The 55,419-nt window shown below is 66.0% G+C and carries 54 protein-coding genes and 1 riboswitch (2 of these 55 only partly in view); of the genes, 24 read left to right on the forward strand and 30 right to left on the reverse strand.

What is annotated here, in order from left to right; translation table 11 throughout:
- On the forward strand, nt 1–125 hold the 3' end of the coding sequence (locus E8F12_RS13755) for a cupin domain-containing protein (RefSeq protein WP_280325809.1). The gene continues 220 nt to the left of window position 1, outside the view; 125 of the gene's 345 nt are visible here — the last part of the coding sequence; the start codon falls outside the window, past its left edge; its stop codon occupies nt 123–125.
- A 182-nt stretch (nt 126–307) separates the two neighbouring features.
- On the opposite strand, the gene E8F12_RS13760 is transcribed toward E8F12_RS13755, so the two are convergent.
- From E8F12_RS13760 to E8F12_RS13790, 7 genes are all read right to left on the reverse strand, one after another.
- Nucleotides 308–1,081 carry a crotonase/enoyl-CoA hydratase family protein gene (locus E8F12_RS13760; RefSeq protein WP_280325810.1) on the reverse strand — a complete coding sequence of 258 codons (774 nt, stop codon included), beginning with the start codon at nt 1,079–1,081 and terminating at the stop codon, nt 308–310.
- A gap of 250 nt (nt 1,082–1,331) precedes the next feature.
- Entirely contained in the window at nt 1,332–2,243 is a 912-nt protein-coding gene (locus E8F12_RS13765; RefSeq protein ID WP_280325811.1) for an SDR family oxidoreductase, read from the reverse strand.
- A gap of 104 nt (nt 2,244–2,347) precedes the next feature.
- A complete protein-coding gene (locus E8F12_RS13770; RefSeq protein WP_280325813.1) occupies nt 2,348–2,599 on the reverse strand; it encodes a hypothetical protein in 252 nt (83 codons plus the stop codon).
- Nucleotides 2,600–2,719: 120 nt separating this feature from the next.
- A complete protein-coding gene (locus E8F12_RS13775; protein WP_280325923.1) occupies nt 2,720–3,544 on the reverse strand; it encodes an alpha/beta hydrolase in 825 nt (274 codons plus the stop codon).
- 50 nt (nt 3,545–3,594) lie between these two features.
- Entirely contained in the window at nt 3,595–4,377 is a 783-nt protein-coding gene (locus E8F12_RS13780) for a class II aldolase/adducin family protein (RefSeq protein WP_280325814.1), read from the reverse strand.
- 94 nt (nt 4,378–4,471) lie between these two features.
- The gene (locus E8F12_RS13785) at nt 4,472–5,158 is read right to left on the reverse strand and encodes an LrgB family protein (protein WP_280325815.1); all 687 of its coding nucleotides are present in this window, start codon (nt 5,156–5,158) and stop codon (nt 4,472–4,474) included.
- Nucleotides 5,148–5,534 carry a CidA/LrgA family protein gene (locus E8F12_RS13790; RefSeq protein ID WP_280325816.1) on the reverse strand — a complete coding sequence of 129 codons (387 nt, stop codon included), beginning with the start codon at nt 5,532–5,534 and terminating at the stop codon, nt 5,148–5,150. The genes E8F12_RS13785 and E8F12_RS13790 overlap by 11 nt, the downstream gene beginning before the upstream one ends.
- Nucleotides 5,535–5,630: 96 nt before the next feature.
- On the opposite strand from E8F12_RS13790, the gene E8F12_RS13795 reads away from it, so the two are divergent.
- Nucleotides 5,631–6,530 (forward strand): LysR family transcriptional regulator, encoded by a 900-nt coding sequence (locus E8F12_RS13795; protein WP_280325817.1) that lies wholly within the window; start codon nt 5,631–5,633, stop codon nt 6,528–6,530.
- Nucleotides 6,531–6,696: 166 nt separating this feature from the next.
- Here the strand turns inward: E8F12_RS13795 and E8F12_RS13800 are convergent, their stop codons facing one another.
- Together E8F12_RS13800 and E8F12_RS13805 are read right to left on the reverse strand one after the other, a co-directional pair.
- The gene (locus tag E8F12_RS13800; protein ID WP_280325818.1) at nt 6,697–7,155 is read right to left on the reverse strand and encodes a cupin domain-containing protein; all 459 of its coding nucleotides are present in this window, start codon (nt 7,153–7,155) and stop codon (nt 6,697–6,699) included.
- Entirely contained in the window at nt 7,155–7,604 is a 450-nt protein-coding gene (locus E8F12_RS13805) for a flavodoxin (RefSeq protein ID WP_280325819.1), read from the reverse strand. Before E8F12_RS13805 ends, E8F12_RS13800 begins: the two co-directional genes overlap by 1 nt.
- A 102-nt stretch (nt 7,605–7,706) precedes the next feature.
- Between E8F12_RS13805 and E8F12_RS13810 the strand changes: the two genes are divergently transcribed.
- Complete coding sequence (locus tag E8F12_RS13810; RefSeq protein ID WP_280325820.1) at nt 7,707–8,153, forward strand: PAS domain-containing protein; 447 nt, start codon at nt 7,707–7,709, stop codon at nt 8,151–8,153.
- A gap of 37 nt (nt 8,154–8,190) precedes the next feature.
- Here the strand turns inward: E8F12_RS13810 and E8F12_RS13815 are convergent, their stop codons facing one another.
- A complete protein-coding gene (locus E8F12_RS13815; protein WP_280325821.1) occupies nt 8,191–9,138 on the reverse strand; it encodes a MerR family transcriptional regulator in 948 nt (315 codons plus the stop codon).
- A gap of 224 nt (nt 9,139–9,362) precedes the next feature.
- Between E8F12_RS13815 and E8F12_RS13820 the strand changes: the two genes are divergently transcribed.
- From E8F12_RS13820 to E8F12_RS13850, 7 genes are all read left to right on the forward strand, one after another.
- Nucleotides 9,363–9,932, forward strand: coding sequence for an antibiotic biosynthesis monooxygenase (locus E8F12_RS13820; RefSeq protein WP_280325822.1), 570 nt, complete (start codon nt 9,363–9,365; stop codon nt 9,930–9,932).
- Nucleotides 9,933–10,054: 122 nt separating this feature from the next.
- Nucleotides 10,055–10,765: a dihydromonapterin reductase gene (gene folM / locus E8F12_RS13825; RefSeq protein ID WP_280325823.1), complete on the forward strand. Its 711-nt coding sequence runs from the start codon at nt 10,055–10,057 to the stop codon at nt 10,763–10,765.
- 22 nt (nt 10,766–10,787) lie between these two features.
- Nucleotides 10,788–11,348, forward strand: coding sequence for a GTP cyclohydrolase I FolE (gene folE / locus E8F12_RS13830; RefSeq protein ID WP_280325824.1), 561 nt, complete (start codon nt 10,788–10,790; stop codon nt 11,346–11,348).
- A 3-nt stretch (nt 11,349–11,351) separates the two neighbouring features.
- Nucleotides 11,352–11,723: a dihydroneopterin triphosphate 2'-epimerase gene (gene folX / locus E8F12_RS13835; protein ID WP_280325825.1), complete on the forward strand. Its 372-nt coding sequence runs from the start codon at nt 11,352–11,354 to the stop codon at nt 11,721–11,723.
- A 96-nt stretch (nt 11,724–11,819) separates the two neighbouring features.
- Nucleotides 11,820–12,113 carry a DUF1244 domain-containing protein gene (locus E8F12_RS13840; protein WP_280290309.1) on the forward strand — a complete coding sequence of 98 codons (294 nt, stop codon included), beginning with the start codon at nt 11,820–11,822 and terminating at the stop codon, nt 12,111–12,113.
- A complete protein-coding gene (locus E8F12_RS13845; RefSeq protein ID WP_280325826.1) occupies nt 12,110–12,451 on the forward strand; it encodes a HopJ type III effector protein in 342 nt (113 codons plus the stop codon). Before E8F12_RS13840 ends, E8F12_RS13845 begins: the two co-directional genes overlap by 4 nt.
- Before the next feature lie 284 nt (nt 12,452–12,735).
- Entirely contained in the window at nt 12,736–13,323 is a 588-nt protein-coding gene (locus E8F12_RS13850) for a putative glycolipid-binding domain-containing protein (RefSeq protein WP_280325827.1), read from the forward strand.
- A 106-nt stretch (nt 13,324–13,429) separates the two neighbouring features.
- On the opposite strand, the gene trxB is transcribed toward E8F12_RS13850, so the two are convergent.
- A complete protein-coding gene (gene trxB, locus E8F12_RS13855) occupies nt 13,430–14,377 on the reverse strand; it encodes a thioredoxin-disulfide reductase (protein ID WP_280325828.1) in 948 nt (315 codons plus the stop codon).
- 287 nt (nt 14,378–14,664) lie between these two features.
- On the opposite strand from trxB, the gene cysZ reads away from it, so the two are divergent.
- Entirely contained in the window at nt 14,665–15,417 is a 753-nt protein-coding gene (gene cysZ, locus E8F12_RS13860; RefSeq protein ID WP_280290305.1) for a sulfate transporter CysZ, read from the forward strand.
- A gap of 78 nt (nt 15,418–15,495) precedes the next feature.
- Complete coding sequence (locus tag E8F12_RS13865) at nt 15,496–16,683, forward strand: glycosyltransferase family 1 protein (RefSeq protein ID WP_280325829.1); 1,188 nt, start codon at nt 15,496–15,498, stop codon at nt 16,681–16,683.
- On the opposite strand, the gene E8F12_RS13870 is transcribed toward E8F12_RS13865, so the two are convergent.
- The 5 genes from E8F12_RS13870 to E8F12_RS13890 all read right to left on the reverse strand — a co-directional run bounded on the left by E8F12_RS13870 (nt 16,680) and on the right by E8F12_RS13890 (nt 20,923).
- Nucleotides 16,680–17,639: a DegV family protein gene (locus tag E8F12_RS13870; RefSeq protein ID WP_280325830.1), complete on the reverse strand. Its 960-nt coding sequence runs from the start codon at nt 17,637–17,639 to the stop codon at nt 16,680–16,682. The genes E8F12_RS13865 and E8F12_RS13870 overlap by 4 nt on opposite strands.
- A 285-nt stretch (nt 17,640–17,924) precedes the next feature.
- Nucleotides 17,925–19,034: an NADH:flavin oxidoreductase gene (locus E8F12_RS13875; RefSeq protein WP_280325831.1), complete on the reverse strand. Its 1,110-nt coding sequence runs from the start codon at nt 19,032–19,034 to the stop codon at nt 17,925–17,927.
- A gap of 57 nt (nt 19,035–19,091) precedes the next feature.
- Nucleotides 19,092–19,682, reverse strand: a complete 591-nt coding sequence (locus E8F12_RS13880; protein ID WP_280325924.1) for a TetR/AcrR family transcriptional regulator — start codon at nt 19,680–19,682, stop codon at nt 19,092–19,094.
- A 146-nt stretch (nt 19,683–19,828) separates the two neighbouring features.
- Nucleotides 19,829–20,311, reverse strand: a complete 483-nt coding sequence (locus tag E8F12_RS13885; protein ID WP_280325832.1) for a glutathione peroxidase — start codon at nt 20,309–20,311, stop codon at nt 19,829–19,831.
- 126 nt (nt 20,312–20,437) lie between these two features.
- Nucleotides 20,438–20,923 carry a peptidylprolyl isomerase gene (locus E8F12_RS13890; protein WP_280325833.1) on the reverse strand — a complete coding sequence of 162 codons (486 nt, stop codon included), beginning with the start codon at nt 20,921–20,923 and terminating at the stop codon, nt 20,438–20,440.
- Here E8F12_RS13890 and E8F12_RS13895 point away from each other — a divergent pair.
- The 4 genes from E8F12_RS13895 to E8F12_RS13910 all read left to right on the forward strand — a co-directional run bounded on the left by E8F12_RS13895 (nt 20,892) and on the right by E8F12_RS13910 (nt 25,642).
- The gene (locus tag E8F12_RS13895; protein WP_280325834.1) at nt 20,892–21,218 is read left to right on the forward strand and encodes a DUF3565 domain-containing protein; all 327 of its coding nucleotides are present in this window, start codon (nt 20,892–20,894) and stop codon (nt 21,216–21,218) included. The two genes, E8F12_RS13890 and E8F12_RS13895, sit on opposite strands and share 32 nt — an antisense overlap.
- The gene (locus E8F12_RS13900) at nt 21,218–22,384 is read left to right on the forward strand and encodes an acetate/propionate family kinase (RefSeq protein WP_280325836.1); all 1,167 of its coding nucleotides are present in this window, start codon (nt 21,218–21,220) and stop codon (nt 22,382–22,384) included. Before E8F12_RS13895 ends, E8F12_RS13900 begins: the two co-directional genes overlap by 1 nt.
- 22 nt (nt 22,385–22,406) lie before the next feature.
- A complete protein-coding gene (pta, locus tag E8F12_RS13905; protein ID WP_280325837.1) occupies nt 22,407–24,440 on the forward strand; it encodes a phosphate acetyltransferase in 2,034 nt (677 codons plus the stop codon).
- A 296-nt stretch (nt 24,441–24,736) separates the two neighbouring features.
- Nucleotides 24,737–25,642: an acyltransferase gene (locus E8F12_RS13910; RefSeq protein ID WP_280325839.1), complete on the forward strand. Its 906-nt coding sequence runs from the start codon at nt 24,737–24,739 to the stop codon at nt 25,640–25,642.
- A gap of 51 nt (nt 25,643–25,693) precedes the next feature.
- On the opposite strand, the gene E8F12_RS13915 is transcribed toward E8F12_RS13910, so the two are convergent.
- The 6 genes from E8F12_RS13915 to E8F12_RS13940 all read right to left on the reverse strand — a co-directional run bounded on the left by E8F12_RS13915 (nt 25,694) and on the right by E8F12_RS13940 (nt 34,852).
- Nucleotides 25,694–26,008, reverse strand: coding sequence for an EthD family reductase (locus E8F12_RS13915; RefSeq protein WP_280290294.1), 315 nt, complete (start codon nt 26,006–26,008; stop codon nt 25,694–25,696).
- A 272-nt stretch (nt 26,009–26,280) separates the two neighbouring features.
- Nucleotides 26,281–28,443: an EAL domain-containing protein gene (locus tag E8F12_RS13920; RefSeq protein ID WP_280325840.1), complete on the reverse strand. Its 2,163-nt coding sequence runs from the start codon at nt 28,441–28,443 to the stop codon at nt 26,281–26,283.
- Complete coding sequence (locus tag E8F12_RS13925) at nt 28,424–32,164, reverse strand: CHASE domain-containing protein (RefSeq protein WP_280325841.1); 3,741 nt, start codon at nt 32,162–32,164, stop codon at nt 28,424–28,426. The genes E8F12_RS13920 and E8F12_RS13925 overlap by 20 nt, the downstream gene beginning before the upstream one ends.
- Before the next feature lie 199 nt (nt 32,165–32,363).
- A complete protein-coding gene (locus tag E8F12_RS13930) occupies nt 32,364–33,062 on the reverse strand; it encodes an OmpA family protein (RefSeq protein WP_280325842.1) in 699 nt (232 codons plus the stop codon).
- Nucleotides 33,063–33,142: 80 nt separating this feature from the next.
- Nucleotides 33,143–33,784 carry an MBL fold metallo-hydrolase gene (locus tag E8F12_RS13935; protein ID WP_280325843.1) on the reverse strand — a complete coding sequence of 214 codons (642 nt, stop codon included), beginning with the start codon at nt 33,782–33,784 and terminating at the stop codon, nt 33,143–33,145.
- A 48-nt stretch (nt 33,785–33,832) separates the two neighbouring features.
- Nucleotides 33,833–34,852, reverse strand: a complete 1,020-nt coding sequence (locus E8F12_RS13940) for an AraC family transcriptional regulator (protein ID WP_280325845.1) — start codon at nt 34,850–34,852, stop codon at nt 33,833–33,835.
- Between the two features lie 123 nt (nt 34,853–34,975).
- On the opposite strand from E8F12_RS13940, the gene E8F12_RS13945 reads away from it, so the two are divergent.
- Nucleotides 34,976–35,812, forward strand: a complete 837-nt coding sequence (locus E8F12_RS13945) for a metal-dependent hydrolase (protein WP_280325846.1) — start codon at nt 34,976–34,978, stop codon at nt 35,810–35,812.
- A 133-nt stretch (nt 35,813–35,945) separates the two neighbouring features.
- Here E8F12_RS13945 and E8F12_RS13950 read toward each other — a convergent pair whose 3' ends face one another.
- Together E8F12_RS13950 and E8F12_RS13955 are read right to left on the reverse strand one after the other, a co-directional pair.
- Nucleotides 35,946–36,887, reverse strand: a complete 942-nt coding sequence (locus E8F12_RS13950) for an alpha/beta hydrolase (protein WP_280325847.1) — start codon at nt 36,885–36,887, stop codon at nt 35,946–35,948.
- 69 nt (nt 36,888–36,956) lie between these two features.
- A complete protein-coding gene (locus E8F12_RS13955) occupies nt 36,957–37,625 on the reverse strand; it encodes a TetR/AcrR family transcriptional regulator (protein ID WP_280325848.1) in 669 nt (222 codons plus the stop codon).
- An 88-nt stretch (nt 37,626–37,713) separates the two neighbouring features.
- On the opposite strand from E8F12_RS13955, the gene E8F12_RS13960 reads away from it, so the two are divergent.
- Nucleotides 37,714–38,568, forward strand: a complete 855-nt coding sequence (locus E8F12_RS13960; protein ID WP_280325849.1) for a hypothetical protein — start codon at nt 37,714–37,716, stop codon at nt 38,566–38,568.
- Here the strand turns inward: E8F12_RS13960 and E8F12_RS13965 are convergent.
- From E8F12_RS13965 to E8F12_RS13980, 4 genes are all read right to left on the reverse strand, one after another.
- Entirely contained in the window at nt 38,557–41,280 is a 2,724-nt protein-coding gene (locus E8F12_RS13965; RefSeq protein ID WP_280325850.1) for a LuxR C-terminal-related transcriptional regulator, read from the reverse strand. The genes E8F12_RS13960 and E8F12_RS13965 overlap by 12 nt on opposite strands.
- A 146-nt stretch (nt 41,281–41,426) precedes the next feature.
- Nucleotides 41,427–42,794, reverse strand: coding sequence for a DUF1329 domain-containing protein (locus E8F12_RS13970; protein WP_280325851.1), 1,368 nt, complete (start codon nt 42,792–42,794; stop codon nt 41,427–41,429).
- A gap of 31 nt (nt 42,795–42,825) precedes the next feature.
- Nucleotides 42,826–44,778, reverse strand: a complete 1,953-nt coding sequence (locus E8F12_RS13975; RefSeq protein ID WP_280325852.1) for a DUF1302 domain-containing protein — start codon at nt 44,776–44,778, stop codon at nt 42,826–42,828.
- Nucleotides 44,779–45,019: 241 nt separating this feature from the next.
- Nucleotides 45,020–46,702 carry a fatty acid--CoA ligase gene (locus tag E8F12_RS13980; protein ID WP_280325853.1) on the reverse strand — a complete coding sequence of 561 codons (1,683 nt, stop codon included), beginning with the start codon at nt 46,700–46,702 and terminating at the stop codon, nt 45,020–45,022.
- 180 nt (nt 46,703–46,882) lie between these two features.
- Between E8F12_RS13980 and E8F12_RS13985 the strand changes: the two genes are divergently transcribed.
- Complete coding sequence (locus E8F12_RS13985) at nt 46,883–48,058, forward strand: acetyl-CoA C-acyltransferase (protein WP_280325854.1); 1,176 nt, start codon at nt 46,883–46,885, stop codon at nt 48,056–48,058.
- Nucleotides 48,059–48,259: 201 nt separating this feature from the next.
- Here E8F12_RS13985 and E8F12_RS13990 read toward each other — a convergent pair whose 3' ends face one another.
- Nucleotides 48,260–49,444 carry an MFS transporter gene (locus E8F12_RS13990; protein ID WP_280325856.1) on the reverse strand — a complete coding sequence of 395 codons (1,185 nt, stop codon included), beginning with the start codon at nt 49,442–49,444 and terminating at the stop codon, nt 48,260–48,262.
- Between the two features lie 83 nt (nt 49,445–49,527).
- Here E8F12_RS13990 and E8F12_RS13995 point away from each other — a divergent pair, with 83 nt between their 5' ends.
- On the forward strand, nt 49,528–50,310 hold the full coding sequence (locus tag E8F12_RS13995; protein ID WP_280325857.1) for a helix-turn-helix transcriptional regulator: 783 nt from the start codon (nt 49,528–49,530) through the stop codon (nt 50,308–50,310).
- A gap of 166 nt (nt 50,311–50,476) precedes the next feature.
- Here the strand turns inward: E8F12_RS13995 and E8F12_RS14000 are convergent, their stop codons facing one another.
- A complete protein-coding gene (locus E8F12_RS14000; RefSeq protein ID WP_280325858.1) occupies nt 50,477–51,106 on the reverse strand; it encodes a LysE family transporter in 630 nt (209 codons plus the stop codon).
- A gap of 80 nt (nt 51,107–51,186) precedes the next feature.
- Between E8F12_RS14000 and E8F12_RS14005 the strand changes: the two genes are divergently transcribed.
- The 4 genes from E8F12_RS14005 to E8F12_RS14020 all read left to right on the forward strand — a co-directional run.
- A complete protein-coding gene (locus tag E8F12_RS14005) occupies nt 51,187–52,152 on the forward strand; it encodes a 2-hydroxyacid dehydrogenase (protein ID WP_280325860.1) in 966 nt (321 codons plus the stop codon).
- Nucleotides 52,153–52,201: 49 nt separating this feature from the next.
- Nucleotides 52,202–53,200, forward strand: a complete 999-nt coding sequence (locus tag E8F12_RS14010) for a class I SAM-dependent methyltransferase (RefSeq protein ID WP_280325862.1) — start codon at nt 52,202–52,204, stop codon at nt 53,198–53,200.
- A gap of 89 nt (nt 53,201–53,289) precedes the next feature.
- Entirely contained in the window at nt 53,290–54,765 is a 1,476-nt protein-coding gene (locus E8F12_RS14015) for an amino acid permease (protein ID WP_280325863.1), read from the forward strand.
- 44 nt (nt 54,766–54,809) lie between these two features.
- Nucleotides 54,810–54,929: riboswitch (yybP-ykoY riboswitch) on the forward strand.
- A gap of 94 nt (nt 54,930–55,023) precedes the next feature.
- A protein-coding gene (locus E8F12_RS14020) for a TMEM165/GDT1 family protein (RefSeq protein ID WP_280325925.1) crosses the window boundary here: on the forward strand, nt 55,024–55,419 show its 5' portion. 186 nt of this gene lie beyond the right edge of the window; the window shows 396 of its 582 coding nt (coding positions 1–396); the start codon lies at nt 55,024–55,026; its stop codon lies off the right edge, out of view.

Below are 55,419 nucleotides of genomic sequence, written 5' to 3' on the forward strand. Positions count from 1 at the left end.
CCCCGGATGGCGGCGAGCCGATCGAGATCAGCGCTGGCGACGCCCTGCTGCTGCCGGCCAACAGCCTGGGCGTGTGGGATGTGAAGGAAACCCTGCGCAAGACCTACGTGATCATTAGTCGCTGAATGCCCTGCAGGGGCGAATTCATTCGCCACGCAGAACGAAGTTCTGCCGTAGGTTGGTGCGGGCCGCGCAGGTTCGAGGAACGAGACCCAACGTTTCGAATCCGAACGTTGGGTTTCGCTTCGCTCTACCACAACCTACGTCCACTCCGTCCGCGTTTGATCGCACTCCGCAACCTACGGAATCAATCGTCGAAACGCCCATGCCGCCCTTGCCCCGCCTTGAAGGAGCGTGCGCCGGCCAGCGTCTCGCCGCTGCGGATCACCTTCATCCCACCGTTGAATTCGTTGGCGATGGCCGCCTCGAAGGGCAGCTCCCACTGGGCGTAGGCGCTGGCGCGGTCGGCCAGCATGCAGCGCTGCGGGAAAGCGGCGATGGCATGGGCCATCTCCTCGGCCGCGGCGCGGGCTTCGCCCTTGGCCACCACCCGGTTGGCCAGGCCCATGGCCAGGGCCTCCTGGGCCTTGACCGGGCGACCGGTGAGGATCAGGTCCAGCGCCCGGCCCTGGCCGACAATACGCGGCAAGCGTACGGTGCCGCCGTCGATCAGCGGCACGCCAAAGCGCCGGCAGAACACGCCGAACACCGCGTCTTCGGCCATCACCCGGATATCCGCCAGCAGCGCCAGCTCCAGGCCGCCAGCCACCGCATGGCCTTCGACGGCGGCGATCATCGGCTTAAGCAACTGCATCCGGCTCGGCCCCATGGGGCCATCGCCCTCGGCATCCAGCCGATTGCGCCGCACGCCATCCTCAGCCACCGCGCCCAGGTCGGCGCCGGCGCAGAAGGTGCCGCCGGCCCCGGTGAGCACCGCCACCCGCGCCTCCTCGTCCATTTCGAAGGCCCGCAGGGCCCCTGCCAGGGCATCGGCTGTGGGCCGGTCGACGGCATTGCGCACCTCTGGACGGTCGATGATCAGGGTGGTGACCGGGCCGTTCTTCTCGACTCTGATGTTCATGGGGGCTCCTGGGGTGGCAGAAAGTGGGGCGGCTTTTTTGTGGGGGCGATTTCAATCGCTATGCAGGCCACAGGCCTGCCCCTGGGGTTGATGGGGCTGCTGCGCAGCCCTTAGCGAATGAATTCGCCCCCACAAGGTATTGATCCACAACAGCAATGAAAAAGGCCGGCAACACTGCCGGCCTTCAACATAGTGCTTCCCCCGGAAAATGTTCAGCCCGCTGGCCGAATTCCCCGCGGGGCTGGCGCGATCAGAGGGCGTACTTCTGCAGGTTGGCCATCATTTCCTTGAGTGCCTCGACGTTGTCCGCCGGATGGGCGGCATTCTCGAAATCACAGACGCGCTGCCACTGAGCGGCCACGTCTTCGGCATCGAAGCCGGCCTTGGGGTCGAAACCGGCGCCCAGGCTGCGCTCCCAGCGCACCTTGCCGATCCAGCCGCCGCCCACTTCGAAGAGGCCGGAGGTGTCCTGGCACTGTTCGCTGCCGAGGAACACCACCAGCGGGCTGACCAGTTCAGGCTTGAGCTGTTCGAACACCTGGGGCGGGATCAGGCCTTCGGTCATGCGGGTGCCGCCGGTGGGGGCGATGGCATTGACCAGGATGTTGTTCTTGCGGCCTTCGATGGCCAGGTTGCGGGTCAGGCCGTAGAGGCCGAGCTTGGCCATGCCGTAGTTGGACTGGCCGAAGTTACCGTAGATGCCCGAGGTGGACGAGGTGAAGATGACGCGGCCGTAGTTCTGCTCGCGCAGGTGCGGCCAGGCGGCGCGAGTGACCTTGTAGGCACCTTCGACGTGGACCTTGTAGACCAGGTCCCAGTCGGCGTCTTCCATCTTGTGGAAGGTCTTGTCGCGCAGGATGCCGGCGTTGTTCACCACCACGTCGACGCGGCCGAAGCTGTCGAGCGCGGCCTGGACGATCTTCTCGCCATCGGTCACCGAGTCGTGGCTGGCGACTGCCGTGCCGCCGGCTTCGCGGATTTCCGCCACCACCCGGTCGGCCGCCGAGGCGTTGGCACCTTCGCCATGGGTGCTGCCGCCGAGATCGTTGACCACCACATTGGCGCCATGGCGGGCGAACAGCAGGGCGTGGGCGCGGCCAAGGCCGCCACCGGCGCCCGTGACTATCACGACTTTGTCTTCGAAGCGGATTGCATCGCTCATGGCTGGGCTCCTTGGCAGGCCTGGGTATTCGCCGAGTCTCCGGCAGCCCACCCCCGTCCCACAAGAATGCGAGCCGCCATGAATGGTGCCCGATAACGCCGACGCTACTTCAAGGGAAGGAACAGACAGCCGCGCGGGCGCAGTTTGAACAGCCACCAGTGATAGCTGTGACAGAGCAGGGCGAGCAACGCCGCGGCCAGCAGGCAGCCGACGGCGGCCAGCCAGCTCCATGCGCCCGGCTCGCGGACCCAGGCGTAGCCCGCGAGGCTGAGGCCGATGATAAGCAGCAGGGCGGCCACAGATGGGCCCAAGGTGCGGATGACGGGGTAGAGAAACACCAGGATGCGGAACAGCATGGTCAGGCCTCGGAGTCGCCGGGCTGACATCGCCCGGCCAATGGATCAGGCCGGAGATGCTAGTGCCGCACCTCCCGTTGCAGGAGGCGCAGAGGTCCGATTCGCCTGTCGAAATTTCAGCTATCCGTGCCGGTCACGAAAGGCCAGGTAGTGCGCCAACACCTGTTCCGGGGCTTCGGTCTGCGGGTAGTGGCCGATCCCCTCGAGCAGCACGCAGTCCGCGTCCGGGATCAGCTCGCGGTAGCGCGCCACCATATGCGCACCGGAGATGGGGTCCACCGCGCCGTCGATCACCCGCAGCGGCACGCCACCGCGCTGCATGGCTGCCACCCAACGGTCGCGCTGCTGACGGCGCTCGGGCATGTAGTGGATCAGACGGTGCATCACGGCAGGGCCGTTCTGCTCGGCGATCAGGCGCCAGAAGTCGTCCAGCTCCATTTCACTGGGCTGGGTGTGCGGGCCAAAGACCTGGGCGAAACTGGTCGCCAGCTTGCGCCGCGAGAACAGCCGCCCCACCAGGCCGCCGATGGGGCTGAGCAGCAGCTTCTGCACCAGCACCGGCCGATGGGTTTCCGGGAACAGGCCGCCATTGAGGAAGACGCAGCTGGCCAGTTGGATGCGGCCTTCGTGGTGTCGCGCCAGCAGTTCCTGGGCGACGCTGTCGCCGTAATCGTGGGCCAGCACGTGCACCGGCCCTTCGATGCCCAGGTGGGCGAGCAGGGCCTGTTTCAGGTCCGCCTGTTCCAGCAGCCGGTAGTCATGGCCCCGTGGCTTGTCGGAGTAGCCGAAGCCGAGCAGGTCGCAGGCAATGACGCGGAAGCGCCGGGCCAGGGGCTCCCAGAGGTAGTGCCAGTCCCAGGAGGCGGTCGGAAAGCCGTGGATCAGCAGCAACGGCTCGCCCTCCCCTGCCGCCCAGTAACGGATGCGCTGGCCGCGAAACAGCATGTCCCGGCCCTGGGCGCGCCAATCGCCCAGGGGAATGCCGGCCAGGGCCTTCACTGGGCGTACCCGGGGTTCTGCTGGTCGAGCTTGCGCAGCAGGGCCGGCCAAGGCAGAGCGCCGCCCATGCCCTGGGAGCTCTTCATCACACCGGCGATCATCGCCTTGGCGCCGTCGAGGATCTGCTGCGGGATCTGGATCAGTTCGCCGCCGCCGGCCTGAGCCATCACCTGGATTTCGCAGGCGCGCTGCAAAGTGAACATGCCGAGGAAGGCATCGGCGACGCTGCCAAAGGCGGTGAGCAGGCCATGGTTGGGCAGGATCATGAAATTCGCCTGGCCGAGGTCGGCCTGCAAACGGCCCTTCTCCTCGTGGTTCAGCGCCACGCCTTCGTAGCTGTGATAGGCGAGGCTGGAGAGGACGAACAGCGATTGCTGGGAGATCGGCAGCAAGCCCTGCTTCTGAGCGGAGACCGCCACCCCGGCGGCGGTGTGGATATGCAGCACGCAGCCGACGTCCGGACGCACCTCGTGCACGGCGCTGTGGATGGTGTAGCCGGCCGGGTTGATGTCGTAGGGGCTGTCCATCAGCTTGTTGCCGGCCAGGTCGATCTTCACCAGGCTGGAGGCGGTGATCTCGTGGAACATCAGGCCGAAGGGGTTGATCAGGAAGTCCTCGGTGCCGGGGACCTTGGCGGAGATGTGGGTGAAGATCAGGTCGTCCCAGCCGTGCAGGGCGATCAGCCGGTAGCAGGCGGCGAGGTCGACACGGGTCTGCCATTCGGCGGCGGAGACCTTGTCCTTGAGGTCGAGCGATGGGAGGGCGTGAGCGGCGGTCATGGCGAATCCTCGTTCTTGTTGTCGGTGCGAGGAGTCTAGCCAGGGGCCGCCTCGGCGATAGTCGCCTTGGCAGCCAGCTTGATGGCTTTGCGGGTCAGATCAGCGCGGCCACCAGCGGCGCGGCGAAGAGGTTGAGCAGGCCCATCAGCACCATGACCAGGCCGGCCACCGTGCCTTCCTCGCGACCCACCTCCTGGGCGCGGCTGACGCCCGCACCATGGGCGCCGACGCCGAACAGCGCGCCACGGGCCAGGGCACTGCGCAGGGGCAGCCAACGGATCAGCAGGCTGCCGGCCAGGGCGCCGAACACCCCGGTGAGCATGACGAATACCGCCGCCAGCTCGGGCACGCCACCCAGGTCCTGGGCCACCGGCATGGCGAAGGGGGTGGTGATGGAGCGCGGCACCAGCGACAGGCTCACCTGGGACTCCAGCGCCAGGGCATTGGCCAGGCCCCAGGAGCTGGCGATGGCCACTCCGCTTCCGGCCAGCATGCCCAGCAGCAGCGCAGGCCAGTGCCTGACGAGCAACGCGCGCTGCTGCCAGATGGGCACGGCGAAGGCCACGGTGGCCGGGCCGAGCAGCAGCATCAGCCAATGGGTGGCGCCGGCGTACTCGGCATAAGCGGTGTGCAAGGGCACGGCCACGGCGAGCAGCAGCGCAGGGACGAAGATCAGCGGCGACAGCAAGTAGCGCCCGCTGCGCCGGTACATCCAGCGGCTGGCCAGGTAGCCGGCCAGGGTCAGCGCCAGCCAGAACCAGGACATGGGTTCAATGTTCATGGCGCATGCTCCAGCGGCACACCCACTCCACGGTCAGGGCCGTGGCGAGCATCACCAGCAGGGTGCTGGCGCCGATCACCAGCAGGATGCGCCAGCCGTCCTGGCGCAGCAGCGCGCCATAGTCCAGCAGGCTCATCAGGGCGGGGATGAAGAACAGCAGCATCTCGGCCATCAGCAGGCCGGCGCCCAGCTGCAGCGCTGCCGGTTTCACCCAGCCGCTGGCGAAAGCGGCCAGCAACAGGCCGAGACCGATCACGCCGCCGGGAATCGGCCAGCCGAGCAGCACCGCCAGCTTGCAGCCGAGGGCGTAGAGGCCCAGCAGGACGGCGAGTTCGGCGGCAAGACGGCTGAGGTGGAGCAGGCGGGAACGGTTCATGGCGGTGACCCTCGGTACTGGTGGCCAGCTTAGGTCCGCGCCTATCATCCCAAAAGCGAATTGTTCGACTTGCAGCCATTCGAGATTGGAATACCCATGGAATTTCGCCAGCTACGCAGCTTCGTCGAAGTGGTCCGCCAGGGCGGCTTCACACAGGCCGGCAAGACCCTGCACGCCACCCAGTCCACCGTCAGCAAGCAGGTGGCCCAGCTGGAGCAGCGCCTCGGCGTGCAGTTGCTGGAGCGCAGCGGCCCACACCTGCGCCTGACCGACGCCGGCGCCGTAGTGCTGCGCCATGCCGAAGACATGCTGCGCCAGCGCCAGGACCTGCACAGCGAACTGGACGACCTCAGCCACTTGCGCCGTGGCGAGCTGCGACTGGGGTTGCCGCTGCTGGGCGGCGAGGTGCTGTTCGCCGAGCTCTTCGCCGAATACCGGCGGCGCTACCCGAACATCGTGGTGCGGCTGTTCGAAGGCGGCAGCAAGCTGATGGAGGAAGCGCTGCTACAGGGCGAGCTGGAACTCGGTGGCAGCCTGACCCCAAACGCCCCGTCGCTGGACTACCAGCCCTTCTGCAACGAGCCGCTGGATATCCTGGTGCCCGAGGACCATCCCCTTGCCGCCGAGCCCAGCCTGGCCCTGGCGCAACTGGCCGACTCGCCTTTCCTGCTCTACCAGCAGAGTTTCACCCTCAACGACCGCTTGCTGCTGGCCTGCCGCCAGGCCGGCTTCACCCCGCGCGAGGTGGGCCGCAGCGGCCAGGCGGACTTCCTCGCCGCCCTGGTGGCCGCCGGCCAGGGTGTGGCGCTGCTGCCCCGGATAGTCGCCCGCCCGCTGCAACGCCCGGGCCTTCGCCTGGTGCCCCTGCGTGAACCGGACCTGCGCTGGGACATCGCTTTCGTCTGGCGCCGCGGCGCCTATCTGTCGCGAGCGGCCCAGGCCTGGCTGGAGTTGTTGCGGGAGTATTCGCCGTTGAACCAGGGCAAGAACTCCTGAGGTAGGTTGGCGCTGAGCGCAGCGAAGCCCAACGATGGGCGCACGAAATGTTGGGCTTCGCGGAACTCAGCCCAACCTACAGACTGCGCAAGTGTTCACCGCTGAAGACATGCCCCCTCTGAGCGAATGAATTCGCTCCCACAAGAAAGAATCCTACGCGAAAAGATCAGAGCAGCACGGGATCCAGCAACGGCCAGTCCTTCTGCGCCTGCGGGTCGTCGGCCAGCAGGCGGAAGCCGGCGAACTCGAAGCCGGGCGCCACGCTGCAGCCCACCAGGCTGTAGGCGCCCAGGGCACGGGCGGCCTGCCAGGCGTGGGCGGGCACAGCGCGCAGGGGCAGGCTGCCCTCGGCCACCGGGCCCAGGACTTCGCGGCGAACCTCGCGGGGGGATTCGGCGATCAGCAGTTCCAGCGGGTCGCCCTCATAGAAGTGCCAGAGCTCGTCGGCATCCACCCGGTGCCAACGGCTTAGCCCACCTCCCGGCAACAGGAAGAGGATGGCCGAGGACGCCGCACGGCCACCCGGCAGAGCCATGCTCGACTCGAACACCCGGCGGTAGAAGCCACCCTCCGGATGCGGCGCCAGTTGCAGTTCGCGGATCAGGTACTCGGCGCGAGGGTGCATCAGGCTTTCAGCGCCGCGATGAAGCTGGCCAGCCAGGGCTCGGCATCGAGTTCCGGGGTGACGGTTTCGCTGGCGTCCAGGCGCAGCATCTCCACTACCTCGCGCAGGCCGAGTTCGGCATAGAGTTCGCGAATCAGCTCGCCGCCGCCGCAGTACACGTCATAGCTGGAATCCCCCAGGGCCAGCACGGCGCCAGGGCGGCCGCGCCAATCGGGCAGGCGGTCGCGCAGCTCGGAATAGAGCGGCAGCAGGTTGTCGGGCAATTCGCCCATGCCGGTGGTAGCGGTGACGGTCAGCAGCGCTTCGGGGTCGAAGGCGATGAGCTCATCCAGGCTCACCCGTTGCAGGTAATGGGCGTCCAGGCCGGCGGCCTTGAGCAGCTTTTCCGCGTGACGGGCGACTTCTTCGGCGGTGCCGTAGACCGAGCCGGACAGGATGGCGACTTTCATGGTGACTCCGATTCTGGAACGAAATGCCGCGCATTATGCCGCAACTGGCAAGGCCGGCATGATGCCTTAGACTGCAACGGTCGGACCGCAAGAGCCCCCGCCATGATCAATGCCAAGCTGCTGCAACTGGTGATAGACGCCTCCAACGACGGCATCGTGGTCGCCGAACAGGAGGGCGAGGACAATATCCTCATCTATGCCAATGCCGCCTTCGAACGCCTCACCGGTTATCCCCGCGACGAGATCCTCTACCAGGATTGCCGCTTCCTCCAGGGCGAGGACCGCAACCAGCTGGGCCTCGCCGCGATCCGCCAGGCGCTCCGCAATCGCCAGCCGTGTCGGCAGATCCTGCGCAACTACCGCAAGGACGGCAGCGCCTTCTGGAACGAGCTGTCGATTACCCCGGCGTTCAACGAGTCCGACCAGCTCACCTACTTCATCGGCATTCAGAAGGACGTGACCGAACAGGTGGAGGCCCGCCAGCGGGTGCGCGAACTGGAGGCTGAACTGGCCAGCCTCAAGGCCGAGCTGGCCGAACTCAAGAGCTGAGGGACCTGGCCTACAAGATGCACCGCCCTGCGATGGCTCAGGTATCCAGGTGACCGGCGAGGAACTGCCGCAGGCGCCGCTGCATCAACCGCCCTTCGCTGCCCAGGCAGGCCACCGGGGTACCGTCGAGGTCCTCGCCCATGAGGTCGGCCGTTTCTCCGGCCAGGGCCAGGGGGCAATCCAGGCCCAGGGCCAGGCGGCTGAGCTGGCGGCCGAGGTCGTCAGCCGGCGGGTGATTGGAGAAGAGCACCAGCGCCTGGGGCTGCAGCTTGCCGCAGACCAGCGTCAGTTCTTCCAGGGGCTGGCCGAGGCCAAGCACGCTGACCGCCACTTCACTGCTGCCCAGCAACAGGCCGGCCACCAGCAACTCGAGTTCACGGCCCTGGCCGGGCAAGGGCGCCAGGATCACCCGTTCCTGCTGGCCGCAACGAGCCAGTTGCAGGCGCTGCAGGACGCGGGCGCGGAGGAAGCTGTCGAAGAATACCCATTCGCTGCCGCGACCGAATTCGTCCTGGCGCAGCAGCAGCTCCTGCCACACCGGCATCAGCACATCGGCGAACACCACATGCACGGGGTAACTGGAGAACACCTGGCCGTAGACCCGCTCCAGCCCGGATTCGTCCAGGGCGCTCACGGCGTTGCGCACCTGGGTGCGCCACTCGCTCCATTCCCCGGCCACCACCTCCTGGTAGACCGGCGTCAACGGCGTCTTGGCCGCATTGCTGCGTGCCAGGAGCTTGCCCACCTTGCTCACCGATACACCGCGCTCGATCCAGGCCAGGATGCTGCGCACCGACTCGACATCGGCGAGGGAATAGAGCCGGTGGCCGCTGTCGGTGCGGGTAGGCTGGATCAGACCGTAACGCCGCTCCCAGGCCCGCAGGGTGACCGGATTGACGCCGGTCAGGCGCGAGACTTCGCGGATGGGGAAGAGCTCTTCCCTTTTCAGGGCGCCGGAAGCGGGGGATGCACCGGGTTCGGTCATGGTGGGAAATCGTCAGGGGAAATATTCACGCAGTTTAAACCTAGTTCCGGGGAATCCAATTGGCCGGCAGGCGCGGCGCGACCCGGCGGTCATCCTTACCGCTGGCGCTTTGCGGAAAAAACGGAATAATCCTTGCCTCTTTTTTCACCGCAGCCCATCACCCCGGCGCTGCGTGATGCGCACCGCCCTACCCGGGTGGTCGCCCGGTTGCGAGGAGATACACGATGTCTGCCGATCCCGTCACCCTGATGGTGGCCCGCCGCGTGGCGCGCGAGCGCTACCACGACTTCATGGCCTGGCTGCGTGAAGGCGAGCAACTGGCCGCCGACTTCCCCGGCTATCTCGGCTCCGGCGTGCTGGCGCCACCGCCGGATGACGACGAATTCCAGATGATCTTCCGCTTCGCCGACGAGCCGACCATGGCCGCCTGGGAGCACTCCGCCTCGCGTCGTGCCTGGCTCGACCGTGGCCGCGGGCTGTTCGAGCAGCCCCACGAGCATCGCGCCCTGGGGCTGGACGCCTGGTTCGGCAAGGCGGAATCGCGGCCGCCGCGCTGGAAGCAGAGCGTGGCCATCTGGCTGGCCTTCTTCCCGGTGTCGCTGGCCTTCAACCTGCTGTTCGGTGGCTGGCTGGGCGACCTGCCGCTCGCGCTGCGGATCTTCCTCAGCACCCTGGCGCTGACGCCGCTGATGACCTACTGGTTCATCCCGCTCTCCACTCGCCTGCTCGCTCCCTGGCTGCAAGGCGGCCGCCCTGCCCTCGACCGCGGCGAAGCGGCGGCACAACCGCACTGAGGGCACCCTGTTCGAGGCGCGTCCCGCGGATTTGTACATGTCCCACCCCTGGTATAACGTGGTGCAGATTCGGCCTGCACCACCTTTTTCGCCGGCCCCACTCCTCAGACTTCGAGGTGTACATGAGCCGACCCGCCGCCCCCATCCTGATCACCGGCGCCAGCCAACGCGTCGGCCTGCACTGCGCCGAACGCCTGCTGGACGATGGCCAGCCGGTGATCATCAGCTACCGCAACGAACGCGACAGCGTGCAGCACCTGCGCGAACGAGGCGCCCTGGCGCTGCAGGCGGACTTCTCGAGCGAAGCCGGTATCCTCGCCTTCATCGATGAACTCAAGGGCTGCACCGACAGCCTGCGGGCGATCGTCCACAACGCCTCGGACTGGCTGACCGAAACCCCTGGGCACGAAGCCGAGACCTTCAAGCGCATGTTCAGCGTGCACATGCTGGCGCCCTACCTGATCAACCTGCACTGCGAGGACCTGCTGCGCCGCAGCAGCCCGGCGGATATCGTCCACCTCAGCGACGACGTGGCGCGCAGGGGCAGCGAGAAGCGCATCGCCTACTGCGCCAGCAAGGCCGGGCTGGACAACCTGACCCTGTCGTTCGCTGCGCGCTTCGCCCCGCACATCAAGGTCAACTGCATCGCCCCGGCGCTGGTGATGTTCAACGAGGGCGACGATGAGACCTATCGCAAGAAGACCCTGGCCAAGTCAGCGCTGGGCATCGAGCCCGGCCCGCAGGTGGTCTACCAGGGACTGCGCTACCTGCTGGACAACCCCTACGTCACCGGAACGACGCTCATCCTGAACGGCGGCCGCCACCTCAAGTGAAGCGATCGCAAGGACTTCGACCATGAACGACGAGCTGAGCCGGAATTATCGGGCGATTCTCCTGGGCCTGGGCGAGGATCCGGACCGCGAGGGCCTGCGCGAGACCCCCAAGCGCGCCGCCAAGGCCATGCGCTACCTCTGTCATGGCTACGCGCAGAGCCTGGAGGAGATCGTCAATGGCGCCCTGTTCGACTCGGACAACGACGAAATGGTGATGGTCAAGGACATCGAGCTCTATTCCCTCTGCGAACACCATCTGTTGCCCTTCATCGGCAAGGCCCATGTAGCGTACATTCCCACCGGCAAGGTGCTGGGGCTGTCGAAGATCGCGCGCATCGTCGACATGTTTGCGCGGCGGCTGCAGATCCAGGAGAACCTCACCCGCGAGATCGCCGACGCGGTGCAGCGGGTGACCGACGCCGCCGGCGTGGCGGTGGTGATCGAAGCCCAGCACATGTGCATGATGATGCGCGGCGTGGAGAAGCAGAACTCGGTGATGAGCACCTCGGTGATGCTCGGGGCCTTCAGGGAATCCCAGAACACCCGCCACGAATTCCTGAAACTGATCAAGCGGAGCAATTAGACAATGCCGCGACTGGAACCCGGAATGGCGCGTATCCGCGTCAAGGACCTGCGCCTGCGCACCTTCATCGGCATCAAGGAGGAGGAGATCCTCAACAAGCAGGATGTGCTGATCAACCTCACCATCCTCTACCCGGCCGAGGAAGCGGTGCAGGGCAACGACATCGAACAGGCGCTGAACTACCGCACCATCACCAAGGCGATCATCCAGCACGTCGAAGAGAACCGCTTCGCCCTGTTGGAGCGCCTGACCCAGGAAATCCTCGACCTGGTCATGGCCAACCCCAGCGTGCGCTACGCCGAGGTGGAAGTGGACAAACCCCACGCGCTGCGCTTCGCCGAGTCGGTGTCCATCACCCTCGCCAGCCATCGCTGAAAGCCTGTACAGGATATCGCGAGCCATTTGCCGGAGCCGAGAAGGGCTCTTATCATCCCGGCCACTTCCTCCCGCAAGCCCCAGGAGAATCCTGCCATGACCGAGCAAGAACGCCTCGAACTCGAAGCCGCCGCTTTCCGCAGTCTGGTGCAACACCTGCGTAGCCGCCCCGATGTGCAGAACATCGACCTGATGAACCTTGCCGGCTTCTGCCGCAACTGCCTGTCCAAATGGTACAAGGCCGCCGCCGACGACCTCGGCCTGGACGTCACCCCCGACCAGGCACGCGAAGAGATCTACGGCATGCCCTACGCCGACTGGAAGGCCAAGTACCAGAAAGAAGCCAGCGCCAGCCAACAAGCGGCCTTCAACAAAGCGAACAAAGAATGAGCGACCTGAACGACTTCCGCGCCCGCCTGCACAGCGACCAGCACGTCTTTGCCGAAACCCTCGATTTCATCGCTCGGGGTTACGACTACCAGCAGAGCGCCTTTACCAACGGCAACGTCGAGAACGCCGCCGGGCAGAACGAAGGCTCCTGCAAGACCCTCGGCCTGGCACTGCTGGAAGGCTTCAGCCTCGAGGAGACCCTGCTGGCCTTCGGCGAGCACTACCGTGCCGTGCTGGCCACCCCGGACGGCAATGACCACGGCAATATTCGCGCCCTGATGAGCACCGGCCTCGCCGGCGTGCGCTTCGAGCACCAGCCGCTGCAACGCAAGGCCTGACCCCGCCCCACCGCCCCGTCGGGGCGGTTTCCTTGCGCTTTGGCTTCCGTTTTCTGTCAGCAATATCTGACAGCCTTTTCCCACGCAAACACGTATTCTTCGCAACTGTCAGCTATTTAGGCGGTACGAAGCAGCCCATTGCCTGTACGGGCGAATTCATTCGCCAAGCAGGCCGAAGGCCTGCCCTGCAGAGTCCGTGGGGGCCGCGTTGCGACCCTTGGCGAATGAATTCACCCCTACAAGAGCGCTACACCCAGCCACTGCCCCTCTCCCGGAGCGCACGGATGCAGCAAACCCTCGTGTGGAAACCGCTGACCACGCCCGGAGTCGAGAGCCTGCGGCTCTCCATGGACGAACAGGGCATTCACGCCAGCAGCCACCTGATCCAGAATCGCAACGGCCAGAGCATCGCCGCCACCTATGTGCTGGACAGCGATCCGCGCTGGCGCTTCCGCCACCTCTGGCTGAAGGTCGAGAACCACGGCCAGCGGAGCCTGCGCCTGGACCGCGACGTCCGCGGGCGCTGGTTCCTCGATGGTCAACACCGCCGTGACCTGGACGACTGCCAGCTGGTGATGCTCTCGGCCACCCCCTTCACCCATACCCCGGCACTGCAACGCTGTGCCCTGGAGATAGGCCAGAGCGAGCAGCTGCGGGTCGCCTACGTCGACCTGCCGAGCCTGCGGGTCGACGCCCGCCTGCTGCGCTACCAGTGCCTGCGCCAGCACCGCCAGCACACCCTCTATCGCTGCGAGGCGGAAGGTCGCAAGCCGATCGAGCTGACCGTGGACCGCCAATCCCTGTTGCTGGAAGCCCACGGGCTGTACCAGCGCATGAGCGCCCGCACCCTGTCGCTCAATGCCTGGGTGTAGGCACGGTTTCCTACGAAGAACCCCATCCCCGTAGCGAATTCATTCGCGATCCGCCCCCAAAGGAAAAGCCCCGCAAGTGCGGGGCTTTTCTTTCAAAGGACGCTGCTCACTGCGCGTCGAGGTAACGCTCGACGTCCAGGGCCGCCATGCAGCCGGCACCGGCCGAGGTAATGGCCTGGCGATAGACATGGTCGGCCACGTCGCCGGCGGCGAACACGCCCGGCACGCTGGTAGCGGTGGCATTGCCATCACGGCTGCCGCTGACCACCAGGTAACCGTCCTTGAGGGCCAGTTGGCCTTCGAACAGCGAGGTGTTCGGCGTGTGGCCGATGGCGACGAACAGGCCGTCCACCTTCAGCTCGTCGCTGCTGCCATCCTGGCGCTTCAGTCGCACGCCGGTGACGCCCATGTCGTCGCCCAGCACCTCATCCACCTCGAAGTTCAGCTTGAGCTCGATCTTGCCTTCGGCGACGCGCGCCTTCAGCTTGTCCTGCAGGATCTTCTCGGCGCGGAAGGTTTCACGGCGATGCACCAGAGTGACCTTGCTGGCGATATTGGCCAGGTAGAGCGCCTCTTCCACGGCCGTGTTGCCGCCACCCACCACCGCCACTTCGCGGTTGCGGTAGAAGAAACCGTCGCAGGTGGCGCAGGCGGAGACGCCCTTGCCCATGAAGGCCTGCTCGGATGGCAGCCCCAGGTAGCGGGCGCTGGCGCCGGTGGCGATGATCAGCGCGTCGCAGGTGTAGGTGCCACTGTCACCCACCAGGGTGAAGGGCTTGCCGGCCAGGTCGACGGCATTGATGTGGTCGAAGACGATTTCGGTTTCGAAGCGCTCGGCATGCTCCTGCATGCGTTGCATCAGGGCCGGCCCCGTCAGGCCATGGGGATCGCCCGGCCAGTTGTCGACTTCGGTGGTGGTGGTCAGCTGGCCGCCAGCCTGCATGCCGGTGATCAGCAGCGGCTTGAGGTTGGCGCGGGCGGCGTAGACGGCCGCGGAGTAACCCGCGGGGCCGGAACCGAGGATGATGACCCGCGAATGGCGTGCTTCGGACATGACTGACTCCCGCCCCTTGGGGCATAAAAAGGGGCCACTGCTGCACTTGGGGAAGGCTTTGGATGCAGTGGCCCCGTTGAACAGGGTCTGGCCGCTACGGAGCGGTCAGGAATGGGCGCAAGGTAACTGAGGGCCCTTGATAGCGGAAATACCCGCTATCAATCCCGGCCATAGGCGACACCTATTGGTAAAACGCCCACCAAATTTGTTCCGAGCCGTTTCCAGGCTTTCCACTCCGCCGGCAAAGCCGTTAAGGTCGGCGCGTTTGCAACCCTGGGGGACCACTCATGCCTGCACCCGCTCTTACCGGACCGCAATACCTCGGCGAAGGACTGAAACTGGTCCTGAGCCCCGGACTGCGCCTGTTCGTCCTGCTGCCGCTGACCGTCAACCTGCTGCTGTTCGGCGCCCTGATCGGCTTCGCGGTGCAGGAATTCAGCGGCTGGGTCGACGCCTTCATGCCCAGCCTCCCCGACTGGCTGAGCTTCCTCGAGTACATCCTCTGGCCGCTGTTCGTGCTGCTGGTTGTGGTACTGGTGTTCTTCAGCTTCACCATGCTGGCCAATATCATCGCCGCCCCCTTCAACGGCTTCCTCGCCGAGAAGGTGGAAGTGGTGGTACGTGGCCAGGACGACTTCCCGGCCTTCAGCTGGGCCGAGCTGATGGCCATGATCCCGCGCACGGTGGGCCGCGAGCTGCGCAAGCTGGCCTACTTCCTGCCGCGCGCCGGGGCCCTGTTGATTCTCTCTTTCATCCCGGTGGTCAACCTGGTGGCCGCGCCCCTGTGGATACTTTTCGGCATCTGGATGATGGCGGTGCAGTACATCGACTACCCGGCGGACAACCACAAGCTGGGCTGGAACGAGATGCTCGCCTGGCTGCGGGAGAAGCGCTGGCAGAGCCTGGGCTTCGGCGGCATCACCTACCTGGCGTTGATGATTCCCTTCGTCAACGTCCTGATGATGCCCGCCGCCGTGGCCGGGGCGACGCTGTTCTGGGTCCGCGAGGGTGGTGACCGACAACTCGCCCCCAGGGCCTGAGTCACACTCCGGAGTCCGGTCACACAGACGTCATTCCACTGTCACACGGGCTACATGGCCCGTGTCGACACTGGCGTCATGACCATAGCGCCCCTGTACATCTCGCTGATCAGCGAAACCTTCCTGCCCGAAGTCAACGGCGTGGCCAATACCCTTGGCCGCCTTTGCGACGGCTTGCGCACCGCCGGCCACCGGCTGCAACTGGTGCGCCCGCGCCAGTCCTGCGACCAGGGCCGCAGGAGCGACGATGAACTGCTGCTGATCCGCGGTTGGCCGCTGCCGGGCTATCCCGGCCTGCAATGGGGCCAGTCCTGCCTGCACAAGCTGCTGCGTCGCTGGCGCCAGCGCAAACCGGATGTGCTCTATATCGCCACCGAGGGCCCGCTGGGCTTCTCCGCCCTGCGCGCCGCGCGGCGCCTGGGGATTCCGGTGGTGAGCGGCTTCCACACCAACTTCCAGCAATACACCGGGCACTACGGCGCGGGACTGCTGACGCGCCTGCTGACCAACTACTTGCGCTGGTTCCACAACGCCACCCGGCTAACTCTGGTGCCCAGCGTCAGCCAGCTGCAAGACCTGACCCGACGCGGCTTCGAGCGCCTGCAGCTGCTCTCCCGGGGCGTCGACGGCCAGCTCTTCAACCCCGCCCGCCGCTGCCCGGAGTTGCGCTCACAATGGGGCCTCGGCGAGCAGGACATCGCGGTGATTCACGTCGGCCGCCTGGCCGCGGAAAAGAACCTCGGCCTGCTCGGCGACACCTTCCATCACCTGCAGCGACGTTATCCACAGCTGAGCCTGAAGCTGGTGGTAGTGGGCGACGGCCCGCAACGCACCTCGCTCCAGCGCGCGCTGCCGGACGCTCTCTTCTGCGGCGTGCAGCGAGGCGAGGAGCTGGCCCGGCATTACGCGTCGGGCGACCTCTTTCTCTTCCCCAGCCTGTCGGAAACCTTCGGCAACGTGGTGCTGGAAGCCCTGGCCGCGGGCCTGGCGGTAGTGGCCTTCGACCAGGCCGCCGCAGCACAGCACATCCGCCATGGCCACAACGGCGCCCTGGCGCTGCCGGACGAGCCGGCCAGCTTCCTCGAGGCTGCCGCCTGGCTGCTGGAGGACCCGGAGAACTTGCGCCGGGTACGCCTCAATGCGCGCATGCATGCCGGCCGCCAGGGCTGGGAGGCCATAGTCCAGCAGTTCGAGCAGTATCTGCTGCATGCCCGCCGTCCCGAGCTCGAAAACCCCATCAGTGGCGGCCTGCCGCCACGCGTCTAGGCGAAGGCGGCAGTTGGTGCGGCGAATGCCAGGCTGAGGGCGCCACGGCCCAGGTTGATAGCCCCGGTAGGACTGAGCATGGCCAGCTGCAGGGTCACGCCACGTTCCGTGCAGGCCGCATTCAGTTCGACGAAACCCGGCAGGTCGCGCACCAGGGACAGTTCTCCCGCGAAGCTGATGCACAGCTGCGGCGCCAGCAACTCGCCGGCCAGCACCCGCAACCGCGCGTGGGCCAGCAGCTTCTCCGCCGCCTTGTCGAAGCTGGGCGCCAGGGCAACGGGTTTGTCCTCACCCTGCTGCACGCTGATCACCGGCTTCACGTCGAGCAACGAACCCAGCCCCAGGGCGGCCCCGCGCAAGCGGTCGAGCAGGCCACCGCGCTCACCTTTCTGGAAGCCGCGCCGGCGCAGGTGGCCGAGGTCGTCGGCGACGAGAAAGGTGCGGACCTGCCCGGCCAGTTGCTCCAGCCGCGTGCGCACCGCATTGGGATGGGCGCCATCGCCGATCAGCCGCACCGCCTCGGCGGCCAGCACGGCGCTGCCGGCGAAGATGCTGCACCCATCGACCACCCGCATGGCGAAATGTCCAGCCACCCCGGCCGCTGCACGCCGCTCACGGTAACGCTGGAGCAGGTCGAAGGAGGCCTGGGTAGCGTGCTCGAAGATCGCGCTGCGCTGGGCGGAGATGGTCAGGCAAATGACCTGGTCGTAGCGGGTCACCAGTTCCTCGAGAAACCATTCCTGCATTTCCGCGACCTGCAGCGGCTCGCTGCCGTCCCCCGGCCCGACCATGGGCAACAGCTCGCTGTAGAAAGCCTGGGTGGCCTGCGGCACCCGGCGGTCGATCAGTGACTGCTCGCCGAGCCGGATGCGGATGGGCAGCACCGGGATGCGGTGCTTGAGGAGAAAGTCCTGGGGCAGGTCACAGCTGGCGTCCACTACCAGGCCAATGCGCATGGAATACTCCTTCGGCCGGTGTCCGGCGCTTGTTGTGGTGCGCGCACAGTGCCGGGCGGAAGGGATGGTGTCAGCCCAACTGATTGAGGGTTTCGCGGAGGGTGGTCGATGGCTTCACAGGTAGGTTGGCGCTGAGCGGAGCGAAGCCCAACAAGGCTTGCGCAGCACTCCCAGAATGTCCTGCCACCCAATGTTGGGCTTCGCAGGCTCAGCGCCAACCTACGAAAAGCAAACTGGCGCCTCCAGAACGCAGAAGCCCCGCCTGAGCGGGGCTTCCTTCACGTCTTACACCAGGCTACCCAGGGCATCCCGGCTGAACGGCAGGATGTCCTGCATCCGCCCTTCACGTACTTTCACCGCCCAATCCGGGTCCACCAGCAGGGCACGGCCCACGGCCACCAGGTCGAACTCTTCCTTGTTCAGGCGCTCCAGCAGGCCTTCGATGTTGGCCGGCTGGGCGACCTTGTCGGTCTTGACCATGAACTGCAGGAATTCGCCGTCCAGGCCAACGCTGCCGACGGTAATGGTCGGCTTGCCGGTGAGCTGGCGGGTCCAGCCGGCGAGGTTGAGGTCGGAGCCCTCGAACTCCGGCTCCCAGAATCGGCGGGTGGAGCAGTGGAAGATATCCACACCGGCGTCGGCCAGGGGCTTGAGGAATTCTCCCAGGGCTTCGGAGGTCTGCACCAGGCGCGCGGTGTAGTCCTGCTGCTTCCACTGGGAGAAGCGGAAGATGATCGGGAAATCCGGCCCGACAGCGGCACGTACGGCTTGGACCAACTCAATGGCAAAGCGCGAACGGTTGGCCAGGCTGCCGCCGTATTCGTCGGTGCGCTGGTTGCTGCCTTCCCAGAAGAACTGGTCGATCAGGTAGCCGTGGGCGCCGTGGATTTCCACGCCGTCCATGCCGATGGCCTGGGCGTCGCGGGCGGCCTGGGCGAAGGCGGCGATGACGTTCTGGATGTCATCCGTGGTCATGCCATGGACCACTACCTGGCCGTCCTTCACTTTCTCGCTGGGGCCGTAGCCGGGGACACTGGCGTCCGGCTCGGTGCCCAGGCGGCGGACACTGCCCACATGCCAGAGCTGCGGCACGATGCGCCCGCCTTCGGCATGCACGGCGTCCACCACTTCTTTCCAGCCGGCCAGGGCGTCCTCGCCATGGAAGCGCGGCACATGGGGATAACCGTTGGAGGCCTTGTGGCCGACCGTAGTGCCCTCGGTGATGATCAGGCCGACACCGGCAGCTGCACGGCGGCGGTAGTACTCCACCACCTTGGCATTGGGCACGCCGCCGGGGGAGAAGGAGCGGGTCATCGGCGCCATCACCACGCGGGTGGGCAGTTCCAGTCCGCCGAGGCGGAAGGGTTCGAAGAGGGCGTTTACCAGAGCGGTCATGGGGTCTCCTGTGGCCGGCCAGATGACCGGTCGTCTCGGTTTCAAGGCATTGAAAAATCAGGCCCGGAGCAGCAGTTCCAGGCGGTCCACGAATGCATGCAGGGGGGCGGTCCCGCCGCCCACCTTCAGGCGTGTGAGCACGCCCTGCCAGGCGTTGGCGATGAAGGCGGCGAGGTTGGCGCAGTCTTCACCGGCGGGCAGTTCGCCGGCGGCCACGGCCTCTTCCAGGCAGGCCTGGAGGATGTCTGCGGAGCCTTGCAGAATGCCGTCCACCTGCTCGCCGATGGCGGGCGACAGCTCGGCCATCTCGAAGCTGAGGCTGCCGATGAAGCAGTGGTATTCCGGTTTCTCGCGGCTGGCGAAACGCGCCAGCAGGTCGCGGTAGTAGCCGAGGATACGCTGGCACGGGCTCAGCGCCGGATTGGCCAGGGCCTGGGCATAACGTTCCAGGCGCGGCCGGTAGAGGTACTCCAGGGCCTGCAGGGCGAAGTCTTCCTTGCTGGCGAAGTAGTGATAGAAGGAGCCCTTGGGAATGCCCGCGGCCTGGACGATCTCCTGCACGCCGGTGCCGTGGTAGCCACGGCGGGTCATCACCTGGGAGCCCCTGGCGAGGATGAGGTCGCGTTTGTCGAGTCGGATACTGGCCATGGCGGCGAGCATATGACCGGTCGTCTCGCCCTGCCCAGCACTATTGATCAGCGTGATTGGCGGCCACAGGCCTGGCGGGAATGGAGGAGATGGAGCGCGAACGCGGGGCGGTTCCTTCCGCCCCGGTTGTCATGAGCGGGGGTGGATCAGGCCAGGGCCTTTTCGACGGCCTGGATCAGCGCGGGATCTTCCGGGGCGGTACGCGGCGAGAAGCGCGCCAGCACGCGGCCGTCCTTGCCCACCAGGAACTTCTCGAAGTTCCAGGTAATGTCGCCGGGAAACTCGGCGCCCTCGCCCGCCAGCAGGCGGTACAGCGGATGGCGGGCCGAGCCGTTGACCTCGAGCTTGCTGCCCAGGGGGAAGGTCACCCCATAGTTGAGGCTGCAGAACTCACGGATTTCCTCCTCGCTGCCCGGCTCCTGGGCGGCGAACTGGTTGCACGGCAGGCCCAGCACGGTAAAGCCCTTGTCGCGGTATTGCTGGTAGAGCTTTTCCAGGCCGGCGTACTGCGGGGTCAGGCCGCACTTGGAGGCGACATTCACCACCAGCACCACCTGGCCCTTGAACGGCGCCAACGGCAAGTCCTGACCGTCGAGCGCACGCAGATTGAGGTCGTGAAAGGCACTCATGACTGACTCCTCGAAAATCACAGGGATTTCACAGCAGACAAAAAAGGCGCCCCGGGGCGCCTTTTCGGTTTTTTCAGCTTAGCAGCCGTATGGCGATTTGCCGGGTCGGCAATCGCCGGCGAACGGTCAGTGGTGGTGACCGCCTTCGCCGTGGATGTGACCGTGGGCGATCTCTTCGGCGTTGGCGTCACGCACGTTGACTACCTTGACCTTGAAGTTCAGGCGCTGGCCGGCCAGCGGGTGGTTGCCGTCGACGGTCACGTCGTCGCCGTCGATGTCGCGGATGGTGACGATCTGCATGCTGCCGTCCGGGCCGGAAGCGTGAAACTGCATGCCGACTTCCAGTTGATCCACGCCTTCGAACATCGCGCGGTCCAGGGTGGCGACCAGCTCGGCGCTGTACTCGCCGTAGCCGTCTTCCGGCTCGACGGCGACGCTCAGCTCGTCACCGGCCTGCTTCCCTTCCAGTGCCCGCTCCAGGCCGATGATGATGTTGCCGGCGCCGTGCAGGTACACCAGCGGCGCGCCGCCAGCGGAGCTGTCGATCACCTCACCGGCGTCGTTGGTAAGGGTATAGTCGATGGACACAGCCTTGTTGGCGGCGATCAGCATGGTGCGAGACCTTCTGCAAATGAATGATGAACGAGCAAGTTTAACCGCCCATTTAGACGATTGCGACCCGAACACTGACGGGCGGCCCCGGCTGGTCGGCTATAGACAGGACGAGGACGGTCACTGGGTAGCCCTGCTCTCTTGCGGCCATACTCAACACCTGCGGCACCAGCCACCCTGGCAGTCGCGCGCCTGGGTACTCGACCCTGCTCAGCGCGCTGGCCAGCTGGGCCGCTTCTTCCCCTGCGGCTGGTGCGCCCAGGGCCTGGCGCCCGACTCCATCGAGAAAAGCTGATGCCCGCACGCAATATCCTGGTGATCCACGCCCGCAAGACCTCTGTGCGCTTCGCCCTGGTCAACGAAGCCCACAGCCAGTTCACCCTCCACGGCCTCGCCGAGGGCCTGGGCAGCCGCGATGCCGAACTGCGCTGGCAGCGCGGCGGCGAGAGAGACAGCCTGATGATCCCCAATGCCGACCATCGCGCGGCGCTGTCCCAACTCATGCCCCTGGTCCAGGGCGCCGCCGGCGGCAAGCTGCACGGGGTCGGCCACCATGTGCTGCACGGTGGCGAATTCTTCAGCTCGGCCTGCCGCCTGGAACCGCAAGTGATCCGGCGCCTGCAGGCCCTCGCCCCGCTGGCGCCGCAGCAGATGCCGGCCAGCCTCGCGGGCATCGAGGCGGCGATGCACCTCTTGCCGAACCTGCCCCACGTGGCGGTGTTCGACACCGCCTTCCACCAGACCATGCCCGAGCACGTCTACCGCCTGGCCCTGCCGGATGCGGTATACCGCGACCACGGCCTGCGCCGGTACGCCTTCCACGGCAGCAGCCACCGCTACGTCAGTCATCGCGCCGCCGAGCTGGCCGGGCTGTCCATCGGCGACAGCTGCTGGCTCTCCGCCCACCTGGGCGCCCATGGTTCCGCCTGCGCCATCGTCAATGGCCAGAGCCGCGACGCCAGCATGAACCTGGTGATGGCCACCCGCAGCGGCGACATCGATCCGCACCTCTACACCCAATTGCACCGCAGCCTGGGCTGGAGCCTGGAGAAGATCGACCAGGTGCTGCGCCAGGAAAGCGGCCTGCTCGGTCTTTCGGAGCTGGCCAGCGACATGCGCAGCCTGGAAAAGGCCCGCGACCAGGGTCATGCCGGCGCCACCCTGGCCATCGAGGTCTACTGCTACCGCCTGGCCAAGACCCTGGCCGCCGTGGGCTGCGCCCTGCCGCAGCTGGACGGGCTGATCTTCACCGGCGAAATCGGCGAGAATTCGCCCCTTGTGCGCAGCAAGACGGTGGACCACCTGAAGCTGCTCAACCTGGCCATCGACCGCGAAGCCAACGCCCGCTGTGTGCGCGGCGTCGCCGGCCCGATCCACAAGCGCGGCCATCCGCGCGTGCTGGTGGTGCCGACCAACGAAGAACGCCAGATCGCCTTCGACACCCTGGCCCTGCTCGCCTGAACCGCTTTAGCCAAGGAGCCCCATGCACTGCTTTTTCATCGCCCCGACCGGCTTCGGCGTCGGCCTTACTTCCACCAGCCTCGGCCTGGTGCGTGCCCTCGAGCTGGCCGGCCTGCAGGTCGGCTTCCTCAAGCCCGTGGCCCAGCCACACCCCGGCGACCTCGGCCCGGAACGCTCCACCGAACTGGTGGCCCGCACCCACGGCCTCAAACCGCCCATGCCGCTGGGCCAGTCCCAGGTGGAGCGGATGCTCGCCGACGGCCAGCTCGACGAGCTGCTGGATGAGATAACCCGCCTCTACCAGCAAGCGGCCCAAGGCAAGGACGTGGTGATAGTCGAGGGCATGGTGCCGACCCGCCACGCCAGCTACGCCGCGCGGATCAACTTCCACCTCGCCAAGAGCCTGGATGCCGACGTCATCCTGGTCTCGGCGCCGGAAGACGAGAGCCTGTCCGAGCTGTCCGACCGCCTGGAGATCCAGGCCCAGCAGTTCGGCGGTCCGCGCGACCCCAAGGTGCTCGGGGTGATCCTCAACAAGGTGCGTGAAGAGAACTTCACCAAACGCCTCAAGGAACAGTCGCCACTGCTGCGCGGAAACGACTTCCGCCTGCTCGGCAGCGTGCCCTGGCTGGATGAGCTGAACGCCCCGCGTACCCGCGACGTCGCCGACCTGCTGGGCGCGCAGGTGATCCACGCCGGCGACTACGACCAGCGCCGGGTGCAGAAGATAGTGGTATGCGCGCGCACCGTGCCCAACACCGTGCAGCAGCTCAAGCCCGGCGTGCTGGTAGTGACACCCGGGGATCGCGACGACATCATCCTCGCCGCCAGCCTGGCCTCCATGAACGGCGTGCCCCTGGCCGGCCTGCTGCTCTCCAGCGACATCCAGCCCGACCCGCGCACCCTGGAACTCTGCCGCGGCGCCCTGCAAGGGGGCCTGCCGGTGCTGGGCGTGGCCACCGGCACCTACGACACCGCCACCAACCTGAACAGGATGAACCGGGAAATCCCGGTGGACGACCGCGAGCGCGCGGAGAAGGTCACCGAGTTCGTCGCCCGCAACCTCGACCTCGATTGGCTGCGCGCACGCTGCGGCGCGCCGAGCGCGCAGCGCCTGTCGCCGCCGGCATTCCGTCACCGCCTGATCCAGCAGGCCCAACTGGCCGGCAAGCGCATCGTCCTGCCCGAAGGCAGCGAGCCGCGCACCGTCCAGGCGGCCGCGGCTTGCCAGGCCCGCGGCATCGCCCACTGCGTGCTGCTGGCCAAGCCGGAGGACGTGCGCGCCGTGGCCAGCGCCCAGGGCATCACCTTGCCGGAGGGCCTGGAAATCCTCGACCCGGACCTGGTCCGCGAGCGCTATGTGCAGCCCATGGTGGAGCTGCGCCAGAACAAGAGCCTGAACGCGCCCATGGCCACCGCCCAGCTGGAGGACAACGTGGTGCTGGGCACCATGATGCTGGCCCTGGACGAGGTGGACGGCCTGGTCTCCGGCGCCATCCACCCCACTGCCAACACCATCCGGCCGGCCCTGCAGCTGATCAAGTCGGCCCCCGGCTACCGCCTGGCGTCGTCGGTCTACCTGATGCTGCTGCCGGAGCAGGTGGTGGTCTACGGCGACTGCGCGGTGAACCCCGAGCCGGATGCCGGCGACCTGGCGGAAATCGCCCTGCAGAGCGCCGACTCGGCCGAAGCCCTGGGCATCATCCCGCGGGTGGCGCTGATCAGCGATTCCGGCGACACGGCGGAAGAGACCAAGGTCCGCGAGGCACTCAAGCAGGCCCGCGCGGCCCGCCCCGACCTGTCCATCGACGGTCCACTGCCCTATTCCACCGCCACCCGCGATGGCCGCACCACGGTGTTCGTATTCCCCGACCTCGCCAGCGGCGACGCGGCCTACAAGGAAGCGCAACAGGGCAACTACGTGGCCAGCGGCGGCCTGATGCTGCAGGGGCTGCGCAAGCCGGTGAATGACCTGCCCCGCAATGTGCTGGTGGACGACATCATCCACACCATCGCCCTGACGGCGATCCAGGCAGCCTGTGGAAACGAGGGCTGACAGACCCGCACCTTGCTGGGTACTTCCTCTGTAGGGGCGAATTCATTCGCCAAGCAGGCCGAAGGTCTGCCGGCGGACTCGACAGGGGCTGCTGCGCAGCCCTTGGCGAATGAATTCGCTCCTACAACTGAGCCTCCGAATCAGACTCGCTCCCGACCGCCCGGTCACCCTTCGCGCTTGCAGTCCAGTGAACAACCGTTAACCTTGGCCACCATTCTGCCCGCAGCCAGGGAATGCTGCGGGCCCGACCATAACGAGGTGGCCATGACCACCCCACGGTGAGGCTGCATCCCTTCATGCTGAGTTTTATCCCCTCCCCCCTGCGCGGCGTGCTGGCGGCGCTGCTGCTGACCCTCAACACCCTGCTCTGCTGCATTCCGCTGTTCGCCGTCACCCTCTTGAAGTTGCTGCTGCCCTTCCGCGCCACCAGGCGCGCCCTGAACTGGGCGGCCAGCTTCATCGCCGAGGCCTGGATCAGTTGCAACAAACTATGGATGCGCCTGGTGCGCGACACCCACTGGGACGTGGACGGCCTGGCCGAGCTGGATTACCAGCGCAGCTACCTGGTCACCAGCAACCATCAGAGTTGGGTCGACATCCTGGTGCTGCAGCACCTGCTCAATCGCCGCATCCGCCTGCTGCGCTTTTTCCTCAAGCAGGAGCTGATCTGGGTTCCGGTGATCGGCCTGTGCTGGTGGGCGCTGGATTTCCCCTTCATGAAGCGCTACTCCAAGGCCTACCTGGCCAAGCACCCCGAGAAGCAGGGCAAGGACCTGGAAACCACGCGCCGCACCTGCGCCAAGTTCCGCGAAAACCCGGTGGGCATCTTCAACTTCCTCGAAGGCACCCGCTTCACCCGCACCAAGCACAACCAGCAGGGCTCGCCCTTCAAATACCTGCTCAAGCCCAAGGCTGGCGGCATCGCCTTCGTGCTCGACGCCATGGGCGAGCAACTGCATTCGCTGATCAACGTCACCATCCACTACCCGGACGGCAGCCCGAGCTTCTGGACCCTGCTGACCGGAAAACTGCGCAAGGTGGTGGTGCGTATCGAAACGCTGGAAATACCCCAGGAATTCATCGGCCGGAGTTACGACCAGGACGAGCGGTACCGCCTGGCCTTCCAGCAGTGGGTGAACCGCCTATGGGAAGCCAAGGATGCCCGCCTGGAGCGCCTGCACCAGCAGTTCCCGCCGGCCTGAATCGCCAGGAAACGAAAAAGCCCGCAAATTGCGGGCTTTTCATTGGGTTCTCTATGCCGTTTGTAACACCTCGTCCACCTGGAGCAGGGGCGCCAGGTTGGTGTAGTTGGGGATATCGGCGCTTATCTCGTCGCCGTTCAGGTCCAGCGTGCTGCGCAGTTCCTCCACAGACAGTACCCAGATGTTGGCCATGCAGATGAACGGCGCTACGGCGCCATCGACTGAGGCCAGACCCTTGCGCACTTCGACCTTCACCAGGTTTTCGCCGATCAGGCGAGTCAGGAGTGGGATGTGTTCCTCGCAGTAGTAGGTGAAATCGAACTTGGCGCCCGGTGCATTGGGGTACGCCACAACGAAGCAGTACATGGAGCCTCCTTATCGCGGTATGCCGGGGGCGCGATCCTGAATGCCCCGACAGGTGAAGTGTAGGCCCGGTGGCTGGGGTATGCGTGGTACTGGAGTGCGTCTGCCTGGCAATTGAAGTGGCTGTGCCTGCGTTGGCCAGGTATCAATCGACGAGCCGGAGTCCTTGCTGGCTCCTGCAAGGACTCCGGCCTGCTGCAACACGTGACGGGAACAGAGCCATTGAAATCGCCCCCACAGGCGGCAGCCTCGCATCCGGGCGTGCCGTTGCCTCTTCAGGGAGACGGGGTGGGAGCAAGGCTGTCGGCAGCCTCCCGCAAGGCATTCCAGTCCACCACCCGCGGCAGCGCCTCGGCCTTGGCCACCGGCAGGCCCGGTGCCACCAGGAAACCCTGCATGAAGGTGCAGCCATGCTCCCGCAGCCAGTCGCGCTGGGCCATGGTTTCCACCCCTTCGGCGATGACTTCCAGGCCCAGGTGGCGACTGAGGTCGATGATGGTGCTGACCACCGCGGCGTCGCGCCGCGACTCCAGCATGTTGGAGATGAACAGGCGGTCGATCTTCAGGGTATCCAGCTCGAAATGGCGCAGGTAGGCCAGGGACGAGTAGCCGGTGCCGAAGTCGTCGATGGCGATCCGTACGCCCAGGGCGCGTAACTGCCGCAACTGTTCGCGGGTCAGTTCGAGATCCTGCATCAGCGCGCTTTCGGTGACCTCCACTTCCAGCTGCGCGGGTCGCAGGCTGAACTCGCCCAGCACGCGGCGCAGGTCGTCCACCAGCTGCGGCATGCCGAACTGCACCGGGCTGACGTTGAGGCTGACGATCAGGCCATCGCCGAAGCCCGGTCCCCAGGCACGGCACTGGTTCGCCCCCTCTCGCAGGACCCAGCCGCCCAGGCGGTTGATCAGCCGGGTTTCCTCCAGCAGCGGGATGAACACATTGGGCGCCACCGTGCCGGCGACCCGGTGTTCCCAGCGCAGGAGGGCCTCGAAGCCGCGAAGGCGACCGGTCTCGATATGGATCTGCGGCTGGTAGACCAGGTGGAAGTCCTTCTGCTCGATGGCGTTGCGCAGGCTTTCCTCCAGCATCAGCCTGGAGCGGGCCCGCCCGTTCATCTCCGGCGAGTAGAAGCGGTACTGCTGGCGACCGGCGCGCTTGGCCTCGTACATGGCGATATCCGCGGCGCGCAACAGGCCGTCGACGCTCTGCCCGCATTCCGGGAAGCAGGCGATGCCGACGCTGGCGCCGAGGGTGACGTCTATGCCGTCGATGCGGTGGCGCACCGAGATCAGCTCGATCAGCTTCTCCGCCACTCGCGCGGCGTCCTCGGGGTGGTCCAGGGTATCGAGCAAGGCGGTGAACTCGTCGCCGCCCATGCGCGCGAGGATGTCGTACGGGCGCAGGCAGCTCTTCAATTGCTCGGCCACCCGCCGCAGGATGCCGTCGCCGGCATCGTGGCCGAGGGAGTCATTGATCAGTTTGAAACCGTCCAGGTCCAGATAGAGCACCGCCATGCGCTTGCCGTTGCGCTCGACGCGCGCCAGGGAAGCCTCCAGCGCCTTGTGGAAACCGCGGCGGTTGAGCAGTCCGGTCAAGGCGTCGGTGATGGCCTGGGACTCCAGCTGGGCATGCAGCTGGCGCACCACCGACATGTCCAGGGCGATCACCACCATCGACCGCTGCAGGCGCGGCAGCGGCGAGGACGAAAGCGCCACCGGCAGGCATTCGCCGACCAGGGTCTTGAGGCTGGCGTCGTGCAGGCGGTAGGTCTCGTTGCGCTTCCAGTGGCGGAAGAAATCCGAGTCGCGCCAGTCTCCTTCCATTTCCGGGTGACTGATCAGCCTCAGCAGCGGCTGGCCTTCCAGGTCCTCCACCGTGCCCTGGAGCATCTGCGCCATGGCCGGGTTGGCGAAGCTGATGATGCCGTCCTCGCCGACGACCAGTATTCCTTCAGCAGCGTTCTCAAGAACCGACGCATTGAAGGCGCGGGCGCTGTCCAGCTGCTGGCTGAGCAGCAGAAGGTCGCGGCGATTGCGTTCGTGGGCCAGCAGCGTCTGGATCTTGTGCCGCAGCACCTGGGGATCGAAGGGCTTGAGGATGAAGTCCACTGCGCCGGAGGAGTAACCCTGCAGCACGGCGTCCTGGGTGTGGGCGATGGCGGAGATGAAGATGATCGGCGTGTAGCGGGTCAGCGGGCTGCTGCGCATCAGACGGGCGACTTCGAAGCCGTCCATGCGCGGCATCTGCACGTCCAGCAGGACCAGGCCGACTTCTTCCTCCAGCAGGCATTTCAGCGCAGCCTCGCCGGAATCCACGGTGCGTACCTGCCATTCGCCGTCGTCCAGCAGCGCCTCCATGGCGGCAAGGTTTTCCTGGCGGTCGTCCACCACCAGCAGGATGTTGGCCGCAGGGGCCTTCTTAGGCTGCAGGCGCGCCATGGCGACCTCCAGGTTTTTCCAGCCAGCGGTAGAGCATGTCCAGCAGCTCCTGGCGGCTCACCGGCTTGGCCAGGTAGTCGTCGGCGCCGGCGGTTATGCATTTTTCGCGGTCACCTTTCATGGCGTGGGCGGTCAGGGCGATCACCGGGATGCCGCAGCCGTGTTCCTGCTTGAGTACGCGGGTGGCGGTGTAGCCGTCCATATTGGGCATCGCTATGTCCATCAGGATCAGGTCGAATGGTTCGCGCTGGAAGCAGGCGATGGCTTCCAGGCCGTCGCCGGCGGCGGTAACCTTCAGGCCCACCTCGTCGAGCAGGGCGCTGAGGGCGTAGATATTGCGCACATCGTCGTCCACCAGCAGCACTCGGCTGCCTTCCAGCGGGTCCATCCCCTTGACCTTGTCCGGCAGCGTCTGCGGCTGGCGCACGCTGGCGAGGAACCCCTGGACCGCCGAGCTGAGGTTGCCCAGGTCCTCGCCCTCCTTGCGCACCACCACCGCCGAGTAACGGCGCAGGCGCTGCAGGTTCTGCTGATTGACGTCGACGCCGGTGTTGATCACCACCCGCGAGCCATTCAGGGAGCGTTGCCGGTCAAGGTTATCGAGCAGCTCGAAGCCGTCCTGGTCGGGCAGGTCGAGGTCGATCACCAGCGCGGAGAAATCCTTCTCGGCATAGGCACGGCGGGCCCCCTCGCCGCTGGCGCTGGCCACCACCTTGAAGCCGAGTCGTTCCAGGTGCTCGCGGTAATGCTCGCGCTCCACGTCGACGTCCTCGACCAGCAACAGGTTGCGCTCCGCCTGCGAGCTGCCGCCCTCCAGGTCCTGGAACACCTGCTCCAGGTCCTCGCGGGCGATCGGCTTGACCAGGTAGCGGGTGTCGTCCTCGTTCCAGTCCTGGGGCTGGGGCACGCAGGAAATGATGTTTACCGGGGTGGCGCGGTGGTTCGCCTGGCTGCGCAGGCGGCGGTAGATTTGCCAGCCGCTGGCATCGGGCAGCAGGATGTCGAGGATGACCGCGGCGAAACGCTCGTGCTGGAGCAGGCCGATCGCCTGCTTGCCGCTGCGGCAGTGGACGCTGGAGAAGCCATGGGCCTGGGCCTCCTCCGCTATCACCGAGGCGAAGTTGACGTCGTCCTCGACTATCAGCACCGCAGGCCCCTGGCCACTGCGCAGCGGTTGTTCCGGTTCCTCTTCGTCCTTCGGCTGGGTGGCGGCCACCGCCACCGGCAACCGGACAATGAAGCGCGAGCCGCGCCCAGGCACGCTCTCCAGGCTGATTTCACCATCCAGGGCGAGTACCAGTTGGCGGGTGATGGCCAGCCCCAGTCCGGTGCCACCGAAGCGCCTGCTGGTGGAGCCGTCTATCTGCTGGAAGGCCTGGAAAATGCGCTCGTGCTGGTCTTCGGGGATGCCGATGCCGGTATCGCGGACGGCGAAGCGCAGCGCCTCGCGCTCGTCGGTGGCTGCCGTCGGGTCCAGTTCGACCGAGACCTCCACCTCGCCCTGCTCGGTGAACTTCAGTGCGTTGGACAGCAGGTTGCGCAGTATCTGATGCAGGCGCACCCGGTCGCTGTGGATAACCCGCGGCACGCCGGCCTGGACCTGAGTGATCAGCCGCAGGCCCTTGATCTCGGCCATGGGTCGCAGGCTGCCGTCCAGCTCGGCGAGCATGTCCTGGACATTCAGCGGTTCCAGCTTGAGCTGCATGCGCCCGGCCTCGACCTTGGCCAGGTCGAGCACATCGTTGATCAGCTGCAAGAGGTCACTACCGGCGCGGTGGACGATATCGGCGTGGCGGATCTGCTTCTCGGTGAGGTTGCCGACCATGTTCTGCCGCAGCTGGTCGCTGAGGATGAGGATGCTGTTCAGCGGCGTGCGCAGCTCATGGGACATGTTGGCGAGGAACTCGGATTTGTAGCGGTTGGCCAACATCAACTGCTCGGCCTGGTCACGGAGGCGCTGCTCGGCCGCCTTGCGCTCGCTGATGTCGATGATCACCGCCTGCACCAGCATTTCGCGACCGGCGCGGATCGGCGACAGCCCCACCTCCAGCGGAATCATGCGGCCGTCGCGGTGCTGGCCAAAAAGCTCGCGGTTGCTGCCCATGCGCCGTTGCTCGGGCTTGCGCTGGAAGCTTTCGCGCAGCGCCACATGAGCGTCGCGCAGGGCGTCGGGCAGGAGCAGCTCCACAGGGGACTCGAGCAATTCCTCGCGGCCGTAGCCGAACAGGAGTTCGGTCTGGCGGTTGACCATGGCGATCCGCCCGCTGGTGTCCACCAGGACGACGGCGTTGGGCGAGGCCTCGACCACCAGGCGAAACCGCTCCTCCGCGCTCTTGCGCGCCTGCAGGTCCACCAGGTTGATCAGGAAGCGCCGGCCCACGCCATGGCGCAGGCTGCTCAGGGTCAGCGCCACCGGGATGCGCTCGCCGCTCTCCTGCAATGCCTCGACTTCCGTCAGCTGAGTGGGGGCCTGGTCACCTTCGCCCGGTTGGAGGCCGGCGACTTTAGGCACGAAGCGCTGCAGACGCTGCCCCGGGAGGTGATTGGCGTCGCAGGCCAGCAGATCGCCCGCGCTGGCATTGGCCATTTCGATCCGCCCCTGGGCGTCGCAGATCAGGGTTGCCACCGGCAGGTGCTGCAAGAGCAGACGGAAGCGCTCTTCCCGCTCGGCGAGTTCGGCGGTGGCGAACTGGCTGAGCTGCAATTGCCGCTCGCGGTGGTAGAGATAACCGCCCACCAGCAGCGAGAGCAGCAGCGCGGCAGCCAGGCCGGTCCAGAGACTGAAGGCGATCCGGCTGGTGCCCAGCATCGCTTCGTACTCCGCCGTGCTGCCCACGCCCAGGGCCCAGGTGCGGCCGAACAGCTTGATCTCCTCGACCTGGTGGAAACGTGGCTGGCGGGTGCTGCCAGTCGGCTCCAGCAGAGGGGCGCCGGGGTTGCCGAGGTCCTTGAGGTCGATGCTGTAGAGCGTGTTCTGTGTGCCGAGGATGCCGTCCATCAGGTCGTGAACGCGGAAGGCGCCGCAAACCATGCCGAGCAGGGCCGCACGGCGCTCCTCGGTTGTGATGACGGGCGCCTCCGGGCGGTACACCGGCATGTAAAGCAGCAGGCCACTCTGGACTTCCTGGTCGGTTTCCTGCCGGAGCCTGATCGGCCCGGTGAGGCTGGCCTCGCCCGTATCCCGCGCCATGTCAAGGGCCTGCCTGCGTACCTCTTCGGTGAGCATGTCGAAGCCCAGGGTGCGGCGGTTGCGCCAGTCCAGGGGGCTGCTGTACTGCACCAGGATGTATTCGTCCCGCGGGCCCTGGGGGAAGACGCGGAAGTCGCGGCGGCCCTGGTCCCAGATCTCGCCGACGAACTCGTTGAGTTCGTCCTTCTTCAGGTAGGGCGCCCAGGCCAGGGCCTGAATGCCCGGATAGCGATCCTGCAGCTGCAGCTGGTCGCTGGCCCGCGCCCACTCCTCGGCGGAAACCAGGGTGCTGCCGACCATCAGGCCGGACATGCCGCGCAGGACCATTTCATAGGCGTGCATGCGGGCGTTGACGCGTTGGGCGATCTCCTCGGCCTCGATCTTGAAGCGCAGCTCGTGTTCGCTGCTGTTGCGCGCTTCCAGAGCCAGCCACTGCCAGAGCACCAGGCCGCCAAGGACGAGCATCAGGGCGAGGGTCACCAGCAGCGGCAACAGGTACTTGTTGGGTAGGGAAAACTGTCGGTCGTCCATGCAGACTCCTGTCCACTCCATGGCCGCGGCCGCGCCTCTTGGGGGGCACTGGGCCGACGGTTCAGGCTGGGCTCAACGGAGCCCTGCTGCGCAGTCTAGACAGGAATGCGGGAACTGGCGTTGCGCCAATAATCGAACGACGAGCGGCAGAAGCGACAAGGCCCGCGAATGCGGGCCTTGTGCGGGGTGGAGCGGTTCCTTACTGCTGCGAAACCTGGGCGCCGGGGATGGGAGTCAGCTTGATCTCCACGCGGCGGTTCTGCGAACGGCCGGTCTCGTTGGCATTGCTGGCGACCGGCTGGTCCGGACCCATGCCGCGGGAGGTCACGCGGGCACCATTGACGCCCTGGGCCATCAGGTAGTTGGCCACGCTCTGGGCGCGCTGCTGCGACAGGTTCTGGTTGTACTGGTGGCTGCCGGTGCTGTCAGTGTGGCCGACCACCTCGATGTTGTTCTGGTCGTACTGCTTGAAGGAAGTCGCCAGGTTGTTCAGCGGGCTGTAGAAGTTGCTGGCGATATTCGCGGAGTTGGTGGCGAAAGTGATGTTACCGGGCATGATCAGGTTGAGATTGTCGCCCTGGCGCTCCACCTGCACGCCGGTGCCTTCCATGCTGCGGCGCAGTTCGGCTTCCTGCTTGTCGACGTAGTAGCCGTAGCCCGCGCTAGCCGCGCCGGCCACTGCGGCACCGATCAGCGCGCCCTTGCCACGGTTGTCGTGGTTGATCGCGGCCCCTGCTACGGCGCCGGCGAGGGCACCCAGGGCGCCGTACTTGGCGGTCTTGCTCATGCCGCCCTGGCTCGGGGCCTGGCCTTGAGTGTCGTAGGGGCCCTGTGCGGCACAGCCCGACAGCATGGCGAAAGCGGTGGCGGCGATGATCAGGCGACGCGGGGTGAACATGGACTCATTACTCCTGAGAAATCGTTTAGCCGGTGTGGCTGCGGGCAATTAGACATCAAACTCCGCAGAAATTCCCTGGGTCAGGCCCGCACGAAGGGATTTTCCCGCATCTCGTCGCCCAGCCGGGTATCCGGGCCGTGGCCGGTGACCACAGTCGCCTCCTCGTCCAGGCTGTAGAGACGCTGCTTGATGGAGCGCTCGATGGTGCCGTAGTCGCCGCCCCAGAGGTCGGTACGGCCGATGCCGCGGCGGAACAGGGTATCGCCAGCGATCAGCAGCTTGGCCTGGGGGAACCAAAAGCTCATGGAACCCGGGGTGTGTCCCGGCGTGTGCAGGGCCACGCCGCAGCCGCAGGCGAGCTCCTCGTCGTCCGCCAGCCACTGGTCGGGCGCCGGCACCGGCTTGTAGGGCACGCCGAACATGCGGCACTGCATTTCCAGGTTGTCCCAGAGGAACTGGTCTTCCTTGTGCAGGTGCAGGGTGGCGCCGGTGGCCTTTTTCAGCTCACCGGAGGCGAGGAAGTGATCAAGGTGGGCATGGGTGTGGATGATGCTGACCAGCTTCAGGCCATGGGCCTCCAGGCGCGCGAGGATCAGCTCAGGATTACCACCCGGGTCCACCACGATGGCTTTCTTGCTGATCGGGTCGCCGATCAGGGTGCAGTTGCACTGCAAGGGGCCGACGGGGAAGGTTTCGCGGATCAGGGCGGTGGACTGGGTCATCGGGCATCTCCGGTACGGCAGCGCTCTGCGGCGCTTGGCAAATGGACTTCACGGCCCGGCACGATAATCGCTCGGCAGCCTCCCCGTCCATTTGCGGAAGGCGCGGCGAAAGTTGGACGGGTCGCTGAAGCCCAGCAGGCTGGCGATCTCGAACAACGGCAGATGGGTGGTGCTGAGGTATTGCAGGGCCAGGCCCTTGCGCATCTCGTCCAGCACCTGTTGATAACTGGTGCCCATGGCCGCCAGGTGCCGGCGCAGGCTGCGGCCGCTGGTGTGCAGGGCGCGGGCGGCGCTGTCGAGGTCGGGGAAGTCGCCGGGGCGTGCCAGCAACAGACGGCGCACACGGGTGAGCAGGGCGTCCTGCACGTCCAGGCTGGCCAGCAGGGCCTCGCACTGCTGCTCGCACATCTGCACCGTTGCCGGATTCGCCAGGGCCATGGGCCGGTCCAGGTAGGCCTTGGGCAGGCTCAGCCAGTGGCAGGGCTGCTCGAACAGCGGCGCCACGCCGAACACCTCCGCGTAACGCGCCGCATAGGCCGGCGCCGGATGGGCGAACCCCACTTGCTGGCCGCGCAGCTCCTCGCCCACCAGGAACCGCGCGATGCTGAAGAAGCTGGCCAGCAGCCCTTCGCCGGCGAAGCGCCCCAGCGGCCCCATGGGAAAGGATTCGGTGGCGCGCAGCTGCAGGCAATCGCCCTGCTCCACCAGCTCCAGCTCATAGGCCAGGCCGAGCACCCGGTAATACTTCATGGCGAACTGCAGCGCGTACCCGAGATTGGCGCTGGACAGCACCGCGTAGCCGAGGATGCCGTGGGTGGAAACGTTCAGCCGCTGCCCCAGCACCAGTCCCAGGGCCGGCTCGCGGCACAGCTGCAGGGCCACGCTGGCGAGCTGGTTGAAGTCCAGGAAAGACAGCCGGCCATTGGGATTGCCGAGGATTTCCGGCTTGACCCTGGCGCCGGCCAGCAGCGCCGCGCGCGCAATGCCCAGTTCCTCTGCCAGGGACAGCAGGGCTTCGGCATAGGCGACGGGTACCAGTTCGGCGGAGAAGGTCAGCGGTTGTTTCATATTGGCTTCTTGTTCTGGGATTTGGCCGGATATGACCCGAAGGTTGGCAGAAGATAACCTTGTCCGACAAAACCCGGCAAGCGGATATTGGGACCATGGTCCAGACAGACTCAAGGAGCCCCCATGGCCAGCACCACCCCCGAAGGATTGGTTATCCGTCCGCGCCACATGGATTTCGATCTGCCCACTCCGCTGCCGCGCCACTGGCACAGCGGAGACGCCTTCAAGAGCCACCTGTTCGATGCGATGTCAGTGCTGTTCCCCGATGGCGAACGCTTCTTCATCGATTCGGTGCGCCACTTCCGCGACCGGATCGATGACCCGGTGCTGAAGGAGCAGATACGCGGCTTCATCGGCCAGGAAGGCCACCACAGCCGCGAGCATCTGGAGTACAGCAACCGCCTGCGCGAACTGGGCTATGACATCGGCACCATCGAGCGCCGCGCCCAGGCGCGGATCCGCTTCACCCAGAAGAAGTTCTCCGTCTACCGCCAGTTGGCCGCCACCGCTGCCCTTGAGCACATCACCGCGATCATGGCCGACGGCCTGCTGAAGAATCCCGAATACATGGCCGGCGCCCACCCCACCATGGCGCGCCTCTGGCGCTGGCATGCGCTGGAGGAGACCGAGCACAAGGCGGTGGCCTTCGACGTCTACAACCAGGTCTGCGGCAGCCACCGCCTGCTGCGCCGGGCGATGCTGATGGGCACCTTCTTCTTCGTCCTCGACACCACCCGCGGTCTGGCGCACATGCTCAAGCGCGACGGTCTCTTGTGGAACTGGCGCGTCTGGCGCGACGGCCTGAGCTGGATGTGGGGCCGCAATGGCATCTTCCGGCCGCTGATCCGGACCTACCTGGACTTCTTCAGGAAGGGCTTCCACCCCTGGCAGCACGACAACCTGGAGCTGCTGTACAAGACGCGGGAAGAGTTCGATGTGCCGCAGGCGAGTGCGGCTTGAACATTGCCCGGATAAGAAAACGGCCCTTCGGGGCCGCTTTCTTTTACCTTCGTAGGGCGCGCTGTGCGCACCGGATGCTCCGCGCAGGCGTTTCGGTGAACACTCAGCGCACCCTACGGTGAAGTTCGAGCGGTCAGCCCAACAAGAACCGCATCGCATCCGCCGCGCTCTGCTGCGGAATTTCCTCCATCGGGATATGCCCCACCCCCGGGTAGGTCTTCACCTGGATTCCCGGCAGGTCACGCTGCCAGAGCGGCACGTGCTTGGGTGAAATCCAGCGGTCCTTCTCGCCCCACAGCAGCAGGGTCGGCGCCTTGATCTGCGCCACCCGTTGGCCGCTGCGCTCCAGCTCGGTGCTATTGACCTTCAGCAGCACGCGGAAGATATCCATCATGGCCCGCCGGTTCCCCGGCCGGCGGGAAAGGTCGTAGTAGCGGTCCACCACACCAGGCTTTATCCGTCCCGGCTCGCCGTAGACCTCCTTGATGCCCTGGGCGATCAGTGCCCGCGGCATCCACAGCGGCATGGCCAGGGTGGCGCCGGGCAGGGCGGCGGAGGCGATCATCCAGGGCACCTTGCGCATCGGGTAACCGGCCGGGTCGATCAGCACCAGCTTGTCCACCCGATGCGGCTGGATCAAGGCGAAGTTCCAGGCGATGTAGCCGCCCAGGGAGTTGCCGGCGATGGATGCACTGGCCACGCCCAGGTAATCCAGCAGCAGGCCGAGGATGCCGATCATCCGTTCGGCGGAGTAATCGCCGCTGCGCTTGGGCCCGGTGAGTCCGAATCCGGGCACGTCGAAACGGATGATCCGGTAATGCGGGGCGAAGGCCTCGACCCAGCCGTCCCAGGTGTGCAAGGAGGCGACCACCCCATGGATCATCACCAGCGCCGGCTTGTCACGGCTGCCTTCGTCGCGGTAGTGGACATTGAAACCATCCAGCTCGATGAAGCGCGAACCGCTGTCGGCGCTGGCGTAGCGCGCCTTGAGGCGGTCGAGCGGCAGGGAGCCGAAGCCCAGGCGGGCGAAGCCGGCGGCGAGCGGCGGCGACAGCGGCAAACTGGATGCAGACATGCGGGGCACCTCGTGATTGTTGTTGTCGAGGGCCTATCAGAGCATGCGGTCAGGACAGCCGCGCCCAACCTAGGTTGAGCGTGAGCAGAGCGCCGAAATCAGCAAATCTCCCAGCACCGCCTTGGCCCGCTCTATTTCTGCCGCACTGGCCGCACTGGCCAGCAGGTCGAGGGACGCCGCCTCCATGGCCCAGAGCAGCGCACGGTAGGTCAGCGGCTCGCGCTCCTCGCCATCGCCATCGCCATGCAGGCGTTCGGCGAGCAGGCGGCCCATTTCCAGGTGCGCACACTGGCGGTGGGCGGCCAGGGGCGAATCAGCACGCAGGGCTTCCTCCTGCATCAGGCGGATGATCGGACCGACCGCGAGGTGGTAGTCGAAGAAGCGCGACACCATCCCGCGCAGCCAGGCCTCGGGACTGCCAGCGTCGCCCTGCATCTCGCGAAAGCGTGCCAGCAGGAGCACCACGGCAGTGCGGTAGATGCTTTCCAGCACGTCCATCTTGTTAGCGAAGTACTTGTAGAAGGTGCGGCGGGAGACACTGGCCGCGTCCAGCAGATCGTTCACCGTGGTCTCGGCTATGCCCTTGCGGGCGAATACCGGTATCGCCGCCAGCTGGATATTGGCGCGCAGCAGGTGGCCGACCAGAGGGCCTTCCCCCTCACCCTGCTGGCGCACGGCGTTGAACCCGCCCAGATCCTCGAACACCGCGCGCACGGCGCCCTGCTCGCTCGTTTCCATTGCAGCGCTCCCAACCAAGGCGCGGGTGACGGCGCATCCCGGCCTCGCTACTCTTGGCCGGCCCTCCCCCGCAGGATTGTCCTGGTCGATGACGCTAACACGCTCCCTGCTCTGGCCGCTGGCCATCCTTTTGCTGGTTTTCGCCCTGCGCGCGCCGGCCGCCGAACTCTTTTACCTGGGGCAGAAGATCCCCGACATCCAGCGCCCCTGGAACAGCGCCGACTACCACCAACTGATCCAGGCCCTGGCAAAGATCGACACCACCCAGGTGAACGCCCTGCCACGGCGCAGCGGCGAGTTCACCGGCCCCATCTACACGCGCATGGTCAGCGAGGAGAACTTCAAACCGCAGCTGAATATCTATGCGCCCCTGGAGCTGCGCCAGAACGAGGCGCGCGAGGTGCTCTTCCAGCTCAAGGAGCTGATGCGCCTGTACTTCGACTTCAAGGCCGCGCAGCAGCCCTACGGTGCCGTGGCCCTTGGCCTGATGACCTATTCCCTGCGCCAGCAGGCCATCCTCTTCACCCTGACGGTGGAGTTCTGGATGACCCTCTCGGCAAAGGAACAGAGCAGCGCGATCCGCCTGCAGGGGCTGCAGGAAACCAAGGCGGCCGCGGCCATGCTGACGTCCAGCGCCCTCGACTATCTGGGGCTGACCCGCCAGTTCAATCGCGAGGACCTGGTGCTCTACAGCGCCGAGCTGGCCAAGCAGCTGCCCGAGCTTTTCGTGCACCTGCAGGGCGATGTGCGCGGGCAATTGCTAGCGCGGGTCGCCGACCTGGCGGAGAAGCATCCCTACGGCGAAGTACGCAGCAACATGGCCGACCTGCTGCCGGTGCTGGCCGGCATCCAGCAGGATGTGGATGCCCAGCTGAGCAAACCAGCGCCGGCCAATGCGGCCGCGGCAAAGCTGGACCTCTCGCCGCCGGCCTCAGCGAAGTAACCCGAGCGCCTTGGCCCGGGCCACCGCCTGGGTACGACGCTCCACGCCCAGCTTGCTGTTGATGTGGCGGGCGTGGCTTTTCACCGTGTGCAGGGAGATGAACAGGCGCTCGCTGATTTCCTGGTTGGAGCAGCCCTGGGCGATCAACTGCAGCACCGCCAGCTCCCGCGAACTGAGCGCCTCCGCGGGCCCGGCGTCCGCCGGCAACGCAGCCTCCGCCCCTGGCAGCAAGTCGAAGAGCTCGCGCACGGCTTCCGGCGGGCGGGTCGACAACTGCTCGCGCAACCACTGGGGATGCTGCTCCAGCAGTTGTCGATAAGGCAGCAGGGCACCACCTGGCAAGGACTCCAGGGCGCGATCGAGCATGGCCACGGCATCACGCTCGCGGCCGCTGCGCAGCAGCTGCACCAGTTGCAGCCGGGCCATCAGCGCCACATGGTGGGCACCCTGGCCTTCGGCTTTCTGCAGCAGCCCGCGCAGGCGGCTTTCGGCCTCCGCCGGCTTGTCCTGGGCACGGTCCAGGGCGGCCAGCTGCAGGTCGATGTAGAGCGGCAGCTGGGGATGGAATTCGGGGGCCGCTGCGGCGGCTTCGCCGGCGTAGGTTTCCGCCAGGCGCGGCAACCAGGCCTCGGCCAGATCCACCTGTCCCTGGGCCAGCCAGAGCTCGCATTTGGACAGGGTGATCATGGCCAGGTAATAGATCGGCGGCACGTCCCAGATATGCATCAGGCGCTCGGCCTCGGCCAGCTGCGCGAAGGCGGCGGCAAAGCGCCCGTCGCGCCCTTCCAGACCGGCCAGGGCGCAGTGGCCGATCAGCAGGCTGATATCGCGGCAGGCACGGGCTTCGGCGATGCCCGCCTGCAGGCTGACCCGCGCCGCCTGGGGCTGCATGCGCACGCAGAGCAGGTAGCCCTGGTAGAGCATCAATCGCGCCCGCGCGACGAAAGCCCGCGGCGTTGCCGCGCCGCGCAGGCGCTCCAGGCCTTGTTGCACTTCGCACTGGGAACGCAGGATCTCGCCACGCGCCTGCAACACCCGGGCACGGTCGTAATGGACCAGCGATTCGAACAGTGGGTTGGCGCCGCGCTGGGCCAGCTCCAGCGCCTCGCGATTGAGGCCACGGGCGCGCCAGAGGTCACCGCGCACCACGGAGACATTGCCCAGCAGGGACAGGCAGAGATGACGGAGACCGTAGTTCTCCACCGGCAGGGTGGCCAGGGCTTCGCTGCAGAAATGTTCGGCGCGCTGGATATCGCCACGGCCCCGGGCGATCAGGGCGCTTATGGCCTGCCACTGCACCAGCAGGTTGCGCTGCTGCGGGGCATCCGGCGCTGGCAGGAAGCGCGCGAGGTTGGCGGCCAGCTCTTCCGCTGCGTCCAGCTGGCAGGCCAGGCCAAGGGCCAGGCTGTAGAGCACGATCAGCCGTGGCGTGCTGGACAACAGGCTGTCGGGCAGGTCCATCTTCCAGCGCAGCAGCATGGCAATGTTCTGATTGGCCAGCAGCTGTTCTTCGGACAAGTTCTGCACCAGCGAGGCCGCCACATCCGGCTGGCCGGCGCGCAGGGCCTGCTCCACGGCCTCGTCCAGCAATCCCTGGGCACTGAACCAGCGGCAGGCACGCAGGTGCATGCCGGATGGCGTCAGGCTGGTGGCTGCGCGGGCGCGCAGCAGGTCGGAAAACAGGTGGTGATAGCGGAACCAGCGACCCTGCTCGTCCAGGGGCACCAGGAACACCTGGTGGGCTTGCAGGTGACGGAGGATGGCGGCGCTGTCGTGGCTCTCGCGGACGGCGTCGCAGAGCTCGGCGCAGAAGCGCTCGAACCGGGCGGTTTCATAGAGGAAGGCCTGAACGTCGGGCCCCTGGAGCTCGATCACCTCCTCCAGCAGGTATTCACGGATCAGGCTCTCGTCGCCATGGGCGGCCTGCTCGGGCTCACCGCTGACCGGTGCGTCCTGCCCGGCCAACAGCCACAGGCGCAGCCCGGCCACCCAGCCTTCGCTGCGCTGCAGCAGGCCTTCCAGGTTTTCGCCGTCGAGCCTGGCCCCCTGGCTCTGCAGCAGCGCCACGCATTCTTCTTCGGTGAGGCGCAGGTCCTGCTCGTTCAGCTCCAGCAGGTGCCGCGACAGGCGCAGTCGTGCCAGGTGCCAGTCCGGGCGCTGGCGGCTGGTGACCAGCAGCACCCAGCCATCGGGCAGGTGGTTGAGGAGGAATTGCAGGCAGCGGTCGAGCACCGCGTTCTGCGCCAGGTGATAGTCATCCAGCACCAGCAGCAGGGGCTGGCCGGATTCGTCGCGTTCGGCGACTTCATCGAGCAGGCCGTCCAGCCACTGCTCGAAGGCGAAGGGCTGGTGGCGCTGGCGCATCTTCAGGTGGCCCATGGCCTCGTCGCCAAGGCCCGGGTAGAACTGCCGAAGGCCATCCAGCAGCCGCTCGAGGAAGCGCCCGGGGTCGCTGTCGCGCACGCTGAGGCTGAGCCAGAGGCTCTGCCAGCCGGACGGCAGGCTTTCGCAGAACTCGATGGCCAGCGAGCTCTTGCCGAAGCCGGCCGGCGCACTGAGCATCAGCAGGCGGCCGTCGAGGCCGGCGGCGAGCCGTTCGCACAGGCGCGGACGCGGGACATGGCCAGCGGGCTGCGGCGGGCGGAAAAAGCGCGCGTCCGCCATCTGCGCGGCGGCCGTTGTCATGGATCGCGAACTGGTCAGGACGGTCATTACCCAGCTTCTAGGAATGTGCTTGCAGGGGCGCGAACCTGGACGAGCCTAGCCGTTCAGGTGACCCAATAGAAGCCCCAAGCGGAAAGTACCGGCAAGAAAAAGCCGGCCCGAAGGCCGGCTTCCATACAAGGTGTTGCAAGACCTTAGCGAACGCCCGCCTGGCGCAGGGCCGCCGGGGTGTAGTCGCTTTCGCCAGCGGTGTAGCCGTAGTCGTAGGACTGCTTCTCCTCGTTCTTCATGCCCAGGGCCAGGTAGCGCCCGGACAGCAGGTCGTAGAGGCTTTCCAGGGTGTACCAGGGCACCTGGTGGTTGTAGTAGTACTGGGCATGGGCCTCGGCCACGCGCCACAGGGTGCCGCGACCGTCGTAGTGGTCGATGGCGGCGGCCTGCCAGGTGTCTTCGTCGATGTAGAAGTCACGCTTGGCATAGATGTGGCGCTCGCCCGCCTTCAGGGTGGCCACCACGTGCCAGACGCGGTGCAGCTCGTAGCGGGTCAGGTCCTGGTTGATGTGGCCGGCCTTGATGATGTCGCTGTACTTCAGCTTCGGATTATCCAGCTTGTAGCTGTTGTAGGGGATGTAGATCTCCTTCTTGCCTTCCAGCTTCCAGTCGTAACGGTCCGGCGCACCGTTGTACATGTCGAAGTTGTCGGAAGTACGCAGGCCGTCGGCGGCGGTGCCCGGACCGTCGTAGGACACCTGCGGGGCGCGGCGCACGCGGCGCTGGCCGGCGTTGTAGAGCCACGCCAGGCGCGGCTCCTTCACCTGGTTGAGGGTTTCGTGCACCAGCAGCACGTTACCGGCCAGGCGGGAAGGCGCGGTCACGCGCTGCTTGAAGTAGAACAGTATGTTGCTCGGCTTGTTCGGATCGTAGTCCTTCAGCTGGTCGCGGAAGGTGAACTCGTCCTGGAAGTACACCAGGCTGTAGGAGCCGTTCGGCTGCGGGGTTGCCTGGGTCACCAGACGACGGACGCTGCCGCCGCGATAGCGGGTGATGTGGTTCCAGATGGCTTCCAGACCGTTCTGCGGAATCGGGAAGGGGTTGGCAGTGCGGAAGTTCTCCAGGCCGTTGCCGCCCTCCACCAGCTTGGTATTGGTGGCGTTGTTCTGGGTGGCTTCGATCACCTTCGCCGGAACGGAGGCCGAGCGGTGGGTCTTGTACACCGGCATCTTGTAGGTGTCGGGGTAACGCTTGAACATCGCCAGCTGGCCGGGGGTCAGCTTGTCCTTGTACTGGTCGACGTTCTGCGCGGTGATGGTGAACAGCGGCTGCTCGCTGGCGAAGGGGTCCGACAGGAAGCCCTTGGAATCGGCGGTGCCGGCGTTCTGCGGCAGGCCGCCGGTCCACTCGGGGATGCTGCCATCGGCGTTGCCAGCCTTCTCCGCACCCAGCGGGGTCAGGCTTGCGCCCAGTTTGGCGGCTTCATCGGCGGAAACCGCGGCCATCACGCTGGAGGCCAGCAGGGACAGCGCCAGGACGCCGGTTTGCAGCAGACTCTTTGTTGTTTTCATGTGCATTGTCTTCCTCAAGATTGCAGTCCGCTTAGAAGTTCACGCCGAAGCTGAGTGCAAGGAAATCGCGATCGATCAAGGTGTTGTACTTGCCGCCGAAGAAGTCGGTGTAGGACACGTTCGCGGTGTAGGTGTTCTGGTACTCGGCATCCAGGCCCAGGCTGACGGCCTTGGCGTCTTCGGTGAACAGGCCGTTGGGGCCGTAGCCGTCGACGTCATGGGACCAGGCCACGCTCGGCTTCAGGTTGATGCCGGCGAACACGTCGTTGTAGTCCCACACCGCGCGCATGCGGTAACCCCAGGCGGTGCTGGTGACGAAGCCGTCGTCTTCGCAGTACTTGCTGACGTTCTCGGCATTGGCGTTGTTGCCCAGGGTGCCGGTGTTGAGGGCCACGCACTGGTTGTTCGGCAGCGGGCCAGGGCCGAAGACCGGGTCGCGGCCATAGCGCGCCTTGCTGGTGCTTTCCAGGCCGCCGGTGTGCACCACACCGATCTCGCCCACCAGGGTCAGGCGGCTGGCGCCCATGACCTGATCGAAGAAATGGGTGAAGGTGGTCTGGAACTGGCTGATCTCCTTGCGGCGATAGCCGTGCAGATCAGTGCCCGGGGCGCCGCGCAGCACCGAAACGCTGGGGTTCAGCGGGGTCAGGCCAGCGAACAGGATATCGGTGGTGTTCAGCTGCACCGGCGCATTGGGCCTGTAGCTGACCTCGCCGCTCCAGGCCGTGCCAGTGGGCAGGGTGGTGGAGAAGCTCAGGCCGAAGAGGTGGATGTCTTCCGGGTACTCGACGAAGTACTGGGAATTGCCCGCTACGACCAGGGGCGCCAGCTGTGGGGTCAGCTGCCCGGCAATCGCGGCCGCACCAGGTACCCCAGCCTGGGCCAAGGCCTGGGCCAGTTGCGGGCCGAAGCCACGCGGATTGCCGGGTGCGAACAGGCCGAAGGTACTGGCGGGAGCAGCCGATCCGCTGAAGATCGGAGTACGGCTGTGGTAGTTCAGGTAATAGGCGCCGAACTCGGTGTCCAGTTCCTCGGCGAAATAGCGGAACGCCATGCCGTACTGGCCATCGTCATCGGCATCACGGTCGGCCCCGCGACGGACGATCACGCCCTCGTCCGGATTGCCCCAGGTAACGCCGTTATTGCGCAGCACACCCTGCACGACGGGCGAGACACGCCCCAGCGAATTGGCCAGTTGGGCCTGGGTGCGCAGGACGGCCAGGTTCTGGTCACAACCATCGGCGATCACGTCCGGCTGGGCGAAGAAGGTGCCGCAGTTGTCGACGACGGTCTGGTCCCACTCCAGCTGGTAGAAGGCTTCGGCCGAGAGGTTGTCGGTCAGGCTCTGGGACACATAGAACATGTTGACCGGGATCAGGCCTTCCTTGATCTCGGCGCCCGGACGGCGGAAGGCGGACACGTCGATCGGGTTGATCGAGTTGATGCTGTTGCCGATGAAGGTGCTTTCACCCCAGCTCACCACCTGCTTGCCCAGGCGCACGCTGCCCGGCAGGTCGGCGATGTTGTAGTTGTGATAGACGAAAGCGTCGAGCAGCTCGGCGCCGGAGGACTTGGCGCCTTCCTTGCGACCGCTGTCGTCGATGTCCTTGAACAGGCGGCTCTCGTCCTTCAGCTCGAAGTCGTACCAGTACTTTCCACGGACGAAGACGCCGGTGTCGCCGTACTTGAGTTCGAGGTCATGGATGCCCTTGAAGATCTTCGAGAAGGTTTCGCCCTTCTTGAAGTTCAGGTGGGAGTCGTCGGAGGTCTGCGACAACCCGTCACCACCGTTGTTGAAACCGATCAGGTCCTTGTCGGCCCCGCGCATGGACCAACTCGCCCCCACCGACAGAGAGGAATCGAACTGCCCCTCGATCTCACCGATGTTGAAGTTCACGCCGAATGCCGGAGCGGCGAGCGTGGAAGCGAGGCTGACGGCCAGTGGCAGTTTTGCCAGGCGCCAGAACGTTGTGGTTGTTGTCATCGACGCTACTCCATGTGTTTTTTGTTATTGATGCTTGCGGACTATAGCCAGCAGGTATTAGCGCTTGATCCCTCGAAAGTGTGATTTGGAACCCCCAAGCACTCTGGCTCGCACCTTCCGACGGACTAGTCCGATCCTTCGGTAGGAAAGATAGCCAGTTATTGGCAGAAAGCAGCAAATAACAAGCCAAGCGTTTGCTTGGTTGCCGGGCCACGCCCCCCAAAGGCGCGGCCCGTGCTGCTCAGAGTGCGGAGAGGAAAGTGCTGCCGGCGGCCTGCCATTGGGCGATGTCGACACGAATGCGCTTCTTGTCCAGCTTGCCGACACTGGTCTTGGGAATTTCAGTAACAAGCGCGATCTGGCTGGGAATGGCCCACTTATTGATGTGACCTTGCTCGACGAAGGGCTTGAGGTGTTCCTTCAGGGCCTTGGCATCCAGGGCCTGGTTGTCACGAACCACCACCAGGGCGAAGGGACGCTCGCCCCACTGCGGATCGGGCACCCCCACCACCGCCACTTCCTTCACGGCCGGGTGACGGCTGATCAGGTCCTCCAGCTCCAGGGAAGAAATCCACTCGCCGCCGGTCTTGATCACGTCCTTGATGCGATCGCGGATATCGACGAAGCCCATGCCATCCAGGGTCGCCACGTCACCGGTGTGCAGCCAGCCGTGCTCCCAGAGCTCCTCGCTCTTCTGCTCTTCGTTGAAGTAACCGAAGGTCAGCCAAGGCGCGCGCAGCACCAGCTCGCCCTGGGACTCACCGTCCACCGGCTGGAACTTGCCGTCGGCGTCCATGAGGGCCGCCTCCACCAGCGGCACCGGCACGCCGGCCTTGATGCGGTAAGTGGTGCGCTCGTCCTCGCTGCCGGCAAGCAGCTCCTCGTTGAGGTACGCCACCGAGATCAGCGGGCAGGTCTCGGACATGCCGTAGGCGGCCGTGAGCTGGATGCCACGGGCCTTGGCCGCTTCGTAGAGGGCGCGGTTCAGGGCGCTGCCGCCGATGATCATCTTCAGGCCGCCGAAATCGTGGCCCTGGGCGGTTGGCGCGTTCATCACCATCTGCAGGATGGTGGGTACGCAGTGGGAGAAGGTGACCTTCTCTTCACGAATCAGCCGGCAAAGCATGTCCGGCTCGTAGCGGCCGGGGTAGACCTGCTTCACCCCGAGCATGGTGGCCACGTAGGGCACACCCCAGGCATGCACGTGGAACATCGGGGTGATGGGCATGTAGACGTCGTCGGTGCCCATCAGCCGGATGCTGTCCAGGGACCCGATGGTGGAGGCCATGGACAGGGTGTGCAGCACCAGCTGGCGGTGGGTGAAGTAGACGCCCTTGGGATTGCCGGTGGTGCCGGTGGTATAGAAGGTGGTGGCCACCGAGTTCTCGTCGAAATCGGGGAAGTCGTACGTCGGGCTGGCCGCCGCCAGCAGGGTTTCGTACTCGCCTACCAGGTTCGGCAGGTCCGCGTTGTGGTCCGTGCCGTCGGTGAGCAGCAGGGTCTTTTCCACGGTGGTCAGCTGGTTGCCGATGGCCTGGTAGATCGGCAGGAACTCGCTGTTGACCAGCACGAAGCGGTCCTCGGCGTGGTTCATGGTGTAGAGGATCTGGTCCGGCGAGAGACGGATGTTGATGGTGTGCAGCACCGCGCCGATCATCGGGATGGCGAACATGCACTCCAGGTAGCGGTGGCTGTCCCAATCCATCACCGCCACGGTGTCGCCGGCCTTGACCCCGGCCTGGGTGAGGACGTTGGCCAGGCGCGCCACGCGCTCGTTGAAGGTGGCGTAGCTGTAGCGGATGCGGTCGCGGTAGACGATCTCGCGGGTCTTCTCGTAACGGCTGCCGGACATCAGCAGGCGCTTTACCAGCAAGGGATAGACGTAGGCGTTGTCGGCGGGCTTGATGATGCGGGTCTGGAGCATGGGCACACCTGGTGAGGTTGAAGAGAATTTATTGTTGTTCCCGACTTTAGGTCGCTTCGCCCCTGCGCAAATCAGTCAAAAGAGTGATTTGATCGGTGACCCTTTGGCTCTTTTCGGTCACGAGATAGAATCGCAGGCTCCGGCCGGTCGCGGCCCGTCATCCACAAAGGTAGGTTCGAGATGTCCGAAATCGTTATCGTCAGTGGCGCCCGTACTCCCATGGGCGGCTTCCAGGGCAGCCTGTCCGGCGTTTCCGCCGTGGACCTGGGGGCGCTGGCCATACGCGAGGCCGTCAGCCGCGCGGGCATTGCGCCCGCCGACGTGCAGGAAGTGATCATGGGCAACGTGCTGCCCGCCGGCCTCAAGCAAGGCCCGGCGCGCCAGGCGGCACTGAACGCCGGCCTGCCCGCCGCTACCGGCTGCACCACCATCAACAAGCTCTGCGGCTCCGGCATGAAGGCCGTGATGCTGGCCCACGACCTGCTCAAGGCGGGCAGCAACAGCGTGATGGTGGCCGGCGGCATGGAAAGCATGTCCAACGCTCCCTACGTGCTGGAAAAGGCCCGCACCGGCCTGCGCATGGGCCACGGCGAGATCAAGGACCACATGTTCCTCGACGGCCTGGAAGATGCCCGTACCGGCCGCCTGATGGGTTCCTTCGCCCAGGAAACCGCTGACAAGTACGGCGTCACTCGCGAAGAGATGGACGCCTACGCCATCGAATCCCTGAAACGCGCCCAGGCCGCCATCGCCGATGGCTCCCTGAACGCCGAGATCGTCCCGGTCACCGTGGTCACCCGTAAGGGTGAAGTCCTGGTCAAGGACGACGAGCAGCCGCTGACCGCCAACCTGGACAAGATCCCCAGCCTCAAGCCGGCGTTCCGCAAGGACGGCACCATCACCGCCGCCAACGCCAGCTCCATCTCCGACGGCGCCAGCGCTCTGGTCCTGATGACTGCGGAAGAAGCCGCCCGCCGTGGCCTCAAGCCCCTGGCAAAGATCGTCGGCCACGCCACCCAGAGCCAGGACCCGAGCGAGTTCACCCTGGCCCCCATCGGCGCCATGACCAACCTGTTCAAGAAGACCGGCTGGAACAAGGACGACGTGGACCTGTTCGAGATCAACGAAGCCTTCGCCATGGTGACCATGCTGGCCATGCGCGAACACGGCCTGGACCACGCCAAGGTCAACGTCTACGGCGGCGCCTGCGCCCAGGGCCACCCGGTGGGCTCCACCGGCTCGCGGATCATCATCACCCTGATCAACGCCCTGCGTAACAAGGGCGGCAAGCGCGGCGTGGCCTCGCTGTGCATCGGTGGCGGTGAAGCGACTGCGGTGGCGATCGAACTGCTGTAAGGCTTGGCAGACATGCAAAAGGCGCGGTCTCGACCGCGCCTTTTGTTTTTGGCTGTGTCGGCAGTTGCCAGGAAACCGACTCGGACGGCAATTTCGCGCAGGGTGCGCTGTGCGCACCGAAACTTGGGCACAGGATCGCTGGTGCGCACGACGCACCCTACTGGTCAACACAGACAGAGCCTTTGATTTTTCCGGTTTGCCTCAGGCCACCACCGGCCCCGGCGCATGCGCCGGCGTCCTCGGAAACACCAGCGCCGCCGCGAAGGTCAGCGCTGCAAACCCCGTCAGCACCAGATAAAGCCCCGTCAGCCCCTGCCTCGGCTCGATGAAAGCAATCATCGGAATAGCCGCCGCGCTGGCGCCGAAGGACAGGAAGTAACGCAGGGCGAAGACCCTTGCCTGCCACTGCGGCGCGACGAAGTTGGCGACCATCGAGTCGTTCACCGTCACCTGGCCGAACACGGCGAACATGAAGGCTGCTCCCAGCAGTATCACCACCCAGCCATCAGCCCAGGCCATGGCCAGCAGCAAGGGTGCCTGACAGAAAGTGAGCAGCACGAAGGGCAGCTTCAGACTGACTCGGTCGATCACCCGGCCGATCAGCAGCTGAGCAACGGCACCGAAGGCATAGGCCAGACTGACCACCAGGCCGAGGGTTTCGGGCGCGGCGAACAGGTCCTGCAGGCGCTCCTGGAACAACTTCGGATAGGTCACGGTGGAAGTGTTGAACACCACCCCGCCGGTGGCGGTCACCAGCGCCAGCACACCGAATACCAGTGGCATCGAACCCCCTCCCCCGGCCCCCGCACGCCGGGCCCCGGCGACAGCCGGCGGCGGTGCTCCATCGCGCACGCAACGGGCGAACCAGAAACCCAGCAGCAGCGCCACGGTTCCCGGCAGGATGAATGCCGCGCGCCAGCCGAAGTGCGCGGTGAGGAAGCCGGTGAGCAAGGCGGCGAAGGCCACGCCGAGATTGCCCCACATGCCGTTGATGCCGATCTCCCGTCCGCGATTTTCGGCATGGGCCACCAGCATGGCAGTGCCCACCGGGTGGTAGATGGCGGCGAACACGCCCACCAGGGTCAGGCCGGCCACCAGGGTCGGTACCGATGAACTCAGGCCGGTGAAGATGGCGGCGGCGCCAATACCGAGGAAGAACAGCAACAGCATCTGCCGCCGGCTCCAGCGGTCGCCGAGCCAGCCGGCAGGTAGCGAGCAGGCACCGAAGGCGATGAAGCCGCCCAGGGACAGTCCGATCAGCTCGCCGTAGCCAAGGCCGAAATCGCGGCCCATGCCCAGTACGGCGGCCGGGAAGATCAGCATGAACATGTGGTCGATCACATGGGCGGCATTGATGAAGCGGATAACGGTTCGAGGTCGATTCATGGCAGCGGCATTGGCGGTTGGAATGCCCCCATGCTAGGTTGGCGGCAAATATCCAACCTGCCATAAAAGTCATCAAATCAGACATGCTGCTCAAACTGCATCGCCAGGGGCGCATGAGTGCCGTGGCCCGCGACTACCAGGACGGAGCCCTGGTCGAACGACACCGTCATGACGAAGCCCAGTTCCTCTACGCCGCCCAGGGCCTGATGCGCCTGGTCACCGCCGCGGGTGCCTGGGTGATCCCGCCGACGCGTGCGGTGTGGATTCCGCCCGGGGTCGAGCACCAGATCTTCATGTCCGGCCAGGTGCAGATGCGCACACTGTTCATTAGCGCCGAAGCCGCGCCCACCTCGCTGGACGACTGCTGCGTGCTAGCCGTGTCGCCGCTGTTGCGGGAGCTGATACTGCGCGCGATCCAGTTGGAAGAGGCCGCTGACGCCGAAGAACACCGCAACCTGACCCAGCGGCTGATCCTCCACGAGATCGCCGCCCTGGAGCGCATGCCGCTGCACCTGCCGATGCCGGAAGACCGCCGCCTGCGCGCCATCTGCCTGGCCCTGCTACAGACCCCGGAGCAGGACCGGACGCTGGAAGACTGGGGGCTGGAAGTGGGCGCCAGCAGCCGCACCCTGGCCCGGCTTTTCGCCCGCGAACTGGCTATGGGCTTCAACGAGTGGCGCCAGCAACTGCGCCTGACCCAAGCCCTGCCCCGGCTGCTCGCCGGACAGAGCGTGCAGCAGGTGGCAATCGATCTGGGCTACGGCAGCGGACGAGCCTTCAGCGCCATGTTTCGGCGCCTGCTGGGGGAGAACCCGAGGGAGTACATGGCCAACCTGGGACGGCTGGCCACGCTGGAGAACACTTGATAGCAACTCACACCGGACCAATGCTCCGGCACCCTCTCTACCGTAGGGTGTGCCATGCGCACCGGGTCCGGGCTCGAAGTCCGTACCATCCGCGAAAGCCGGTGCGCACAGCGCACCCTACCCTGCTGACCCGCCGCCGGCTTGCTCTCCGGTAGGGACGGGCCGGCTACTTGAGCTCGGTGAAAGCCAGCTTGATCCCCAGCCCCACCAGTACGGCGCCCATCAACCGGTCGAACCAGTGGCCCATGCGGGCGAAGCCGGCGCGCACGCGTCGCTGGCTGAACAGCAGGGCCACCAGGCTGAACCAGGCGGCGGTCGCGCAGGCCAGGTAGACGCCATAACCGGCCTGCACCGTCAGCGGCGTATGCGGATCGATGACCACGGTGAACAGCGACAGGAAGAACAGCGTCGCCTTGGGGTTCAGGCCGTTGGTGACGAAGCCGGTGACGAAGGCCCCGCGCGGGCTGCGTTCGCCGGCCATCAGCGCCACCTCGGCGGCCACCGGATCGGCCGGCTTGGCGCGCAAGGCCTTGATGCCGATGTACAGCAGGTAGGCGGCCGCCGCCCATTTCAACGCGTTGAACAGCATGATCGACTGGGAGACGATCAGGCCGATGCCCAGCAGCGAATAGGCCACATGCACGAAGATCCCGGCGCCCACGCCCAGGGCTGTCCAGGTGCCGGCGCGTCGGCCGTGGGCCACGCTCTCGCGCACCACGATGGCGAAGTCCGGCCCTGGGCTGGCCACGGCCAGCAGGTGGATCAGGGCAACGGTGAGGAATTCCGTCCAGTACATTGGACCTCCGATGGATGTGACGGGCTCTGATAGGCTGACAACCTTACGCCTTCAATCGATTCGGAAAAAAGGTACAGCTGATGACGAACTGCACCCGCGCCGTCTTCCTCGACCATGCCTCCCTCGACCTCGGGGACCTCGACCTGGATCCGCTTCGCCAGGTCTTCGGCGAACTTGAACTGCACGACCAGACCAGCCACCGGGATGTGGTGGAGCGTCTCCGGGGCGCGCAGGTGGCCATCACCAACAAGGTGCTGATCGACGCCGCTGCCATCGCCGCCCTGCCGGATCTGAAGCTGATCCTGGTCAGCGCCACCGGCACCAACAACGTCGACCTCGCAGCCGCCCGCGCCCATGGCGTGACCGTATGCAACTGCCAGGGCTACGGCACCCCTGCCGTGGCCCAGCACACCCTGATGCTGCTGCTCAACCTGGCCACCCGCTTCGCCGACTACCGCGACGCCGTACGCCATGACCGCTGGCAGAGGGCGAGCCAGTTCTGCCTGCTGGACTTCCCCATAGTCGAACTGCAGGGCAAGACCCTTGGCCTGCTCGGCCACGGCGAACTGGGCAGCGCGGTGGGCCGCCTGGCCGAAGCCTTCGGCATGCACGTGCTGCTCGGCGCCCTGCCCGGCCGGCCACCGCGGGATGACCGCCTGCCCCTGGCCGAATTGCTGCCGCAGGTCGATGCCCTGTCCCTGCACTGCCCGCTCAACGAACACACCCGCAACCTGATCGACGCCGAGGAGCTGGCGCTGATGAAGCCCGGCGCCTTCCTGATCAACACCGCCCGTGGCGGCCTGGTCAACGAGCGCGCCCTTGCCGACGCCCTGCGCCGTGGCCACCTCGGCGGCGCCGCCACCGACGTGCTGACCCAGGAGCCGCCGAAGGACGGCAACCCGCTGCTGGCCTCCGACATCCCCCGACTGATCGTCACCCCGCACAACGCCTGGGGCAGCCGCGAGGCGCGGCAGCGCATCGTGTTGCAGATGACCGAGAACGCCGAAGCCTGGTTGAAGGAAATGCCTCGCCGCATGGTCAGCTAGGCCCTATGAGATTCTGATAAAATTCGCGGTTTTTATCAGGATCTACCCCATGGACCCGCGCAGCGAAGTACTGCTTCGACAGGCCGAACTGTTCCAGGGCGCGCTGCTTCTGGCCGGCCTGCCCGCTGACGACCTGCTGGGCCAACTGCCCCAGGCCAGCGGCTGGAGCTGGCATGCCGGTGAGCATGCAACCCTGGAAGCCCGCTTTGCCGGACGTACCCGGTTCGACGTGACGCCGCCCGAAACGCCCTTCGACAGCGCCGTGGTGTTCCTGCCGAAATCCCGCGAACTGACCGACTACCTGCTGGCCGCCCTCGCCGCGCTCCTGCCCGGCAAGGCGCTGTACCTGGTCGGCGAGAAACGCGCCGGCATCGAACGTGCCGCCAAGCAACTCGTCCCCTTCGGCACGCCGCGAAAGCTCGACAGCGCCCGCCATTGCCAGCTGTGGAAGATCGATGTCGAGCAGGCGCCCGCGGTGCCCGACCTCGAACGACTCGCCCAGCGCTACAGCCTTGACCTCGAAGACGGCCCGCTGCAGGTGATCAGCCTGCCCGGCGTGTTCAGCCATGGCCGCCTGGATCGCGGCAGCGCCCTGCTCCTGGACAACCTGGCGAAGCTGCCAACCGGCGAAGTGCTGGATTTCGGCTGCGGCGCCGGCGTGCTCGGCGCCGCCCTCAAGCGCCGCTATCCGCAGAGCCGGCTGACCCTGCTCGACGTCGACGCCTTCGCCGTCGCCAGCAGCCGCCTGACCCTGGCCGCCAATGGCCTGGAGGCAACGGTGATCGCTGGCGACGGCATCCACGCTGCGCCGAAGCTGCTCTCGGCCATCGTCAGCAACCCGCCGTTCCACCAGGGCGTGCAAACCGATTACCAGGCCAGCGAGACGCTGCTGCGCGAAGCCGGCCGGCACCTGCTGGTGGGCGGCGAGCTGCGCCTGGTGGCCAACAGCTTCCTCAAGTACCAGCCCCTGATCGAACAGCACCTGGGCGGTTGCCGCACCCTCGCCGAAGGGGATGGCTTCCGCATCTACAGCGCCCGCCGCAAATGACCGGCGGGCGCCCGCGCCCCATCCATACTCAAGCGGCACGCCAGAAGCCGCACCATGCCCGGTAGAGGCCGGGCAACCTGGAGTTTTTCTTGACTGACCTCAACACTGCCAACACCCGGGCCGCCAGCGACGGCCTGCACCGCTCGCTGAAGCCCCGCCACCTGAACATGATCGCCATCGGCGGCTCCATCGGCACCGGCCTCTTCGTCGCCTCCGGCGCCACAGTGGCCACCGCCGGCCCGGGCGGCGCCCTGCTGGCCTATGCGCTGATCGGGCTGATGGTCTACTTCCTCATGACCAGCCTCGGCGAAATGGCCGCGCACATTCCGGTTTCCGGCTCGTTCAGCACCTATGGCAGCCGCTTCGTAGACGATGGCTTCGGCTTCGCCCTGGGCTGGAACTACTGGTACAACTGGGCGGTGACCATCGCCGCCGAGCTGGTGGCGGCACAGCTGATCATGAGCTTCTGGCTGCCGGAGGTGCCGGGCATCTACTGGAGCGGTCTGTTCCTCGGCCTGATGTTCCTGCTCAACGTGATATCGGTGAAGGGCTTCGGCGAGAGCGAGTTCTGGTTCGCTCTGATCAAGGTGATAGCCGTAGTCGTGTTCATCGCCATCGGCCTGGCCACCATCTTCGGCATCATGGGTGGCGTCGAAGCCCCCGGCTTCAGCAACTTCACCCAGGGCGACGCCCCCTTCGTCGGTGGCCTGCAGACCATGGTCGGGGTGGCGATGATCGCCGGTTTCTCCTTCCAGGGCACCGAGCTGATCGGCATCGCCGCCGGCGAGTCGGAGAATCCGAAGAAGAACATCCCCATCGCCATCCGCCAGGTGTTCTGGCGCATCCTGATGTTCTACGTCCTGGCCATCTTCGTGATCGGCATGCTGATTCCCTACACCGATCCGAACCTGCTGAAAAATGACGCCAGCGACATCAGTGTCTCGCCCTTTACCCTGCTCTTCGAACGCGCCGGCTTTGCCGCCGCGGCCAGCGTGATGAACGCGGTGATCCTTACCGCCATCCTCTCCGCCGGCAACTCGGGCATGTACGCCTCCACCCGCATGCTTTACAACCTGGCGCTTGCGGGCAAGGCGCCGAAACTCTTCGCCCGCCTGTCCGCCAGCGGCGTGCCGCGCAACGCCCTGTACGCCACCACCCTGGTAGGTGCGCTGTGCTTCTTCACCTCGATCGTCGGTGATTCGACCCTCTACACCTGGCTACTGAACACCTCGGGCATGTGCGGCTTCATCGCCTGGCTGGGAATCGCCATCTCCCACTACCGCTTCCGCAAGGGCTATCTGGCCCAGGGCGGACGCCTCGAGGACCTGCCCTACCGCGCCAAGCTGTTCCCCTTCGGCCCGTTGTTCGCCTTCTGCCTCTGCCTGCTGATCACCCTGGGGCAGAATTACCAGGCATTCTTCGGCGAGCGCATCGACTGGGCCGGGCTGGTCGCCACCTACATCAGCCTGCCGCTGTTCCTTGCCATCTGGCTTGGTTATCGATTCAAGAAAGGCAGCCGTCTGGTGCGCTATTCGGAAATGGACGTGCGCGCCGTCGACAGCTGACCGCCAATTCGGGCTTGCCGGGGCAACCCGGCTTGTGCACAATGCGCCCCGTCCTAGGGGAGTAGTCTCCCGCGAGCGCCCTGCTCGCCCGGCATGCGTCAACACACTTGGTCCGCAGACCATGGCGCATGCGACCCCCAGCCTGCTCAGACAGGCCAGCGGTTTGACAAGACCTATGACACGAACAACCTGACCCGGGGCGGGCAGGCTGTACGTGTCATGGTGATTAGTCGACCCGCCCCCGTAGGAACCCTGATGCTGGAATCCCTCTTCGTCCCGACCCTGATCGTCGCCCTCGCCGAAATTGGCGACAAGACGCAGCTGCTCGCCCTGCTGCTGGCGGCGCGGTTCCGCAAGCCCTGGCCGATCATCTGGGGCATAGTCGCCGCCACCCTGGCCAATCATTTCGCCGCCGGCGCCGTGGGCTCCTGGGTCGCCAGTTTCTTCTCCGCCACCACCCTGAGCTGGACTCTCGCCGCGTCCTTCGCCGCCGTGGCCCTCTGGACCCTGGTGCCGGACAAGCTGGACGACGACGAAGAATCCGGGCTGAAGAAGTACGGCCCCTTCGTCACCACGCTGGTGGCGTTCTTCCTCGCCGAGATGGGCGACAAGACCCAGGTCGCCACCGTGATGTTGGCCGCCCAGTACCCGCAC

The organism is Pseudomonas sp. BN102, from assembly GCF_029871245.1.
Taxonomy (GTDB): domain Bacteria; phylum Pseudomonadota; class Gammaproteobacteria; order Pseudomonadales; family Pseudomonadaceae; genus Metapseudomonas.

Coding starts and splice junctions, on each gene's coding strand:
- E8F12_RS14005 (WP_280325860.1), top strand. CDS start 51,187: ATGACGAACTGCACCCGCGCCGTCTTCCTCGACCATGCCTCCCTCGAC.
- E8F12_RS13980 (WP_280325853.1), bottom strand. CDS start 46,702: ATGCTCCAGACCCGCATCATCAAGCCCGCCGACAACGCCTACGTCTAT.
- E8F12_RS13900 (WP_280325836.1), top strand. CDS start 21,218: ATGCCCGCACGCAATATCCTGGTGATCCACGCCCGCAAGACCTCTGTG.
- E8F12_RS13935 (WP_280325843.1), bottom strand. CDS start 33,784: ATGACCCAGTCCACCGCCCTGATCCGCGAAACCTTCCCCGTCGGCCCC.
- E8F12_RS14010 (WP_280325862.1), top strand. CDS start 52,202: ATGGACCCGCGCAGCGAAGTACTGCTTCGACAGGCCGAACTGTTCCAG.
- E8F12_RS13910 (WP_280325839.1), top strand. CDS start 24,737: ATGCTGAGTTTTATCCCCTCCCCCCTGCGCGGCGTGCTGGCGGCGCTG.
- E8F12_RS13850 (WP_280325827.1), top strand. CDS start 12,736: ATGCAGCAAACCCTCGTGTGGAAACCGCTGACCACGCCCGGAGTCGAG.
- E8F12_RS13760 (WP_280325810.1), bottom strand. CDS start 1,081: ATGAACATCAGAGTCGAGAAGAACGGCCCGGTCACCACCCTGATCATC.
- E8F12_RS13815 (WP_280325821.1), bottom strand. CDS start 9,138: ATGACCGAACCCGGTGCATCCCCCGCTTCCGGCGCCCTGAAAAGGGAA.
- E8F12_RS13880 (WP_280325924.1), bottom strand. CDS start 19,682: ATGGCCAGTATCCGACTCGACAAACGCGACCTCATCCTCGCCAGGGGC.
- E8F12_RS13890 (WP_280325833.1), bottom strand. CDS start 20,923: ATGCTGATCGCCGCCAACAAGGCTGTGTCCATCGACTATACCCTTACC.
- E8F12_RS13930 (WP_280325842.1), bottom strand. CDS start 33,062: ATGTTCACCCCGCGTCGCCTGATCATCGCCGCCACCGCTTTCGCCATG.
- E8F12_RS13955 (WP_280325848.1), bottom strand. CDS start 37,625: ATGGAAACGAGCGAGCAGGGCGCCGTGCGCGCGGTGTTCGAGGATCTG.
- E8F12_RS13945 (WP_280325846.1), top strand. CDS start 34,976: ATGGCCAGCACCACCCCCGAAGGATTGGTTATCCGTCCGCGCCACATG.
- E8F12_RS13895 (WP_280325834.1), top strand. CDS start 20,892: ATGGACACAGCCTTGTTGGCGGCGATCAGCATGGTGCGAGACCTTCTG.
- E8F12_RS13790 (WP_280325816.1), bottom strand. CDS start 5,534: ATGAACCGTTCCCGCCTGCTCCACCTCAGCCGTCTTGCCGCCGAACTC.
- E8F12_RS13920 (WP_280325840.1), bottom strand. CDS start 28,443: ATGGCGCGCCTGCAGCCTAAGAAGGCCCCTGCGGCCAACATCCTGCTG.
- E8F12_RS13950 (WP_280325847.1), bottom strand. CDS start 36,887: ATGTCTGCATCCAGTTTGCCGCTGTCGCCGCCGCTCGCCGCCGGCTTC.
- E8F12_RS13805 (WP_280325819.1), bottom strand. CDS start 7,604: ATGAAAGTCGCCATCCTGTCCGGCTCGGTCTACGGCACCGCCGAAGAA.
- E8F12_RS13885 (WP_280325832.1), bottom strand. CDS start 20,311: ATGAGTGCCTTTCACGACCTCAATCTGCGTGCGCTCGACGGTCAGGAC.
- E8F12_RS13990 (WP_280325856.1), bottom strand. CDS start 49,444: ATGAATCGACCTCGAACCGTTATCCGCTTCATCAATGCCGCCCATGTG.
- E8F12_RS13940 (WP_280325845.1), bottom strand. CDS start 34,852: ATGAAACAACCGCTGACCTTCTCCGCCGAACTGGTACCCGTCGCCTAT.
- E8F12_RS13970 (WP_280325851.1), bottom strand. CDS start 42,794: ATGAAAACAACAAAGAGTCTGCTGCAAACCGGCGTCCTGGCGCTGTCC.
- E8F12_RS13960 (WP_280325849.1), top strand. CDS start 37,714: ATGACGCTAACACGCTCCCTGCTCTGGCCGCTGGCCATCCTTTTGCTG.
- E8F12_RS13780 (WP_280325814.1), bottom strand. CDS start 4,377: ATGACCGCCGCTCACGCCCTCCCATCGCTCGACCTCAAGGACAAGGTC.
- cysZ (WP_280290305.1), top strand. CDS start 14,665: ATGCCTGCACCCGCTCTTACCGGACCGCAATACCTCGGCGAAGGACTG.
- E8F12_RS13775 (WP_280325923.1), bottom strand. CDS start 3,544: ATGCTGTTTCGCGGCCAGCGCATCCGTTACTGGGCGGCAGGGGAGGGC.
- E8F12_RS13870 (WP_280325830.1), bottom strand. CDS start 17,639: ATGCGCATTGGCCTGGTAGTGGACGCCAGCTGTGACCTGCCCCAGGAC.
- folM (WP_280325823.1), top strand. CDS start 10,055: ATGAGCCGACCCGCCGCCCCCATCCTGATCACCGGCGCCAGCCAACGC.
- E8F12_RS14000 (WP_280325858.1), bottom strand. CDS start 51,106: ATGTACTGGACGGAATTCCTCACCGTTGCCCTGATCCACCTGCTGGCC.
- E8F12_RS13765 (WP_280325811.1), bottom strand. CDS start 2,243: ATGAGCGATGCAATCCGCTTCGAAGACAAAGTCGTGATAGTCACGGGC.
- E8F12_RS13820 (WP_280325822.1), top strand. CDS start 9,363: ATGTCTGCCGATCCCGTCACCCTGATGGTGGCCCGCCGCGTGGCGCGC.
- E8F12_RS13915 (WP_280290294.1), bottom strand. CDS start 26,008: ATGTACTGCTTCGTTGTGGCGTACCCCAATGCACCGGGCGCCAAGTTC.
- E8F12_RS13995 (WP_280325857.1), top strand. CDS start 49,528: ATGCTGCTCAAACTGCATCGCCAGGGGCGCATGAGTGCCGTGGCCCGC.
- E8F12_RS13985 (WP_280325854.1), top strand. CDS start 46,883: ATGTCCGAAATCGTTATCGTCAGTGGCGCCCGTACTCCCATGGGCGGC.
- E8F12_RS13785 (WP_280325815.1), bottom strand. CDS start 5,158: ATGAACATTGAACCCATGTCCTGGTTCTGGCTGGCGCTGACCCTGGCC.
- E8F12_RS13925 (WP_280325841.1), bottom strand. CDS start 32,164: ATGGACGACCGACAGTTTTCCCTACCCAACAAGTACCTGTTGCCGCTG.
- E8F12_RS13975 (WP_280325852.1), bottom strand. CDS start 44,778: ATGACAACAACCACAACGTTCTGGCGCCTGGCAAAACTGCCACTGGCC.
- E8F12_RS13840 (WP_280290309.1), top strand. CDS start 11,820: ATGACCGAGCAAGAACGCCTCGAACTCGAAGCCGCCGCTTTCCGCAGT.
- E8F12_RS13770 (WP_280325813.1), bottom strand. CDS start 2,599: ATGCTGTTCCGCATCCTGGTGTTTCTCTACCCCGTCATCCGCACCTTG.
- folE (WP_280325824.1), top strand. CDS start 10,788: ATGAACGACGAGCTGAGCCGGAATTATCGGGCGATTCTCCTGGGCCTG.
- E8F12_RS13795 (WP_280325817.1), top strand. CDS start 5,631: ATGGAATTTCGCCAGCTACGCAGCTTCGTCGAAGTGGTCCGCCAGGGC.
- E8F12_RS13965 (WP_280325850.1), bottom strand. CDS start 41,280: ATGACCGTCCTGACCAGTTCGCGATCCATGACAACGGCCGCCGCGCAG.
- E8F12_RS13865 (WP_280325829.1), top strand. CDS start 15,496: ATGACCATAGCGCCCCTGTACATCTCGCTGATCAGCGAAACCTTCCTG.
- E8F12_RS13810 (WP_280325820.1), top strand. CDS start 7,707: ATGATCAATGCCAAGCTGCTGCAACTGGTGATAGACGCCTCCAACGAC.
- E8F12_RS13845 (WP_280325826.1), top strand. CDS start 12,110: ATGAGCGACCTGAACGACTTCCGCGCCCGCCTGCACAGCGACCAGCAC.
- folX (WP_280325825.1), top strand. CDS start 11,352: ATGCCGCGACTGGAACCCGGAATGGCGCGTATCCGCGTCAAGGACCTG.
- pta (WP_280325837.1), top strand. CDS start 22,407: ATGCACTGCTTTTTCATCGCCCCGACCGGCTTCGGCGTCGGCCTTACT.
- E8F12_RS13800 (WP_280325818.1), bottom strand. CDS start 7,155: ATGCACCCTCGCGCCGAGTACCTGATCCGCGAACTGCAACTGGCGCCG.
- E8F12_RS13875 (WP_280325831.1), bottom strand. CDS start 19,034: ATGACCGCTCTGGTAAACGCCCTCTTCGAACCCTTCCGCCTCGGCGGA.
- trxB (WP_280325828.1), bottom strand. CDS start 14,377: ATGTCCGAAGCACGCCATTCGCGGGTCATCATCCTCGGTTCCGGCCCC.